At 69.4% G+C, this 54,452-nt stretch carries 61 protein-coding genes and 1 tRNA gene (2 of these 62 running past the window's edge); 32 read left to right on the top strand and 30 right to left on the bottom strand.

The genetic code is table 11. The annotated features are described in order from the left end of the window. Positions 1-911, top strand: partial view of an ATP-dependent RNA helicase HrpA gene (gene hrpA, locus FFS51_RS07960; RefSeq protein ID WP_137878016.1) — the final stretch only. Its footprint begins 3,004 nt before the window's first position; the window shows 911 of its 3,915 coding nt (coding positions 3,005-3,915); its start codon lies beyond the left edge, outside the window; the stop codon is at positions 909-911. 54 nt (positions 912-965) lie between these two features. Beyond that, complete coding sequence (locus tag FFS51_RS07955) at positions 966-2,270, top strand: O-acetylhomoserine aminocarboxypropyltransferase/cysteine synthase family protein (protein WP_137878015.1); 1,305 nt, start codon at positions 966-968, stop codon at positions 2,268-2,270. A 78-nt stretch (positions 2,271-2,348) separates the two neighbouring features. Here the strand turns inward: FFS51_RS07955 and FFS51_RS07950 are convergent, their stop codons facing one another. Then, on the bottom strand, positions 2,349-3,677 hold the full coding sequence (locus FFS51_RS07950; protein WP_137878014.1) for a M20/M25/M40 family metallo-hydrolase: 1,329 nt from the start codon (positions 3,675-3,677) through the stop codon (positions 2,349-2,351). Positions 3,678-3,730: 53 nt separating this feature from the next. On the opposite strand from FFS51_RS07950, the gene FFS51_RS07945 reads away from it, so the two are divergent. Continuing rightward, positions 3,731-4,714 (top strand): Gfo/Idh/MocA family protein, encoded by a 984-nt coding sequence (locus FFS51_RS07945; RefSeq protein WP_137878013.1) that lies wholly within the window; start codon positions 3,731-3,733, stop codon positions 4,712-4,714. After that, positions 4,714-5,574: an NYN domain-containing protein gene (locus FFS51_RS07940; protein ID WP_045248631.1), complete on the top strand. Its 861-nt coding sequence runs from the start codon at positions 4,714-4,716 to the stop codon at positions 5,572-5,574. The genes FFS51_RS07945 and FFS51_RS07940 overlap by 1 nt, the downstream gene beginning before the upstream one ends. 48 nt (positions 5,575-5,622) lie before the next feature. On the opposite strand, the gene FFS51_RS07935 is transcribed toward FFS51_RS07940, so the two are convergent. Beyond that, positions 5,623-6,006, bottom strand: coding sequence for a DoxX family protein (locus FFS51_RS07935; protein ID WP_137878012.1), 384 nt, complete (start codon positions 6,004-6,006; stop codon positions 5,623-5,625). 166 nt (positions 6,007-6,172) lie between these two features. Between FFS51_RS07935 and FFS51_RS07930 the strand changes: the two genes are divergently transcribed. Then, the gene (locus FFS51_RS07930) at positions 6,173-7,540 is read left to right on the top strand and encodes an MFS transporter (RefSeq protein WP_137878011.1); all 1,368 of its coding nucleotides are present in this window, start codon (positions 6,173-6,175) and stop codon (positions 7,538-7,540) included. A 47-nt stretch (positions 7,541-7,587) separates the two neighbouring features. Here FFS51_RS07930 and FFS51_RS07925 read toward each other — a convergent pair whose 3' ends face one another. Next, on the bottom strand, positions 7,588-8,376 hold the full coding sequence (locus tag FFS51_RS07925; protein WP_137878010.1) for an LLM class flavin-dependent oxidoreductase: 789 nt from the start codon (positions 8,374-8,376) through the stop codon (positions 7,588-7,590). An 84-nt stretch (positions 8,377-8,460) separates the two neighbouring features. Here FFS51_RS07925 and FFS51_RS14665 point away from each other — a divergent pair, with 84 nt between their 5' ends. Next, positions 8,461-8,613 carry a hypothetical protein gene (locus tag FFS51_RS14665; RefSeq protein ID WP_048808808.1) on the top strand — a complete coding sequence of 51 codons (153 nt, stop codon included), beginning with the start codon at positions 8,461-8,463 and terminating at the stop codon, positions 8,611-8,613. Between the two features lie 72 nt (positions 8,614-8,685). Here the strand turns inward: FFS51_RS14665 and FFS51_RS07920 are convergent, their stop codons facing one another. Both FFS51_RS07920 and FFS51_RS07915 read right to left on the bottom strand, forming a co-directional pair. Further along, complete coding sequence (locus FFS51_RS07920; RefSeq protein ID WP_045248627.1) at positions 8,686-9,150, bottom strand: DUF3817 domain-containing protein; 465 nt, start codon at positions 9,148-9,150, stop codon at positions 8,686-8,688. A 64-nt stretch (positions 9,151-9,214) separates the two neighbouring features. After that, positions 9,215-9,643 carry a MarR family winged helix-turn-helix transcriptional regulator gene (locus FFS51_RS07915; RefSeq protein ID WP_045248626.1) on the bottom strand — a complete coding sequence of 143 codons (429 nt, stop codon included), beginning with the start codon at positions 9,641-9,643 and terminating at the stop codon, positions 9,215-9,217. Between the two features lie 143 nt (positions 9,644-9,786). Between FFS51_RS07915 and FFS51_RS07910 the strand changes: the two genes are divergently transcribed. Continuing rightward, positions 9,787-10,266 carry a hypothetical protein gene (locus FFS51_RS07910; RefSeq protein ID WP_056210171.1) on the top strand — a complete coding sequence of 160 codons (480 nt, stop codon included), beginning with the start codon at positions 9,787-9,789 and terminating at the stop codon, positions 10,264-10,266. Between the two features lie 67 nt (positions 10,267-10,333). Here the strand turns inward: FFS51_RS07910 and nrdF are convergent, their stop codons facing one another. From nrdF to nrdH, 4 genes are read right to left on the bottom strand one after another with little or no spacing between them, the layout of a single operon-like run. Further along, positions 10,334-11,308: a class 1b ribonucleoside-diphosphate reductase subunit beta gene (nrdF, locus tag FFS51_RS07905; protein WP_137878009.1), complete on the bottom strand. Its 975-nt coding sequence runs from the start codon at positions 11,306-11,308 to the stop codon at positions 10,334-10,336. Positions 11,309-11,342: 34 nt separating this feature from the next. Then, positions 11,343-13,499, bottom strand: coding sequence for a class 1b ribonucleoside-diphosphate reductase subunit alpha (nrdE, locus tag FFS51_RS07900; protein WP_056210174.1), 2,157 nt, complete (start codon positions 13,497-13,499; stop codon positions 11,343-11,345). Then, the gene (gene nrdI, locus FFS51_RS07895) at positions 13,481-13,948 is read right to left on the bottom strand and encodes a class Ib ribonucleoside-diphosphate reductase assembly flavoprotein NrdI (RefSeq protein WP_045248622.1); all 468 of its coding nucleotides are present in this window, start codon (positions 13,946-13,948) and stop codon (positions 13,481-13,483) included. The genes nrdE and nrdI overlap by 19 nt, the downstream gene beginning before the upstream one ends. A gap of 3 nt (positions 13,949-13,951) precedes the next feature. Beyond that, positions 13,952-14,185, bottom strand: coding sequence for a glutaredoxin-like protein NrdH (gene nrdH / locus FFS51_RS07890; RefSeq protein ID WP_045248621.1), 234 nt, complete (start codon positions 14,183-14,185; stop codon positions 13,952-13,954). Between the two features lie 415 nt (positions 14,186-14,600). Here nrdH and FFS51_RS07885 point away from each other — a divergent pair, with 415 nt between their 5' ends. The 8 genes from FFS51_RS07885 to FFS51_RS07850 all read left to right on the top strand — a co-directional run bounded on the left by FFS51_RS07885 (position 14,601) and on the right by FFS51_RS07850 (position 22,650). Then, entirely contained in the window at positions 14,601-15,833 is a 1,233-nt protein-coding gene (locus FFS51_RS07885) for an MFS transporter (protein ID WP_137878008.1), read from the top strand. Positions 15,834-15,921: 88 nt separating this feature from the next. Beyond that, the gene (locus FFS51_RS07880) at positions 15,922-16,836 is read left to right on the top strand and encodes an intradiol ring-cleavage dioxygenase (RefSeq protein WP_249352686.1); all 915 of its coding nucleotides are present in this window, start codon (positions 15,922-15,924) and stop codon (positions 16,834-16,836) included. 74 nt (positions 16,837-16,910) lie between these two features. Beyond that, positions 16,911-17,666 (top strand): alpha/beta fold hydrolase, encoded by a 756-nt coding sequence (locus FFS51_RS07875; protein ID WP_045248619.1) that lies wholly within the window; start codon positions 16,911-16,913, stop codon positions 17,664-17,666. Beyond that, positions 17,663-18,820, top strand: a complete 1,158-nt coding sequence (locus tag FFS51_RS07870; protein ID WP_137878007.1) for an acyl-CoA dehydrogenase family protein — start codon at positions 17,663-17,665, stop codon at positions 18,818-18,820. Before FFS51_RS07875 ends, FFS51_RS07870 begins: the two co-directional genes overlap by 4 nt. A 5-nt stretch (positions 18,821-18,825) precedes the next feature. Then, positions 18,826-20,100, top strand: a complete 1,275-nt coding sequence (locus FFS51_RS07865) for a DUF445 domain-containing protein (protein ID WP_137878006.1) — start codon at positions 18,826-18,828, stop codon at positions 20,098-20,100. A gap of 9 nt (positions 20,101-20,109) precedes the next feature. Continuing rightward, positions 20,110-20,463: a gamma-glutamylcyclotransferase family protein gene (locus FFS51_RS07860; protein ID WP_137878005.1), complete on the top strand. Its 354-nt coding sequence runs from the start codon at positions 20,110-20,112 to the stop codon at positions 20,461-20,463. Next, a complete protein-coding gene (locus FFS51_RS07855) occupies positions 20,460-20,921 on the top strand; it encodes a SixA phosphatase family protein (RefSeq protein ID WP_137878004.1) in 462 nt (153 codons plus the stop codon). The genes FFS51_RS07860 and FFS51_RS07855 overlap by 4 nt, the downstream gene beginning before the upstream one ends. Before the next feature lie 136 nt (positions 20,922-21,057). After that, positions 21,058-22,650, top strand: coding sequence for an AMP-binding protein (locus FFS51_RS07850; RefSeq protein WP_137878003.1), 1,593 nt, complete (start codon positions 21,058-21,060; stop codon positions 22,648-22,650). An 18-nt stretch (positions 22,651-22,668) separates the two neighbouring features. Here the strand turns inward: FFS51_RS07850 and FFS51_RS07845 are convergent, their stop codons facing one another. Together FFS51_RS07845 and FFS51_RS07840 are read right to left on the bottom strand one after the other, a co-directional pair. Continuing rightward, the gene (locus FFS51_RS07845) at positions 22,669-23,439 is read right to left on the bottom strand and encodes an MBL fold metallo-hydrolase (protein ID WP_212742794.1); all 771 of its coding nucleotides are present in this window, start codon (positions 23,437-23,439) and stop codon (positions 22,669-22,671) included. Further along, positions 23,436-25,478 carry a sensor histidine kinase gene (locus FFS51_RS07840; protein WP_137878002.1) on the bottom strand — a complete coding sequence of 681 codons (2,043 nt, stop codon included), beginning with the start codon at positions 25,476-25,478 and terminating at the stop codon, positions 23,436-23,438. Before FFS51_RS07840 ends, FFS51_RS07845 begins: the two co-directional genes overlap by 4 nt. Positions 25,479-25,581: 103 nt before the next feature. Between FFS51_RS07840 and FFS51_RS07835 the strand changes: the two genes are divergently transcribed. Continuing rightward, complete coding sequence (locus FFS51_RS07835; RefSeq protein ID WP_171006142.1) at positions 25,582-25,950, top strand: response regulator; 369 nt, start codon at positions 25,582-25,584, stop codon at positions 25,948-25,950. Between the two features lie 12 nt (positions 25,951-25,962). Here the strand turns inward: FFS51_RS07835 and FFS51_RS07830 are convergent, their stop codons facing one another. Continuing rightward, positions 25,963-27,048 carry a zinc-binding metallopeptidase family protein gene (locus FFS51_RS07830; protein ID WP_137878000.1) on the bottom strand — a complete coding sequence of 362 codons (1,086 nt, stop codon included), beginning with the start codon at positions 27,046-27,048 and terminating at the stop codon, positions 25,963-25,965. Positions 27,049-27,133: 85 nt separating this feature from the next. On the opposite strand from FFS51_RS07830, the gene FFS51_RS07825 reads away from it, so the two are divergent. After that, positions 27,134-27,571: a hypothetical protein gene (locus tag FFS51_RS07825; RefSeq protein ID WP_137877999.1), complete on the top strand. Its 438-nt coding sequence runs from the start codon at positions 27,134-27,136 to the stop codon at positions 27,569-27,571. 116 nt (positions 27,572-27,687) lie between these two features. Beyond that, the gene (locus FFS51_RS07820; RefSeq protein WP_137877998.1) at positions 27,688-27,873 is read left to right on the top strand and encodes a hypothetical protein; all 186 of its coding nucleotides are present in this window, start codon (positions 27,688-27,690) and stop codon (positions 27,871-27,873) included. A 29-nt stretch (positions 27,874-27,902) separates the two neighbouring features. On the opposite strand, the gene FFS51_RS07815 is transcribed toward FFS51_RS07820, so the two are convergent. Genes FFS51_RS07815 through FFS51_RS07805 form a run of 3 tightly spaced genes read right to left on the bottom strand, consistent with a single transcriptional unit; the run spans position 27,903 to position 31,250 of the window. Next, entirely contained in the window at positions 27,903-28,829 is a 927-nt protein-coding gene (locus tag FFS51_RS07815) for a carbohydrate kinase family protein (protein ID WP_171006141.1), read from the bottom strand. Beyond that, entirely contained in the window at positions 28,826-29,902 is a 1,077-nt protein-coding gene (locus tag FFS51_RS07810; RefSeq protein WP_171006140.1) for a zinc-dependent alcohol dehydrogenase, read from the bottom strand. Before FFS51_RS07810 ends, FFS51_RS07815 begins: the two co-directional genes overlap by 4 nt. Before the next feature lie 34 nt (positions 29,903-29,936). Then, positions 29,937-31,250, bottom strand: coding sequence for an MFS transporter (locus tag FFS51_RS07805; RefSeq protein ID WP_249352685.1), 1,314 nt, complete (start codon positions 31,248-31,250; stop codon positions 29,937-29,939). A 156-nt stretch (positions 31,251-31,406) separates the two neighbouring features. On the opposite strand from FFS51_RS07805, the gene FFS51_RS14900 reads away from it, so the two are divergent. Then, positions 31,407-32,342, top strand: coding sequence for an AraC family transcriptional regulator (locus FFS51_RS14900; RefSeq protein WP_249352684.1), 936 nt, complete (start codon positions 31,407-31,409; stop codon positions 32,340-32,342). Positions 32,343-32,485: 143 nt separating this feature from the next. On the opposite strand, the gene FFS51_RS07795 is transcribed toward FFS51_RS14900, so the two are convergent. The 3 genes from FFS51_RS07795 to FFS51_RS07785 form a co-directional block, all read right to left on the bottom strand. Then, positions 32,486-32,558: transfer RNA gene (locus tag FFS51_RS07795), tRNA-Ala, on the bottom strand. A gap of 359 nt (positions 32,559-32,917) precedes the next feature. Beyond that, a complete protein-coding gene (locus FFS51_RS07790; RefSeq protein WP_137877995.1) occupies positions 32,918-33,484 on the bottom strand; it encodes an Asp23/Gls24 family envelope stress response protein in 567 nt (188 codons plus the stop codon). Between the two features lie 5 nt (positions 33,485-33,489). Next, complete coding sequence (locus tag FFS51_RS07785) at positions 33,490-34,035, bottom strand: RNA polymerase sigma factor (RefSeq protein WP_137877994.1); 546 nt, start codon at positions 34,033-34,035, stop codon at positions 33,490-33,492. Positions 34,036-34,239: 204 nt separating this feature from the next. Between FFS51_RS07785 and FFS51_RS07780 the strand changes: the two genes are divergently transcribed. The 5 genes from FFS51_RS07780 to FFS51_RS07760 all read left to right on the top strand — a co-directional run bounded on the left by FFS51_RS07780 (position 34,240) and on the right by FFS51_RS07760 (position 36,516). Then, positions 34,240-34,662 carry an Asp23/Gls24 family envelope stress response protein gene (locus FFS51_RS07780; RefSeq protein ID WP_045248608.1) on the top strand — a complete coding sequence of 141 codons (423 nt, stop codon included), beginning with the start codon at positions 34,240-34,242 and terminating at the stop codon, positions 34,660-34,662. After that, positions 34,659-34,847, top strand: coding sequence for a membrane protein (locus FFS51_RS07775; RefSeq protein ID WP_045248607.1), 189 nt, complete (start codon positions 34,659-34,661; stop codon positions 34,845-34,847). The genes FFS51_RS07780 and FFS51_RS07775 overlap by 4 nt, the downstream gene beginning before the upstream one ends. Next, positions 34,844-35,167 carry a hypothetical protein gene (locus FFS51_RS07770; RefSeq protein WP_137877993.1) on the top strand — a complete coding sequence of 108 codons (324 nt, stop codon included), beginning with the start codon at positions 34,844-34,846 and terminating at the stop codon, positions 35,165-35,167. The genes FFS51_RS07775 and FFS51_RS07770 overlap by 4 nt, the downstream gene beginning before the upstream one ends. A gap of 570 nt (positions 35,168-35,737) precedes the next feature. Beyond that, positions 35,738-36,268 carry an Asp23/Gls24 family envelope stress response protein gene (locus FFS51_RS07765; protein WP_045248605.1) on the top strand — a complete coding sequence of 177 codons (531 nt, stop codon included), beginning with the start codon at positions 35,738-35,740 and terminating at the stop codon, positions 36,266-36,268. A gap of 47 nt (positions 36,269-36,315) precedes the next feature. After that, positions 36,316-36,516 carry a CsbD family protein gene (locus FFS51_RS07760; protein ID WP_045248604.1) on the top strand — a complete coding sequence of 67 codons (201 nt, stop codon included), beginning with the start codon at positions 36,316-36,318 and terminating at the stop codon, positions 36,514-36,516. A gap of 64 nt (positions 36,517-36,580) precedes the next feature. Here the strand turns inward: FFS51_RS07760 and FFS51_RS07755 are convergent, their stop codons facing one another. The 3 genes from FFS51_RS07755 to galU form a co-directional block, all read right to left on the bottom strand. Next, on the bottom strand, positions 36,581-37,510 hold the full coding sequence (locus FFS51_RS07755; protein WP_137877992.1) for a large exoprotein: 930 nt from the start codon (positions 37,508-37,510) through the stop codon (positions 36,581-36,583). A 65-nt stretch (positions 37,511-37,575) separates the two neighbouring features. Further along, on the bottom strand, positions 37,576-38,205 hold the full coding sequence (locus tag FFS51_RS07750) for a GNAT family N-acetyltransferase (protein ID WP_137877991.1): 630 nt from the start codon (positions 38,203-38,205) through the stop codon (positions 37,576-37,578). 31 nt (positions 38,206-38,236) lie between these two features. After that, complete coding sequence (gene galU / locus FFS51_RS07745) at positions 38,237-39,124, bottom strand: UTP--glucose-1-phosphate uridylyltransferase GalU (RefSeq protein WP_045248601.1); 888 nt, start codon at positions 39,122-39,124, stop codon at positions 38,237-38,239. A 39-nt stretch (positions 39,125-39,163) separates the two neighbouring features. Here galU and FFS51_RS07740 point away from each other — a divergent pair, with 39 nt between their 5' ends. From FFS51_RS07740 to mscL, 3 genes are read left to right on the top strand one after another with little or no spacing between them, the layout of a single operon-like run. Next, positions 39,164-39,760, top strand: a complete 597-nt coding sequence (locus FFS51_RS07740) for a 5-formyltetrahydrofolate cyclo-ligase (RefSeq protein ID WP_137877990.1) — start codon at positions 39,164-39,166, stop codon at positions 39,758-39,760. A 15-nt stretch (positions 39,761-39,775) separates the two neighbouring features. After that, positions 39,776-40,051, top strand: coding sequence for an FmdB family zinc ribbon protein (locus FFS51_RS07735; RefSeq protein WP_137877989.1), 276 nt, complete (start codon positions 39,776-39,778; stop codon positions 40,049-40,051). A 33-nt stretch (positions 40,052-40,084) separates the two neighbouring features. Further along, positions 40,085-40,513 carry a large conductance mechanosensitive channel protein MscL gene (mscL, locus tag FFS51_RS07730; protein WP_045248598.1) on the top strand — a complete coding sequence of 143 codons (429 nt, stop codon included), beginning with the start codon at positions 40,085-40,087 and terminating at the stop codon, positions 40,511-40,513. A 16-nt stretch (positions 40,514-40,529) separates the two neighbouring features. Here mscL and FFS51_RS07725 read toward each other — a convergent pair whose 3' ends face one another. Continuing rightward, entirely contained in the window at positions 40,530-40,718 is a 189-nt protein-coding gene (locus FFS51_RS07725) for a hypothetical protein (protein ID WP_137877988.1), read from the bottom strand. A gap of 4 nt (positions 40,719-40,722) precedes the next feature. Beyond that, the gene (locus FFS51_RS07720) at positions 40,723-44,481 is read right to left on the bottom strand and encodes an AAA family ATPase (RefSeq protein WP_416361449.1); all 3,759 of its coding nucleotides are present in this window, start codon (positions 44,479-44,481) and stop codon (positions 40,723-40,725) included. 130 nt (positions 44,482-44,611) lie between these two features. Here FFS51_RS07720 and FFS51_RS07715 point away from each other — a divergent pair, with 130 nt between their 5' ends. From FFS51_RS07715 to FFS51_RS07705, 3 genes are all read left to right on the top strand, one after another. Further along, on the top strand, positions 44,612-45,130 hold the full coding sequence (locus FFS51_RS07715; RefSeq protein ID WP_137877987.1) for a methylated-DNA--[protein]-cysteine S-methyltransferase: 519 nt from the start codon (positions 44,612-44,614) through the stop codon (positions 45,128-45,130). Positions 45,131-45,536: 406 nt separating this feature from the next. Beyond that, positions 45,537-45,887 carry a histone-like nucleoid-structuring protein Lsr2 gene (locus FFS51_RS15020; RefSeq protein ID WP_431463306.1) on the top strand — a complete coding sequence of 117 codons (351 nt, stop codon included), beginning with the start codon at positions 45,537-45,539 and terminating at the stop codon, positions 45,885-45,887. Positions 45,888-46,012: 125 nt separating this feature from the next. After that, positions 46,013-47,242 carry an LCP family protein gene (locus tag FFS51_RS07705; RefSeq protein ID WP_249352683.1) on the top strand — a complete coding sequence of 410 codons (1,230 nt, stop codon included), beginning with the start codon at positions 46,013-46,015 and terminating at the stop codon, positions 47,240-47,242. A gap of 4 nt (positions 47,243-47,246) precedes the next feature. Here the strand turns inward: FFS51_RS07705 and FFS51_RS07700 are convergent, their stop codons facing one another. The 4 genes from FFS51_RS07700 to FFS51_RS07685 all read right to left on the bottom strand — a co-directional run bounded on the left by FFS51_RS07700 (position 47,247) and on the right by FFS51_RS07685 (position 50,604). Then, positions 47,247-48,008, bottom strand: coding sequence for a potassium channel family protein (locus FFS51_RS07700; RefSeq protein ID WP_137877986.1), 762 nt, complete (start codon positions 48,006-48,008; stop codon positions 47,247-47,249). A 38-nt stretch (positions 48,009-48,046) separates the two neighbouring features. Then, positions 48,047-48,505 carry a DUF6069 family protein gene (locus FFS51_RS07695; RefSeq protein WP_137877985.1) on the bottom strand — a complete coding sequence of 153 codons (459 nt, stop codon included), beginning with the start codon at positions 48,503-48,505 and terminating at the stop codon, positions 48,047-48,049. Positions 48,506-48,590: 85 nt separating this feature from the next. After that, positions 48,591-49,559 carry a hypothetical protein gene (locus FFS51_RS07690; RefSeq protein WP_137877984.1) on the bottom strand — a complete coding sequence of 323 codons (969 nt, stop codon included), beginning with the start codon at positions 49,557-49,559 and terminating at the stop codon, positions 48,591-48,593. Between the two features lie 82 nt (positions 49,560-49,641). Continuing rightward, positions 49,642-50,604, bottom strand: coding sequence for an alpha/beta hydrolase (locus tag FFS51_RS07685; protein WP_137877983.1), 963 nt, complete (start codon positions 50,602-50,604; stop codon positions 49,642-49,644). Between the two features lie 118 nt (positions 50,605-50,722). Here FFS51_RS07685 and FFS51_RS07680 point away from each other — a divergent pair, with 118 nt between their 5' ends. Beyond that, the gene (locus tag FFS51_RS07680; RefSeq protein WP_045248591.1) at positions 50,723-51,280 is read left to right on the top strand and encodes a TetR/AcrR family transcriptional regulator; all 558 of its coding nucleotides are present in this window, start codon (positions 50,723-50,725) and stop codon (positions 51,278-51,280) included. A 14-nt stretch (positions 51,281-51,294) separates the two neighbouring features. Beyond that, positions 51,295-51,741, top strand: coding sequence for an SRPBCC family protein (locus tag FFS51_RS07675; protein WP_137877982.1), 447 nt, complete (start codon positions 51,295-51,297; stop codon positions 51,739-51,741). 115 nt (positions 51,742-51,856) lie between these two features. On the opposite strand, the gene FFS51_RS07670 is transcribed toward FFS51_RS07675, so the two are convergent. The 3 genes in view from FFS51_RS07670 to FFS51_RS07660 are tightly spaced (at most 20 nt apart) and all read right to left on the bottom strand, a layout consistent with a single transcriptional unit that may run on beyond the window. Beyond that, positions 51,857-52,591, bottom strand: a complete 735-nt coding sequence (locus tag FFS51_RS07670) for an SDR family NAD(P)-dependent oxidoreductase (RefSeq protein ID WP_249352682.1) — start codon at positions 52,589-52,591, stop codon at positions 51,857-51,859. Between the two features lie 5 nt (positions 52,592-52,596). After that, a complete protein-coding gene (locus FFS51_RS07665) occupies positions 52,597-54,003 on the bottom strand; it encodes an aldehyde dehydrogenase family protein (protein WP_137877980.1) in 1,407 nt (468 codons plus the stop codon). A gap of 20 nt (positions 54,004-54,023) precedes the next feature. Then, on the bottom strand, positions 54,024-54,452 hold the end of the coding sequence (locus tag FFS51_RS07660; protein ID WP_137877979.1) for a GMC family oxidoreductase. It continues 1,116 nt past the right edge of the window; the window shows 429 of its 1,545 coding nt (coding positions 1,117-1,545); its start codon lies beyond the right edge, outside the window; its stop codon occupies positions 54,024-54,026.

Below are 54,452 nucleotides of genomic sequence, written 5' to 3'. Positions count from 1 at the left end.
CCGTTCCCGGACCCCGCCAGACGGGGCCCGTCGCGGGCGGCTTCGTCGAACGCGCCGGTCTCACCGACTTCGACCTCGACGTGCTGCCCGAGCTCGTCGACAGCCGGGTCGCCGGTGGCACGGTGCGCGGCTACCCCGCGCTCGTCGATGAGGGCGAGAGCGTGGCGCTGCGCATCCAGGCGACGCCGGAGGCCGCCGCCCGCGCCACGCGTGACGGTGTGCGGCGACTGCTGCTGCTCGCCGTACCTTCCCCCGCCGCCTACGTGCTCGAGCACCTCACCGCCACCGAGAAGCTCGCCCTTGCCGCATCGCCCTACCCGAGCGCCCGGGCGCTCGTCGAGGATGCCCGCGGCGCCGTCGCCGACGCCGTGATCGCGCGGCACCCCGGCGGCATCCGCACTCGCGAGGCCTTCACCGCCGCGCGCGACGCGTTCTCGTCCGAGGTGACCGATGCGCTGTTCGCCGCCGTCTCGCTCACCGCGCGCATCCTGGTGCTCGCGCGCGACGTGGAGCGGGCGCTCAAGGCGCAGACGTCGATCACCCTCATCGCCCCGCTCGCCGATGTGCGCGGCCAGCTGGCCGGCCTCGTGCACCCCGGGTTCGTCTCGGCGACCGGCCTCGACCGTCTCGCCCATCTCCCCCGCTACCTCCAGGGGTCTCTCGGCCGCCTCGCCGCCCTCGGCGACAACCCCGGCCGCGACCGGCAGCGCCAGACCGAGTTCGAGCGCGCGGCAACCGCCTACGCCGAGGCGGGCGGCACGCTACCGCTGCCGCCCGGTGCGCCGGCCCCGCTCGTGCGGGCGCGGTGGCTGCTCGAGGAGCTGCGGGTGAGCCTGTTCGCCCAGCGCCTCGGCACGGCCGAGTCGGTCTCTCTCCCGCGCATCGTCAAAGCCCTCGCCGGCGACTCCTGACACGCGCGGACACACGAAGGTGCGGCACCAAGATCGAGCCGCGACAATGAGCGCATGACGCTTCCCGAACGCTCGCTCGCGACGGCCCAGGTGCAGGCGGGCTACGACCCGCGCACCGAGGTGCACACCGCCGTGCCGCCGATCTACCAGTCCGCCGCGTTCGCGTTCTCCTCGCTCGCCGAAGCGCGTGACCTGTTCGCACTGCGCAAGAACGGCGACATCTACTCGCGCGCTGCAAACCCCACCGTGCTCGTGCTCGAGGAGCGCATCGCCGCTCTCGAGGGCGGCATCGCTGCCGCAAGCGTCGCCTCGGGACAGGCCGCTGTCGCTCTCTCCCTCCTCGCCCTCGTGCACCAGGGACAGCACATCGTCGCCGCCAGCCAGCTCTACGGCGGCACCGTCGACCTGCTGCACGACACGTTCCCCGACTGGGGCATCGAGGTGACGTTCGTCGACCAGGACGACATCGACGCCTGGCGCGCGGCCATCCGTCCGACGACGCGCGTGCTGTTCGCGGAGTCGGTCGCGAACCCCCTCGCCCAGGTGCTGCGGGTGAGCGAGGTCGCCGAGGTCGCCCACGCGGCGGGGCTTCCGCTCGTGATCGACAACACCGTGGCGACCCCGGCCCTGCAGCGCCCGAAGGAATTCGGCGCCGACATCGTCGTGCACTCGGCGACGAAGTTCCTCGGCGGTCACGGCTCGACCCTCGGCGGCGTGATCGTCGACCTCGGCACGTTCGACTTCACGGCGCACCCCGAGCGCTGGCCGCAGCTGACCGCGCCCTACGCGCGCACCGGCGGCGGCAGCCTCGTCGAACGGTTCGGCGAGCGGGGGTCGCCCTTCATCGCACTGATCAAGACGAAGTACGTGCACGACCTCGGTCCGACGCTGTCGGCGACGAGCGCCTTCCAGCTGCTGCAGGGCGTCGAGACCCTCGACCTGAGGCTCGGCCGGCACAGCGAGAGCGCCGAGAAGGTCGCGTCCGCCCTCGCCGACCACCCACGCATCGCGAAGGTGCACCATCCGTCGCTCCCCGACAGCCCGTGGCACGCGGCGGCCCTCGCGTACCTTCCGCGGGGTGCGGCATCCGTGTTCTCCGTCGACCTCGTCTCGACCGGGGACGCCGACGGCGACTTCGCCCTCGTCGAGCAGTTCGTCGAGCGGCTGCGGCTGCTGCGGCTCGTCGCGAACATCGGCGACGCGCGCAGCATGGTCGCCCACCCGGCGTCCATGACCCACAGCCACCTGACGCCCGACCAGCGAGCCGCGGCGGGCATCTCCGAGACCACCGTGCGACTGTCGATCGGCCTCGAGGATCCCGACGAGATCATCGCCGACCTGGTGCAGGCGCTCGGCTGAGACCCGACCGCCGCGGCGACCCGGGCCCGGCCGGGCGGCCGCGCAGCCTCCGGCGCGATCCCGCCGCCGGCTTCGACGTCAGCTCGCGCGCAGCAGGTCGCGGTAGAACTCGATCCCGCGCAGCCAGACCTGCACGCGGATGCGCTCGTCGGGAGCGTGCAGGCAGTCGCGCTCCGCGCGCGTCAGGTGGAACGGCGTGAACCGGTAGACGTGCTCGCTGATCGCGGTGAAGAACCGCGAGTCGCTCGCCCCCAACTGCACGTACGGGGTCGCCAGCACGCCGTCACCGAGAGCCGACCGGACGGCGGCCGAGAGACGCTGCCACGGCTCACCGCGCCACGGCGAGACCGGCGACGGGTTCGACGCGCGGAACACCTCGACCTCGACCCGGTCGTCGCGCACGGCGCGACGCACGTGTCGGGTGACTCCCTCGACCGTGTCGCCCGGGAGAAGGCGGATGTTGACGACCGCTCTGGCGCGCGTGGCGAGCACGTTCTCGCCCGTCGCCCCGCTCAGCTCGGTGACGGCGGCCGTGGTGCGAACCAGCGCGTTCGTCTCGGGGCCGAGGAGTGCCAGCGCCCGGGAGAGCACAGGCCCCGTCCACCCGAGCGAGCGGAACACGGCGGCGAGCGCCGGCGGCGCCGCCTGCGCGGCCGTGGCGAACATCGCGCGCACGGGCGGGGTGATGCGAGTGCGGAACGGGGTTCGGCGCAGACGATCGATCGCGCGCGCGAGCCGAGCGGTCGCGGGCATCCGCGGCGGTGTGGAGGCGTGCCCGCCGGCCTCGGCGACGGTGAGCGTGAGGGTCATGACGCCGCGCTCGGCGACGCCGATCATCGCGGTCGGCCGCGTGACGCCCGGCAGCACGCCCTCGACGACGGCGCCGCCCTCGTCGAGCACGAGTCCTGGCCGCACGCCGCGTTCGTCGAGCACGGCGACGATCGCGCCGGCGCCGTCGCCCGCGGTCTCCTCGTTGTGCCCGAAGGCGAGGTAGACGTCTCGCGCGGGCGAGAATCCGTCGGCGAGCAGGGCCTCGACGGCCTCGAGGATCGCGACCAGCGCCCCCTTGTCGTCGATCGCGCCACGCGCACGGATCGTCTCGTCCTCGCCCTCGCCGAACACCGTCGGAGAGAAGGGCGGGGTCGTCCACTCGGCGGGGTCTGCGGGCACGACGTCCTGGTGCGCCATGAGCACGAGCGGGGCGCCGGAGCTGAGTCCCGGCCAGCGGATCAGCAGCGCGTGGCCGGCGACCAGCTCCACCTCGAGCCGTTCGTGCACGAGAGGGTAGAGCTTGACGAGTGCGGAGCGGAACGTCGCGAAGACCCCCCAGTCGACGTTCTCCTCGTCGACCGACGACACGGTCGGGATGCGCAGCAGCTCGATGAACCTGTCGATCGCAGTGGTCACCCCCCGAGCCTACGACCGCGCGCCAGAGGATGCCGCAGGGCTACGCTCGACGCATGAGCGGGCTTCGATGGGGCATCCTCGCGACCGGTGGGATCGCGACATCCTTCACCTCCGACCTTCGGCACGCGGGCCTGGACGTCGCGGCTGTGGGCTCGCGCGCGGCCGAGTCGTCGGCGCGGTTCGCCGAGCGGTTCGAGATCCCGCGGGCGCACGGGTCTTATGAGGAGCTGGTCGCAGACCCGGACGTCGACATCGTCTATGTCGCGACGCCGCATCCGCTGCACGCCGAGAACGCCCTCGCGGCGATCGCGCACGGCAAGCACGTGCTGGTGGAGAAGGCGTTCACCCAGGATGCCGCGCAGGCGGCCGCCGTACGCGACGCGGCGCGCTCGGCGGGCGTGCTCGCGATGGAAGCCATGTGGACCCGCTATCTGCCGCACATGGCCTGGGTGCGCAAGCTCGTGCGCGGCGGCCGGCTGGGGGAGGTGCGCACGGTGACGGCCGACCACACGCAGTCGCTGCCGACCGATCCGTCGCACCGCATCAACGCGCTCGCGCTCGGCGGGGGCGCCCTGCTCGACCTCGGCATCTACCCGATCTCGTTCGCGTGGGATCTGCTGGGCGCACCGGATTCCCTCGTCGCCCGCGGACGCCTGGGCGAGACGGGCGCCGACACCGAGGTCGCCACGATCTCGACCCATGCCGGCGGCGCGATCGCGACGACGCTGTCGTCGTCGCGGGCCGCCGGCCCGAACGTCGCGCACGTCATCGGCACCGCTGCCCGCATCGACATCGACCACGTCTGGTACACGCCGACGACCGCGCGCCTCACCCTCCCCGACGGAACGGTCGCCGAGACGTGGGAGAACCGCGTCACGGGGCGCGGCATGCAGTACCAGGCACTGGCCGCCGAGCGCATCATCGCGGACGGCGGGCGCGACAGCGATCTGCTGCCGATCGACGAGACGGTGGCGATCATGGCGGCGCTCGATGACATCCGCTCGCAGCTCGGCGTGAGCTACCCCGGGGAGAGCTGATGCCCGACTCCACGACGCCCCGCGTGGCGGTGTACCTCGACTTCGACAACATCGTCATCAGCTGGTACGACCGGGTGCACGGCCGCGGCTCGTACAGCCGCGACCGCACCCGCATCGCGGAGGGTACGGGCGACACCGAGGTCGCCGAACGTCTCGCCGCCGCCACCGTCGACATCGGCGCGATCATCGACTATGCGACGTCCTTCGGCACGCTGGTGCTCGTGCGCGCCTACGCCGACTGGTCCGCCCCGGTGAACGCCGAGTATCGCTCGCAGCTCGTCGCGCGCGCGGTCGATCTCGTGCAGCTGTTCCCCGCGGCCGCCTACGGCAAGAACGGCGCCGACATCCGGCTCGCGGTCGACGCCGTCGAGGACATGTTCCGCCTGCCCGACCTCACCCACGTCGTGATCGCGGCGGGCGACTCGGACTATGTGCCGCTCGCGCAGCGCTGCAAGCGCCTGGGACGCTTCGTGGTCGGCGTCGGGGTGGCGGGATCGACCGCGAAGTCTCTGGCCGCCGCGTGCGACCGCTTCGACTCGTACGACTCGCTTCCGGGGGTCGCGGCTCCCGAGCAGAAGAAGGATGCCGCTCCCTCACGCCCGCGCGCCCGCAAGCGCCAGGTCGACCCGGCCGCCGAGCTGCTCGAACGCGCGCTGCGCCTTGAGAACGACAAGGACCCGTCGCAGTGGCAGCACGCGTCGGCCGTGAAGGCGCTGCTGCTGCGCCTCGACCCGTCGTTCAGCGAGAAGGCGCTCGGACACCGCAGCTTCAGCGAGTTCGTGTCGGCGCATCCAGAGATCGCGGAGCTCGACGAGACCGACAACATCGTGCGTATCCGGTTGGTCGACGCGAAGCGCTGAGCCGCCCCCGAGCGCCGGCCGCTCGGCCGATGGGTGCGGCGCCCCCGTTCACCCGCGGCGCGTCGCCCACAGCGCCCAGACCACGAGGATCGGCTGGAAGAGAAGTCGGATGAACCGCTTCGCGTCGGTGTCGAGCCCGAACGCGCTGCGCTGGTTGGCGAACTGGGCGAGGTTGCCGGGGAACACGGCCACGAAGAAGGCGGCGAGCACCGCGCCCACGAGTCCGCGTCGGCGCCGGGCCGCGAGCACGGCGGTGCCGAGGGCGATCTCGACCACGCCCGATGCGAGCACGATCTGATCCTCGTCGAGCGGCGACAGCTCGGCGATCGTCTCGGGCACCTGAGCTCGGAAGTCCGACCGCAGGAACGTGAGGTGGGAGACGCCGGCGACGACCATCGCGACGCCGAGGAGCCATCGGGCTGCAACGCGCATGACCCCATTCCACTGCGGCGAGCGGCCGATGTCGAGGGGTCGATGAGAGAACTCTCATCCAGGGGACGGCGACACGCGGCATCCGATCTTGAAACCTGAATTGACTTTCAGGTAATTTCGGGCCGCGACATCCGTCGCACCTGCGCCTACAAGGAGGTATCAGCGCATGGCATCTGCCGCATCCCCCGCAGAACCGAAGACCAGCGGACTACGCAAGGTCGTCACCGCATCGATGGCGGGCACCGTCGCCGAGTGGTACGAGTTCTTCCTCTACGCCACCGCCGCGACGATCGTGTTCAACGTCGTCATGTTCCCGCCGTCGAACGACCCGTACGCGGGCATCATCTCCGCCTTCGTGACCTACGCGATCGGCTTCATCGCCCGCCCTCTCGGCGGCATCGTCTTCGGACACTTCGGCGACAAGTACGGCCGCAAGAAGCTGCTGCAGCTCGCGATCATCCTCGTCGGCGTCACGACGTTCCTGATGGGATGCCTCCCCACCTTCGAGCAGGTCGGCTACCTCGCTCCCGCGCTGCTGGTGATCCTGCGATTCCTGCAGGGCTTCGCCGTCGGCGGCGAATGGGGCGGCGGCGTGCTGCTCGTCGCCGAGCACTCCCCCGACCGTCGCCGCGGCTTCTGGGCGTCGTTCCCCCAGGCGGCCGTGCCGATCGGCAATCTGCTCGCCACGATCGTGCTGCTCGTGCTCAGCCGCACGCTCACGCCCGAGGCGTTCCTCGGCTGGGGCTGGCGCGTCTCGTTCTGGCTGTCGGTCGTGATCGTCGCGATCGGGTACTACGTGCGCACCCGCGTCGACGACGCTCCCATCTTCGTGCAGGCGCGTGAGGCGGCAGCGGCCAATGACACGCGGTACGGCGTGTTCGAGGTGCTGCGTCGGTACCCCCGTGGCGTCGTGACCGCGATGGGCCTGCGCTTCGCGGAGAACATCATGTACTACCTCGTCGTGACCTTCTCGATCACCTACCTCAAGGTGGCGCTCGGCATGGACACGGCCGAGATCCTCACCCTGCTGGTCGTCGCCCACATCGTGCACACGATCGTCATCCCGATCGTGGGAGGACTGTCGGATCGCATCGGCCGCAAGCCCGTCTACGCGATCGGCGCCGTGTTCGCGATCGCGTGGGGATTCATCGCGTTCCCGATGTTCGACACGCGCGACCCGTTCGTCATCGTGCTCGCGATCTGCCTCGGTCTCGTCATCCACTCGTTCATGTACGCCCCGCAGCCCGCGATCATGGCGGAGCTCTTCCCCACGCGCATGCGCTACTCGGGGGTGTCGCTCGGCTACCAGGTCACCTCGATCGTCGCCGGCTCGCTCGCACCGATCATCGCGACCGCGCTGCTGACGTCGTTCGGCTCGCCCCTGCCGGTGGCGATCTACCTCGGTATCGCCGCGATCGTGACGCTCGTGACCGTGCTCACGATGCGGGAGACCCGCGGCACCTCGCTCCACGAGCTCGACCGCATCGACGCTGCACGGCGGGCGGCGGCACCCGCGGCGGGCGCGCGGGTCTGAGAACGGGGTGAGGGGGCGGATGCCGCGGCATCCGCCCCCTCACCCCGTCACGCGTCTGCCAGCCATCGCCCCGCGCGATCGATGAGCGCCGCGAACTCATGAGGAGCGTCGGTCGGGGTGATCGCACGCAGCACCACCTCGTCCAGCGCCTCGCGATAGGCCCTCACCCGCCCCGGCGCATCGGCCGAGTCGGGTGCGAGGACGGTGTCGTGGGCGCGGAACCCGAGCCGGGCGAAGTTCTCGGCGTATCCCGGCGCCTGGTCGTACCGGGATGCCTCGTCGTCGAGCCGGGCGCGGGCGGCCGGCTCGAGCGCCCACCGCACGTAGAGCGCGACGCGCGCGTCGGGCGCGATCTCGTGCAGCGCAGCGGTCTGATCCGCCGCGGCTCGTGGCGTGAGCCAGTTGAGCAGCACGCCGTCGGAGGCGGTCACGGCGAGCCGCCGCATCCGTGGTCCCAGCGCGCCGACGAGCACGGGCACCCCGGCTTCGCGCAACTCGCCGATCGCCGCGGCGACCTGCGCGAGCGCACCCTCGCGCAGGCGTCCCGAGCCGATCCCCACCGTGAGGCGGCCGGAGGCACCGGCGATCTGCGTCGCCCGCTCGGCAAGGCCGCGAGCGGGAACCCGGTCGATGGGCACGACGCCGGTCGCGAGCCCGATGCTGCTCGTGCGCTCGGCGGCGGCAGCCAGGCCCGCCAGCGCGTCGCCGCCGGGGGTGTCGTTCACCCAGAGGCGCGCGAAGCCGGCGGCTTCCGCGCGCACCGCGATGTCCGCGATGCGCGCAGCGCCAAGGGCACCTGCGACGCCCAGGGAGAGGTCTCCGTGTCGAGTCGTCATGGGGGAAGCTTGCCTCACGCCGGTCACGGCGCGGGCCGTGCGCCCGATATCCTGTCGGAAGTCCCATCCCCCCGAAGGAGACCCATGTTCATCGTGGCGCTGCTGCTGTTCCTGCTCGGCATGTTCTGCTTCGGTATCGCGTTCGCGGTGCCGGGCCTGCAGGCCATCATCTTCTTCGGTGGCATCCTGCTGGTGTCGGCAGCGATCGCACTCCCGATCCACGCCCGCGCCAAGTAAGCCCAGCGCGGGTCTTCCGGCCGGCTCAGGCGCTGAGCCCGACGCGCCGCCGGCTCGGGCCGATCGCCCGAATCAGGCCTTTCCGCCGGGCGGGCCGACGATCAGCAGCCCCGTGAAGATGACGACGACCGCCACCACGAGCAGAGCCGCAAGAAGTCCGGGGCGACGAAGCATCGCACGCATGAGGCGGTCGTGCCACCGCTCGTCGCGCGGGTCGCTCCCCGCGTGCAGCCGCCAGTCCCCCGCGAGCGCGCCGGTGCGGTGCAGCCAGATCTCCGCCGGGATGGTCGCGTAGGGGATCACCGCGCTCCCGATCGCCACGACGGCACGCAGCGGATGCCAGCGCTGGTTCTTCGCAACGAGAACGGCGGTCGCGCCATACGCCAGGAAGACGAAGCCGTGCACGCCGCCGGCGACCGTCACCGCGATCGCGACCCCCGTGGTCGCCCGCACGATCAGGGCGGTGATCAGAAGCGTCCAGGTGATCGCCTCGGCGATCGCGAGCACGCGGAACAGTGCGGACGGGGTGCGGAACACGGGTCCTCCAGCAGAGATCGGATGCCGCGGCTCCCGCGACATCCTTCAGTCTACCTGAAGGGCTTCAGGAACCCTGAAGGATCCCTGCGAACGGCTCCTCGTGCAGCCCCTGCAGCGCGTCCGTCAACGCCGGCAACGCCGCCGCGAAGTCGCGGTCGAGGCGGGCGAGGCGGGCATCGGCCTCATCGAGGGCCGCGTCACCCTTCTCCGTGACGCGCAGATCGGACGCCGAGCCGGCATGAGCCGTGCCGTCGGCGACCATGCCGTCATCGGCGAGCGCGCGGACGGCAGTGTGGGCGGTCTGCACCGTGATCTGGGAGCGGCGGGCCAGCTCACTGAACGAGATGCCCGGCGTCGCCCGGATGTGCGCCAGCAGACCGTACTTCCGCGTAGTGAGACCCAGGTCCTTCAGCGCCGCGCCGAGCTGCCCGTCCCAGATCGACGACATCGTCAACAGGGAGATCACCGGGCTGAAGGGGGGGCGTTCAGACATGACAGCCATGCTAGACCGGCCCACGGCCCGTGGCACGGTGCCCCGCGGGCAGACGGAAGTCGCCACTCTCCCCATGCGCGATCCATGCACCCATGGAACACTCGGCCTCGTCGCCCCCGTCACCACACGCATGAGGAGTCCCGATGTCACCCCGTTATCTCGTCCTCCCCGCCACCGTCGCCGTGGCGTTCGCCCTCGCCGGCTGCGGACAGGTGTCCGCGCTCGTCCAGCAGGGAGCCGCCGTCGCCAGCCAGGCTGCGGGAGTCGCCAGCGCCGCCGCATCCGCCGCCGCCGATGCGGGCGTCAACGTCTCCACCAGCGGCTCTCTGCCCTCCGGGTGGCCGAGCGACATCCCCGCACCCGAGGGCAAGATCACGACCTCGGTGTCCGTCAACGGCGGCTACTCGATCATCGTGCAGACGTCGAGCGAAGCCGCGATCACCAGCGCCGTAGACAAGCTGAAGTCCGCCGGCTACTCACTCGACGGCGACTTCTCCTCCGACGGCAATCACGTGCAGCACCTCGCCTCATCGCAGTGGAGCGTCGTGATCACGTGGGGGCCGGACCCCTCGACGAGCGGAGCGTTCGTGGCGAACTACGTGGTCGCGAAGGCGTCATCCTGAGCGCCTCCGCCGACGGCGAGGGCCCCACGAGTGTCACACTCGCGGGGCCCTCGCCGTTCGGACGGGATCAGAAGTCCCAGTCGTCGTCCTCGGTCGCGACAGCCTTGCCGATGACATACGACGAGCCCGAGCCGGAGAAGAAGTCGTGGTTCTCGTCGGCGTTGGGCGACAGTGCCGAGAGGATCGCCGGGCTGACGTTGGTCACCGTCGAGGGGAACATGGCTTCGTAGCCGAGGTTCATGAGCGCCTTGTTGGCGTTGTAGTGCAGGAACTTCTTGACGTCCTCGGTGAGACCGACGCCGTCGTAGAGGTCCTGCGTGTACTGCACCTCGTTGTCGTAAAGCTCGTACAGCAGCGAGAAGGTGTAGTCTTTCAGCTCCTGACGGGTTTCCTCGTCCACCTTCTCGAGTCCCCGCTGGAACTTGTAGCCGATGTAGTAGCCGTGCACGGCCTCGTCGCGGATGATGAGGCGGATCATGTCGGCGGTGTTGGTGAGCTTCGCGCGGCTCGACCAGTGCATCGGCAGGTAGAAGCCCGAATAGAAGAGGAACGACTCGAGCAGCGTCGAGGCCACCTTGCGCTTGAGGGGTTCGTCGCCGCGGTAGTAGTCCATGACGATCTGAGCCTTGCGCTGCAGGTTCTCGTTCTCGATCGACCAGCGGAACGCCTCGTCGATCTCCTTCGTGGAGCACAGCGTCGAGAAGATCGACGAGTAGCTCTTGGCGTGCACCGACTCCATGAACGCGATGTTCGTGTAGACGGCCTCCTCGTGCGGGGTCAGCGCGTCGGGGATGAGCGAGACCGCGCCCACCGTGCCCTGGATCGTGTCGAGCAGGGTGAGGCCGGTGAACACCCGCATCGTGAGCTGCTGCTCTTCCGGGGTCAGCGTCGCCCACGACTGCACGTCATTGGAGAGCGGCACCTTCTCGGGCAGCCAGAAGTTGCCCGTGAGGCGGTTCCACACCTCCACGTCCTTGTCGTCCTCGATGCGGTTCCAGTTGATGGCCTGGACCTTGTTCAGGAGCTGGAGCTTCTCGCTCATCGTCCGTTCTTCCTCGTCTTCTCGTCGCGGGGGCTCACAGCGTGCAGCTGACGCAGCCCTCGACCTCGGTGCCCTCGAGGGCCATCTGGCGCAGACGGATGTAGTAGATGGTCTTGATGCCCTTCTTCCACGCGTAGATCTGCGCCTTGTTGATGTCGCGCGTGGTGGCGGTGTCCTTGAAGAACAGCGTCAGCGAGAGCCCCTGGTCGACGTGCTGCGTGGCGGCGGCGTACGTGTCGATGACCTTCTCGTAGCCGATCTCGTAGGCGTCCTGGTAGTACTCGAGGTTCTCGTTCGACATGAAGGGTGCCGGGTAGTACACGCGCCCGAGCTTGCCCTCCTTGCGGATCTCGATCTTCGAGGCGATCGGGTGGATCGACGACGTCGAGTTGTTGATGTACGAGATCGATCCGGTCGGCGGCACGGCCTGCAGGTTCTGGTTGTAGATGCCGTGCTGCTGCACCGAGGCCTTCAGCTCGCGCCAGTCGTCCTGCGTCGGGATGTGGTGGCCGTCGAACAGCTCGACGACGCGAGCCGTCTGCGGCGCCCACTCCTGGTCGATGTACTTGTCGAAGAACTCACCCGACGCATAGGTCGAATCGGCAAAGCCCTCGAACGTCTGCCCGCGCTCGATCGCGATGCGGTTGGACGCCCGCAGCGCGTGGAAGAGCACCGTATAGAAGTAGATGTTCGTGAAGTCGAGACCCTCGGGCGAGCCGTAGTGGATGTGCTCGCGGGCGAGGAAGCCGTGCAGGTTCATCTGGCCGAGGCCGATCGCGTGCGACCGGTCATTGCCGTCCTCGATCGAGCGCACCGAACGGATGTGGCTCTGGTCGCTGACCGCGGTGAGGCCGCGGATCGAGGTCTCGACCGTGCGGGCGAGGTCGCCGCCGTCCATCGCGAGCGCGATGTTGAGCGAGCCGAGGTTGCACGAGATGTCCTTGCCGACCTGGGCGTAGGAGAGGTCCTCGTTGTAGGTCGTGGGGGTGTTGACCTGCAGGATCTCGCTGCACAGGTTCGACATGTTGATCCGGCCCTTGATGGGGTTGGCCCGGTTCACCGTGTCCTCGAACATGATGTAGGGGTAGCCCGACTCGAACTGGATCTCCGCGAGGGTCTGGAAGAACTCGCGGGCGTTGATCTTCGACTTCTTGATACGCGGGTCGTCGACCATCTCGCGGTACTTGTCGCTGACCGAGATGTCACCGAACGGCACACCGTAGACGCGCTCGACGTCGTACGGCGAGAAGAGGTACATGTCCTCGTCGTTCTTGGCGAGCTCGAACGTGATGTCAGGCACGACGACACCGAGCGACAGCGTCTTGATGCGGATCTTCTCGTCGGCGTTCTCGCGCTTGGTGTCGAGGAACTTCATGATGTCGGGGTGGTGCGCCGAGAGGTACACGGCACCCGCACCCTGACGCGCACCCAGCTGGTTCGCGTAGCTGAAGCTGTCTTCGAGGAGCTTCATGACGGGGATGATGCCGCTGGACTGGTTCTCGATCTGCTTGATCGGGGCGCCGGCCTCGCGGATGTTCGACAGCAGCAGCGCGACGCCGCCGCCGCGCTTGCTCAGCTGCAGCGCGGAGTTGATGCCGCGGGCGATCGACTCCATGTTGTCCTCGATGCGCAGCAGGAAGCACGAGACGAGCTCGCCGCGCTGGGCCTTGCCGGTGTTGAGGAAGGTCGGCGTGGCGGGCTGGAAGCGACCCGAGATGATCTCGTCCACGAGGTTGTTCGCCAGGTCCTGGTCGCCGTCGGCGAGTCCGAGGGCGGTCATGACGACACGGTCCTCGAAGCGCTCGAGGTAGCGCTTGCCGTCGAACGTCTTCAGCGTGTAGCTCGTGTAGTACTTGAACGCACCGAGGAAGGTGTCGAACCGGAACTTCTTGCCGTACGCGCGGTGGTGGATCTCCTCGACGAACGCGAACGGGTACTTGCCCAGCACCTCGGGCTCGTAGTACTCCTTCTCGACGAGGTAGTCGAGGCGCTCCTTGAGGGAGTGGAAGAACACCGTGTTCTGGTTCACGTGCTGCAGGAAGTACTCCCGCGCAGCGCGCTTGTCGGCGTCGAACTGGATCTTCCCGTCGGCGTCGTACAGGTTGAGCATCGCGTTCAGGGAGTGGTAATCCATCCCCTCGAACTTCGGCTCGGTCTTGAAGTGGGTCTCGGTCAGTGCTGTGTCCACCATCGTTCCAGTCCTTCGCTGATGCGCTCGACGTCTTCTGGCGTGCCGAAAAGCTCCAGCCGATACAGGTGCGGCACGTGGCACTTGCGGCTGATGATCTCGCCGGCGAGGCAGAACGACTCGCCGAAGTTGGTGTTGCCCGCGGAAATGACTCCGCGGATGTAGGAGCGGTTGTGGGCGTCGTTCAGGAAGCGGATGACCTGCTTCGGAACGGCGCCGTGTTCCTCGCCCCGGCCCTGGCCTCCCCCGTAGGTGGGGGTGACCAGGACGAAAGGCTCATCGACGCGGGGCGTCGGCTCGCCTGCTCTCAGGGGGATGCGGACGGACCGCCTGCCGAGCTTCTCGATGAAACGCGCCGTGTTGCCGGACACGCTCGAGAAGTAGACGAGCAGGGGCGCGGTGTCATCCGCGGCGGCTACCGCGCTGCTGCCATGGAGCGTCGCGGTCGCCATGACTCACGCCAGGCGGGACGCGAGCTCGTCGATCTTGTCGGGACGGAAGCCCGACCAGTGGCCCTCGTCGGTGACGACGACGGGAGCCTGGAGGTAGCCGAGCGCCTTGACCTGCTCGAGCGCCTCCGGGTCCTGCGAGAGGTCGTGAACCTCGTAGGCGATGCCCTTCGAGTCCAGCGCGCGGTAGGTCGCGGTGCACTGCACGCACGACGGCTTCGTGTAAACGGTGATGGCCATGTGAACCCTGTTCTCCCCTCAAATCCCCAGTAATCCAGCACCCACCGGCGCCGGGACCTCAATACTACATATGGGTGCCGACATTGGGGTCAACCACAAGGGGTAGTAGTTACAACCGTGTGATTTTCCACCGCACTCCCCACTCCGATCACAGGTTGTCCACCGATTCATCCACAGGCCGACGAGGTGTCCAGACCCTGAAGAACCGCTGAATTCCGGGCATCAGCAGGCTGTGAACGCCGACTGTCCACAGCGACGACCGTAGGCGGCACCTCCGACACTGGGGATGGATCCGACACGCCGTGTCGGCGTGTCGCGCATCGCGCCCGGCACACCCTCCACGGCGGAGCACACCGCCCCGGCGGCGGCCACCCGGGGCGCCGAGAACGTCTGCCGCGGGCGATAGCGTGGAGGGGTGGCGGGATATCGGGAACTGGTGCGCACTCCGGGCGTGATCCGCATCATCGCCGCGCAGCTGACGGCGCGGTTCCCGAACGGCATGACGAGCCTCGCGATCCTCCTGCACATCGAACACGTGACCGGCTCCTACGGCGCCGCGGGCCTCGTGCTGGCCGCGACATCCATCGGTCAGGCGGTGTCGGGTCCGGTGACGAGCCGCTGGATGGGCATGTGGGGCATGCGCAAGGTCCTGACCCTCACCATGACGATCTGCGCGATCTGCCTCACGGTCATCGCGCTCGGCCAGATGGTGCTGCCCGCCTACGTCGCCCTCGGACTCATCACGGGTCTGTCGACGCCGCCGATCCAGTCGGCCGCCCGCACGATCTATCCGAAGCTCGTGACCTCACGTCAGCTCACCCCGCTCTACTCGCTCGACGCGTCGCTGCAGGAGATCATCTGGATCGTCGCCCCGGTGGCGATCACCCTCGTGGCGACGCAGCTCGGCACCGTGCCCGCGCTGCTGCTGATCGTCGTGATCCTCGTCGGCGGCGGATCGTGGTTCATCCTGTCGCCCGAAGTCGGGCGCGTGCGCATCCCGCGCAGCAAGCGCCGGTTCGGCAAGGTGCTCGCGCGACCGACGGTGCTGCTCGCGACGGTCATCGGGTTCCTGCTGATAGGTGCGTGCGCGGCGGTCGAGGCGAGCGTCGTCGCCTCCTACGGCCACGGCGGGTTCGAGGCGGGCATCGTGCTCGCCGTGTTCTCGATCGGCAGCCTCGCGGGCGGTCTCTCCCTCGGCCACGCCCCGATGGCGCCGTGGGCGATGGCGCGGCGCCTCACGGTCGTGGCGACCGGTCTCGTGCTCACGGTCATCGCCTTCGCCCTGTTCAGCGGCGACCCGATCCTCTCCCCCGTCGGCACGAGCGCGACGCTGTTCATCGCGGGCATCGGCATCGCGCCCGCCCTCGCGGTGCTGTTCGCGATGACCTCTGCGAGCGTGAAGTTCAGCGACACGGCCGAGGCGTACGGCTGGATCGGCACGGGGCAGCTCATCGGCGGCGCCGCGGGCTCCGCCATCGCCGGCTTCCTGATCGACGGCACCGGCGCGGTGGGCGCGTACGCCGCGGCCGGTGCGTTCGCGCTCCTCGGCGCGATCGTGGCGGCGGTGTTCGTGCGGGCGTTCCCCGATCTGAGGCACCGCGATCCGAGCCCGCTGCCCGACACCGAGCCGAACGCGATCATCACCTGAGCGCATAGACGACACACAGCATCCACGTAGGCGCGACCAACCGGCGTCGGTTCCACTGGGGGCATCACCCCCGACGAGAGGATGCCCCGTGGCCGACCGCACCCCCGACGCCGACATCTCTGCCCGCACCGCCGATCCCGACCGATGGCTCGACGACGACGGCGCTCCCATCGACGAGGACCACCGCGGCCTCGTCTACGACATCCGCACCCTCGTCGACCGACGGCGCGCGCTCGGCATCTTCGGCGGCCTCGCGATGACGTCGCTGCTGACGGCGTGCGGCATCCAGTCGGCCTCGTCGTCGGGCGTCGCGTCGTCGACGACCGCCACCCCGCAGGCGACGGCATCGGCGACGACGGATGCCGCGGCATCCGACTCGCTCGACGAGGTTCCCGACGAGACGGCGGGCCCGTATCCCGCCGATGGCTCGAACGGCATCGACGTGCTGACGGCCTCGGGCATCGTGCGCAGCGACATCCGGGCGAGCTTCGGGTCGTCGACGACGGTCGCCGACGGCGTGCCGCTCACGATCCGTCTCACCGTGCGGGACGCCGACACGGGCGCTGCGCTCTCCGGCAAGGGCGTCTATCTCTGGCACTGCGACCGCGACGGCAACTACTCCCTGTACAGCCGGGGCATCACCGACGAGAACTATCTGCGCGGGGTGCAGGAGACGGATGCCGCCGGCACGGTCTCCTTCACCTCCATCTACCCGGCGTGCTACTCGGGTCGGTGGCCGCACATCCACTTCGAGGTCTACGACGACGTCGCGACCGCGGTCGCCTCAGGACCGATCGTGAAGACGTCTCAGATCGCGCTGCCCGAGGAGACCAACGTTGTCGTCTACGCGACGAGCGGCTACGAGCAGAGCGTGCGCAACGCATCGCAGGTCTCTCTGAAAAGCGACAACGTGTTCGGCGATGACGGCGGCATCCACCAGATCGCGACCATGTCGGGCGACGTCGCCGCGGGCTACACCGCGGCCCTCACGATCGGCGTGTGACCGCCCGGGGCGGCCGCGGTCGGCAGGTGACGCGACCGGGCCGCCCCGGCACGTCGAGGCCGTACGCTCGGATCATGCCCGCACCCGTCACCCTCCCCCGCATTGCGTGGGGCGATCCCGGAGCCGAGCGCCACGCGCTGCTCATCCACGGACTCGGATCCAACGGCCCGCTCATGTGGCTGTTCGGCACGGCCCTCGCCGAGGCCGGCTGGTACGCCGTCGCCGTCGATCTCCGGGGCCACGGCCTCGCACCCCGTTCGACCGACTACACCCTGGCGGCCTACGGCACGGATGTCGCGCACGTGCGCCGCGAGGGCGGCTGGGACCTCGTGATCGGCCATTCGCTCGGCGGCGCCTCGGCGACCCTCGCCCAGGCGACACACCCCCGCTGGGCGCGTCACCTCGTGCTGGTCGACCCGGCCATCCACCTCACGCCCGAGCAGCGCGCCGCCGTGCAGGCCGGCAACGCGGCCTCGTTCGCCGCGCCGACCGCCGAGGGCGTGCGGGCGGCGAACCCGACGTGGCATCCGAACGATGTCGAAGCCAAGGTGACATCGCTGCGACAGGCGTCGACGTGGGGTACCGACCAGACCGCGGTGCAGAACCCCGACTGGGACGTGCGCGAGGCGTTCCTCGCCCTCACCGTGCCCACCCTCGTGCTGGCCGCCGACCCCGCCGTGAACAGCCTGTTCACCGGCCCGGCGATCGACGAGCTCGTGGCGGCCAACCCGCACGTGAGCGTGCGGGTCATCGAGGGCGCCGGGCACTCGTTGCATCGTGACAAGCCGGCAGAGACGCTCGCGGCGCTGTTCGACGGGCTCGCATCATGACCTTCGATGCGGCCGCCTGGCTTCCGGACGACCTGATCGAGCGCATCCGCGGGCGCGCCGCGCAGGTCGATCACGACAACGTGTTCCCTCAGGAGGACCTCGACGAGCTGGCGGCGGCCGGCTACCTGTCGATCCTGGTGCCGAGCGCGCTCGGCGGCGGCGGGCTGGGGCTCGCCGAGGCATCCCTGCTGCAGCAGCGGCTCTCGACGGCCGCGCCCGCTTCGGCCCTCGCGATCAACATGCACCTCGTCTGGACGGGTGTGGCGAAGGTGCTCGCCGACCGCGGCATCGACGACCTGCGGTTCGTGCAGGAGGGCGCCGTGCGCGGCGAGGTCTTCGCGTTCGGCATCAGCGAGGCCGGCAACGATCTCGTGCTGTTCGGCAGCGACACCGTCGCCGAGCCGCTGGCCGACGGTGGCTACACGTTCACCGGAACCAAGATCTTCACCTCGCTCGCCCCCGTGTGGACGCATCTCGGGCTGCACGGTCTCGACACCACGTCCGCGGACGCACCACAACTCGTCTACGCGTTCGTCCCGCGCTCGGACGCTGTCGTCACCCGTGACGACTGGGACACCGTCGGGATGCGCGGCACCCAGTCGCGCACGACCGAGTTGCACGGCGCCGTCGCCCCCGCCGACCGCGTGGTGCGCCGGGTCGCGCCGGGACCCAACCCCGACCCGATCGTGTTCGGCATCTTCAGCGTCTTCGAGATCCTGCTGGGCTCGGTCTACACCGGACTGGCCCGACGGGCGCTCGACCTCGCGGTGGCGACCGCGAAGACCCGCACGTCGAAGAAGAGCGGCACGACCTATGCGCAGGATCCCGACATCCGCTGGCGCATCGCCGACATGGGGCTGCGCTACGACGCCCTGCCGACCGAGCTCGCCTCGATCGCCCGAGACGTCGATGAGAACGCCCCGCACGGGCCGCGGTGGTTCACGCTGCTGTCGGGGGTGAAGCACCGCGCGGTCGTGATGGCGAAGTCGGTCGTCGACGACGCGATCCTGGTCGCGGGCGGCTCGTCGTACTTCACGCGTTCCGAGCTCGGCCGGCTCTACCGCGACGTGCTCGCCGGTCAGTTCCACCCGTCCGACCCCGAGTCGGCACACGCGACGGCCGCCAGCGCCTGGCTCGGCCCACTCGAGAGCTGAGACGGATGCCGCGCACCCCCCTCGCGGCGCTGAGCCCCGCCGATCAGGCGCGGCGGCGGGCGCTGCGGCGCATGAAGGCGGTGGCGCTCGCGGCGCTGCTGGCGATGGCGGTGCTGTTCGCGATCTCCTTCCCGTTGCAGGCCACGGTGCCCGCGCTCGCCTATGTTCGCGCGGCCGCCGAGGGCGGAATGGTCGGGGCCTTGGCGGACTGGTTCGCGGTGACGGCACTGTTCCGCCGCCCGCTCGGGCTCCCCATCCCCCACACGGCGATCATCCCGACGCGCAAGGACGAGATCGGCCGCACGCTGGGCGAGTTCGTCGAGACGAACTTCCTGTCGGGCGAGATCGTGCGCACGAAGCTCACCAGCACCCGGATCGCCGAGCGCGCGGGCACGTGGCTGCGCGAGAGCACGCACGCGGAGCGTGTGGTGGCCGAGGCATCCACGATGGTCGCCGGAATCGTGCGCGCGCTCAGCGACGACGATGTGCGCGAGATCATCGAGGACCTCGCTCGCACGCATCTCATCGCCCCCGAGTGGGCGGCGCCGACGGGCGGCTGGCTCGAGCGGCTGACGCAGACGGGTGCGCACCACGCCGCGGTCGACCTCGCGGCCGACAGCATCGGCGAGTGGCTCACCGAGCACCGCGAGAGCTTCGAGGGCCTGCTGTCGCGTCGACTGCCCGGGTGGGTGCCACGCATCGCCCATCGCCTCGTCGACGACGCGGCGTATTCGGAGGCGGTGAAGTTCGTGGCCGCTGTGCGCGCCGACCCCGAGCATCCCGCCCGGCATGCGATCGACGGATACCTGGGCCGGCTCGCCGACCGTCTGCAGCACGATCCCGACACGATCGCACGGTTCGAAGGCGCGAAGGCGGCGGTCTTCGATTCGCCGCGCGTGCGCGAGCTCGCGGGTGAGGCATGGGCGACCGCCAAGCGCGGGCTGCTCGCGGCCCTCGCCGATCCCGACAGCGGTCTGCGGCGGCGCGCGGCCCTCGCGATCGCAGACCTGGGGGCGCGACTCGCGACGGATGACGCGCTCCGGCGCCGCGTCGACGGCTTCATCACCGACGCGGCCGTGTTCCTCGTCGAGCGCTACCGCCACGACATCGCGTCCATCATCACCGACACGGTCGAACGCTGGGACCCGGCCGAGACCACCGAGAAGATCGAGCTGATGGTAGGACGCGACCTCCAGTACATCCGCCTCAACGGCACGATCGTGGGTGCTCTGGCGGGTCTGGGCATCTTCACCGTGGCCCAGGCGCTCGTCGGCCACTAGCCTGACGTCATGGGCGAGGCATCCGTCGTCGGTGACATCGTCTTCAGCTACGGCACGCTGCAGCAGCGGGGGGTGCAGCTGGAGGTCTTCGGACGCGCGCCCGACGGCGAGCCCGATCTCCTCCCCGGCTACACGGTCGACTATCTCGAGGTGCTCGACACTCGCGGACGCGGATCCGCGCGCGTGTCGGTGCAGCCGGTCGTACGCCCGACCGGCTCTCTCGGCGACAAGGTGACGGGTCTGGCCTACGCGCTGACGCCCGCGGAGGTCGATGCCGCCGACGAGTACGAATCGCCGCTGTACCGCCGGGTCCCGGCACGCCTGTCGAGCGGCCGCACGGCCTGGGTCTACGTGTCGGCATGACGACCCTCCTGCTCGTGCGGCACGCGAGTGCCGCGGATGGCCCCGACGATCACGATCGACCGCTGACGGCCCGCGGGGCGCTCGAGGCGGAGGCGATGGCGGCCGCCACCCTCGAGGCCGGCTGGCAGCCCGATCTGATCCTTGCGAGCACCGCCCGCCGCACCCGGGCGACCGCGGCCATGTTCGGCGCCGCGCTGTGCGCACCGGTGCGCACCGCGCCGGCGCTCTACGGTGCGGGGCCGCGCACGCTACTCGACGCCGCCGTCGGGCTCGGCGTGGCATCCGTCATGATCGTCGCACACAACCCGGGTATCGCGATGCTCGCGCGCAGCCTCTCGTCGAACGAGATCGGCGGGATGGTGCCCTGCGCCGTGGCCGCGTTCTCGTGGGACGACGACGATTGGAATGTCGCATCGGCGACCGACCCCGATCGCATCTGGTTCCGACATCCGGAGTGATGCCGCCGCCGGAGAGGGAACGCAGTCCCAACGCTCGGGGAACTCAGTCCCACAGCCCGCGGCGGGAATGGCATGATGGCCTCACCACGCGCAGGCGACGCCGCCACCGCACCGCACGTCTTCGAAGGAGAAGCCCGTGTTCCACAGCCCGTTCGACCCGATCGACATCCCTGATCTCAGCGTCTACGACTACCTGTTCGCCTCGCTCACCGACGACGAGCTCGAGCGTGTGGCCCTCATCGACCCGGCGTCGGGCACCGAGACGACCTACGGCGCGTTGCGCGATCAGGTCGATGCGGTGGCCGGTGCGCTCGCGGCGCGCGGGGTCGGCGTGGGTTCGGTCGTGGGGCTGCTGAGCCCGAACATCCCGGCATTCGCGACCGTCTTCCACGGAGCGCTCCGCGCCGGCGCCACCGTCACCACGATCAATGCGCTGTACACGGCCGACGAGGTCGCCAAGCAGCTGCGCGACGCCGGCGCCACGTGGCTGTTCACCGTCAGCCCGCTCCTTCCCTCGGGTGGCGCCGCCGCCGCCGCGGTGGGCATCGACGACGAGCATCTCGTCGTGCTCGACGGTGCGCCGGGGCATCCGTCGTTGCGCGATCTGCTGACGGCCGGCGAGCCCGCGCCGGAGGTGACGTTCGACCCCGCGACGCATGTCGCAGCGCTCCCCTATTCGTCGGGAACCACCGGCGTGCCCAAGGGCGTCATGCTCACGCACCGCAACCTGGTCGCGAACGTCGCCCAGTCGCGGGTGATCATCGAGCTCGGCCACGACGACCGCGTGCTCGCGGTGCTGCCGTTCTTCCACATTTACGGCATGACGGTGCTGCTGAACATGGCCCTCAAGCAGCGCGCGAGCCTCGTCACGATGCCGCGGTTCGATCTGGTCGAGTTCCTCTCGAACATCCAGACCTACGGGTGCACGTTCATCTTCATCGCGCCGCCCATCGCGGTGGCGCTCGCGAAGCATCCGATCGTCGACCAGTACGACATCTCGAGCGTGCACTCGATCTTCTCGGGCGCCGCACCCCTCGACGCCGAGACGGGTGCCGCGGCCGCGCGCCGACTGCACGCGAGGATGCTGCAGGGATACGGCATGAGCGAGCTCAGCCCCGTGTCGCACGCCACGCCCGTCGACCGCACCGACGTGCCGATCAGCTCCGTCGGCGTGCCGCTTCCGAATATCGACTGCAAGCTCGTCGACACCGAGACGGGCGAGGAGATCACCGAGTTCGGCGCCGACGGGTTCACCGCACGGGGCGAACTGTGGGTCAAGGGTCCGAACGTGATGCTCGGCTATCTGGGCCGTCCCGATGCGACCGCCGAGACCCTGGATGCCGACGGGTTCCTGCACACCGGCGATGTCGCCGTCGTTCATCGCGACGGCTACTACGCGATCGTCGACCGCGCGAAGGAGCTCATCAAGTACCACGGCTACCAGATCGCTCCGGCGGAGCTCGAGGCGCTTCTGCTGAGCCATCCGAAGATCATGGATGCCGCGGTCATCGGTGTGCTCGACGACGAGCATGAGGAGATCCCGAAGGCGTTCGTTGTCGCGGCGCCCGATTCGGGGCTCACCGAGGACGACGTGAAGGCGTTCGTCGCCGAGCACGTCGCCCCGCACAAGAAGGTGCGGCGGGTGGAGTTCATCGACCAGATCCCGAAGTCGACGTCGGGGAAGATCTTGCGCAAGGATCTGCGCGCGCGGGAGTCCGTCGGGGCCTGAGGCGATCCGGAGCGCGGGTCAGATCTCGAACGGGATGCCGCGCTCCGGCACCCGCAGGAGGGCGCCCAGCCCTGCCGCCGCGAACGCCCGCACGAGGTCGTCGGTGCTCTCGCTGAAGTGCGCCCACCCCTCGGTGTGCACGGGCACGACGACCGGCGCGCCGATGGCTCGGGCGGCGGCGACCGCGTCGGTCGCGGTGAGGGTGAGGGCGCCGTCGACCGACGGCGTTCGCGCGGCTCCGGCGAAGAGCACGGCGACGTCGACCGGCGGCACGCGGGCGGCGATCTCCTCGACGAGCTCCGGCGCGGAGTTGTCGCCGCTGACGTAGACCGTCGGGAGACCGTCGCCGGTGAGCACGAAACCGGTCACGGGGCCGATCACGGGCTCGCTGCCGATCGGGCCGTGGCGGGCCGGCACGGCGGTGACGGTGACCTCGGACGTCTCGCCGACGAGAGTGACCGACTCCCACGGCTCGAGCGCGCGGGCGGGCTGACCGAGTCGCTCAGCGGCCAGCGGCGTCGTGAGCGCGAGCGGCGCGGCGGCGAGCACGGCGCGACCCGCGGCATCCAGATTGTCGGCGTGCTGGTCGTGGGAGAGCAGCACGGCGTCCAGCGGAGGAAGCGCGGTGGCCTCGAGCGCCGGCCCGCGCAGCTTCGTGAGCGTTCGGGTCGCGGAGCCCACCTCGCCCGGCGGATCGAAGGTGGGGTCGACGAGCAGCGAAAGGCCACCGAGCTGCAGCAGAACAGTCGGTCCGCCGATGTGGATGACTCGCAGACTGCCGGCGCTCACGCGCCCTCCGCCGACACGGCACCGACCGGCTCCGCGTGGCGCACCGGGTCGAGAGCGGGAAGCGAGACCGTGGCGACCGTGCCGACGTCGTCGTGGCCACGGGTGAGCGCGACGGTGGCCCCGAGTTCGGCGGCCAGCTCCTGCACGATCGCGAGCCCGAGGCCCGTGCCCGACACCCCCGCCGCTGTCGCCGACGAGCTGCGGTAGAAGCGGTCGAACACACGAGGCAGGTCGACCTCATCGATGCCCGGGCCCTGGTCGCGGATCTGCACCGTCACCTGGCCCGACGACCGCTGCGCAGACACCTCGACCAGACCGCCGGGCGGCGAGAACTTCACCGCGTTGGTGAGGAGGTTCAGGAAGAGGCGTGCGAGGTCGCCGGGACGGCCGTGCACGACGATTCCGGGGGTCAGGTCGGCGGAGATCGTCGCCTTCTGGCCGCGCAGGTTGATCGTGAGGTCTGAGATGCACTCCCGCAGCAGCTGCTCGAGATCGACGGCGACGCTGTCGCTCTCGCGTTCGGCCGCCCGACGCTCCTTCGACAGAGCGAGGATGTTCTCGACGACGTCGAGCAGTCGCTCGGCGTTGCGGTGGACGATGAGCACGAAGTCGCGTTGCACCGGGTCGGTGATGAGGTCAGCGAGCTCCTCGGTGAAGCCGATGATCGAGGTGACCGGGGTGCGCAGCTCGTGGCTGACGCTCACCACGAAGTCGTCCTTCTCACGGTTGAGGGCCCGCAGCGTGTCGACGACCTGACGTTCCCGCTGCAGTCGCCGCTCGATCGCTGCCTCGGCATCGCGGAGCGGCCGGAGATCGACGACGGAGATGAGGTAGACGCGGCCGTAGCCCGAGCGCGAGAGCGATTCGATCGACACGGTCGCCGGGATGCTGTCCGATTCGACGAGCTCCCAGTCGAGCACCCGCGCCTCATCCGCCCCGAGGGACGCGAGCTGCCGGTGCAGCGGAGAACGCGGCACGACGATCCAGTCGTGCTTCTGCAGCTGCGCGAACGAACTGCGGAGGATCGTCGAGGCGACCGCGTTGATCTCGATGACCGCGTAGCGCCCGCCCTCGACCTCCTGGAGGATCGCGAACCCGTTGTTGGCGCGCTCGAACGCATCGCGCAGAAGCCGCAGCAGACCCTCGGTCTGGTCCTGCAGCAGGCGTCGCTCGTTTCGGGTGGCACCGATGCCGAGCGTCGTGGCGGCGAGCGCGAAGGAGTAGATCTGCAGCAGCGTTCCGGTGCTCATCCCGCCGGCCGGATGAGCGAATGGCCCACCGCCGATCGCCGTGAGCGCGACCACCGCGACGATCGTGCCGACGAACTGGGTGAAGGCCACGAACATGGATTCGCTGAACGCGGCCCACGCCAGGATCGGCACGGGCAGGAAGGCGAGCGGGTTCGCGTTCAGCGGCGAGAAGGCGGCCACGACCGCCGCCAGCAGCGCCAGGCTGAGGAGCACCACGGTCTGGGCCGACGCGGTGCGCTTGCGCAGGCGGTTGAGCAGCGCCAACGGGGTGATCAGCACGACCGCGGAGATGTGGGAGGCGCTGGTCGAGAGCAGCGTGGGCAGGAATGCGCCACCCGACAGTGCGGCGCCGAGGCCGAGGCATCCGCCGACGACGAGGGCGCCCACGGCGGCAGCGGCGAGGAATCGCCCGACGTCCAGCAGGGTGGACAGGCGCGGCTCGTCGTCGCCGGCGGCGACGGCGGTGGCGACGATCCACACCTCGAAGGCCGCGCCGATCGCGCCCAGCACGACGAAAGCGGGTCCGCGACCGGCGCTGGCGGATGCCGCGGCGGTCACCGCCGCGATGCCCAGCAGCACCCAGAAGCGGCTGCGGCGGTCGGCGGTGACGACAGCGGCGACCGCGACACCGGCGGCCGGCCACCACCACGCCGTGGCCGCCGGACCGCTCTGCATGCCGGCGAACACGGCCCCGAGAACGCCCGAGAGCAGCACAAGGCCGATCACCGTGATCAGGCGCGCCGCGAAAGGGAGCCTGCGCATGATCAGCGCAAGGCTCGGGCGGGTCATGGGCTGAGGTTACCCCAGGGGTCGCACCGTTCGAGCGTATGATCGCCGGAGGAAGCGGATGTCGCGCTCGGCCCCGGCCGCGACCCGGACGAACGGATGCGGAATGTCCCGAGTGCTGCTCGTCGACGACGACCAGGACATCCTCACCCTCACCTCGATTCGCCTCACCAGGGCGGGGTACGAGGTCACGACCTGCGCCGACGGCGAGGCGGGTCTCGCGGCGATCCGTCGCGACCGACCGCACGTCGCACTGCTCGACTGGATGATGCCGGGACTGGATGGGTTGCAGGTCGCCGAGGCGGTGCGCGCCGATCCCGAGATCGCCGGCACGCGCCTCGCACTGATGACCGCCCGACCGGACGCCGAACGCACCGGCTTCGCCGACGAGCACGGCCTCGATCGCGTGATTATCAAGCCGGTCTCGCGACAGGACCTTCTGGCCGCGGTCGCGGCACTGTGCGCCGAGTGCTGACGGCGCCCCCGCTCAGGCGGATGCCTCCTCGGTGGGGCGAGCCAGCGCGATCTGCATGTCGAGGGTAAGCGGCGATCGGGTGACGAGCTCGTGCACGAAGGCGAACTTCCGCTTGACGGCCGCGGGGTGCTCGAACGGGTAGAGGTCGCCGAGTCCCATCGACCGATTGATGCGATTGAACGCCTGCGACATCCAGGTCCAGTCGTTGAGCAGAGGCTGCACCGGCTGGTCGAGGTAGGACTCGCGAGGGATCACGTCGATGTCGCGGAGGTTGGTGACCGAGGCGTCGAGATGGATGCCGATGGCCGCCGCCGTCTGCAGGGTGCCCGTGATGTGCAGGTAGTGGGCGAAGGTCTCGGCGAAGTCCTCCCACGGGTGCATGGTCGCGTACTCGGAAAGATACGACTCGTTCCAGTCGTCGGGCGCGCCGAACCGGTAGTGGCGGGCGATGGCATCCTGATAGCTCTCGCGCTCGTCACCGAACAGCTCACGGCAGCGATCCCACGTGGCGTCGTCGGTGATGAGCACGTTCTGGTAGTAGTGGCCGACCTCGTGACGCAGGTGCCCGAGCATCGTGCGGTAGGGCTCGCCCAGGCGCACCCGTAGCGCCTCGCGGCGGTCGTCGAGGCTCTCCGCGAGGTCGAGGGAGATGATGCCGTTCGCGTGGCCGATGACGACGCGATTGCCGTCGGACAGGCTCGACAGCAGATCGAAGCCGAGCCCGCCGGGCTGCACGTCCCAGCCGACGATCGGCAGCCCCAGCTGACCGAGCTGCAGCACAAGACGGCGCTTCGCCTCCTCGGTCTTGGCGAGCTTCTCGAGGGCCACGGTGTCGTCGGCATCGGGCTGCGTACGGGTGAGGCGGCAGGAGAAGCAGCGACCGGTCGGCGCGTCCTCGCGCACGAGCCAGTTGCACTGCCAGCCACGGTTCGAGCAGGTGTACCAGGTCTCCCCGTCGATGACGACGCGACCGTCGCGCAGCCCGTAGAACTGCTGGGTGAGCAGCTGATACCCGAGCTCCGCCTCGCACTCCGGGCAGGTCAGGGCGTCGAGGTAGACGAAGTGCCGGCAGTGGGGGCACCGGGGCTGTGAGCTCACGTGCTCACGCTAGTGGTCGGTGGGGATCAGGGCGACTCCCCCGAAACGGCGAAACACCCCTGGTGGGGGCGTCTCGGCTGGCGTGGTGGACCTGCTGCACGCTTACTCCAAACATTGCGACGGCCACAATCCTGCCGAGCTCGTACTGAAAGCTGCGCAGTCCCGAAGACCGAGGCAAGCAACGCCGCGAGCCCGATCTGCCCGTCAGCTCCGCACTTCGGAGATAGATGAGCTGGTCGCGCGTTACCTCGAAGTCGGCAACGTCAATGAGGTGGCCCGCCGATTCAGCGTCACGCGGCAGACTGTCGGCTCCCATCTCGCGTCTCGTGGGATCGAGACCGTCCGCAGGATAAGCGAGGCGGACATCTCGACCGCCGCGGCGCTGTACCGCGACGGGCAATCTGCCGCGACCATCGGACGCCGGTTCGGGTTCGACCCGCAGACCGTGCTCAACGGCCTGCGAAGCGCTGATGTGACGATACGGCGGCGGCCAGGACACAGCCGAACCAGCCGCAATGGTTGATTACCGAAGCCCTCGCGGTGCGCGGCAAAACGCCCGCTGAGCGGTGATGACCCGCAACGCGCAGCAACTCAAGTCCAGAGGAAAGCCGGAAGCGTTGAGCGTATGAGAAAGGCAGAATGGGGAGTTCTCAGCCCGGCACGGGAGTCCCGGATGCCATCGACGACGCCACCCTCGTCAACAACTCCGCATGCGCCACGGACTCCCCCACACGACTGACCGCCCCGGAGCGACAGAGCGCCGCTGCGTCGGAGATCGTGTCGTTCCTCGTCGCGCCGGGCGCGTCTCCCAACCATATGGACTGATTCGGCGATCCGGAATGCGAGTCACGGTTTCAGCTCCTCGCGAGTGACCCACGACCGACTTCGTCCGCCCACGGGAGGTCTGCGCCGCGGCGCGAGACGGTAATGGCAGCGCACGACTGCGCGAACGTGCCCACTCGTGCAAGTTCAGACAGATCGAGCAGATGAGCACGGTCGACCAAGCCCTGGTCCGCGTCTCGAATCGTGTCGTCGATCGCGTAGATCATTCCGGCCATGAAAGAGTCACCGGCACCGATGGTGTCGACGACGTTGGACACGTGCGTCGCGAGCGATACACGGTGTTCACCGGCTGCGAGAATGGCGCCATCCGCCCCTCGAGTCACTGCGACGACGACCGCACCGAGTTCGAGCAGCCGGTCCACCACCTGATCGAGTGTCCAGGTCGGGTAGAGCCAAGCGGCATCCTCGTCGCTCAGCTTGACGACGTCCGCCGCGCCGAAGAATTCCTCGGTGAGCGCGAGCTGCTGGGTGTGGGGCCGCATGAGATCGGGCCGTACGTTCGGGTCGAACGTGGTGATGGCGTGCGCTCGCGCCGTCCGGAGGGCTGTGAGAGCATTGGCGGCTCCGGGGGCAAGGACAGCACCGAGCGAGCCCGTGTGGACGAATCGAGCCGAGCGCGAGACCTGCACGGGAGGAAGGTCCCACGTGATGTCGAACTCGTACCGCGCGGAGCCGTCTTCTTGAATGGTCGCAATCGCGGACGATGTGTAAGGTGGCGGGTTGACGTTGTGGAGATCAACGCCGGAGCCCACGAGGTGACGAAGGATGGCGGACCCGTTCGCGTCGCTCGCAATGCTCGTGTGTAGTGCAACGGTGTGGCCCAGGCGCCCTAGTCCGACGGCGACGTTCATGGAGGAACCGCCAGGGTTTGTGGACGGCGATCCCCCCGGCTGCTGGACGATGTCGGCGAGGGCCTCTCCGATGACGACGATACTCACGGGAGGATGAGAACCTTGCCTGAGCTGTCGTATGTGGCCGCCGCGAAAGCATCCGCGACGTGCTCGAGGTCGAACACTTGAGAGACGATCTCGTCGGCGGGCAGGCCGCCACGGGCGGCGATGTGGATGGCGGTGAGCACGTCTGCATCCGTGTACGCAGCGCTTCCCTGCACACGGATCTCCCAGTCCTGGACGAGCGGCATCGGCAACGAGGCGTCGCGCGCGGGCACGCCGACGACGACGAGCGTTCCCGCGCGACGAAGAAGCGCCACCGACTGCGCGAACGAGCGCTCGTTCGCGACGCAGTCGAGCACGACGTCCGCGGTCGGGTTTGCGAGGGCACGGAGGACTTGCTCGTTCACGTCGGCCGCGGACGCGAGCACGGCCCCGTGTGCGCCGACACGGAGTGCGCGTTGCAGCTTGCCCTCGTCCATGTCCGTGACGACCACCGATTTCGCCCCTGCTGCCAGTGCGGCGATGATGCAGAGAACCCCGATCGTGCCCGCCCCGAGCACGACCACATGGGCGCCTGTGAGGTCGCCGGCGATACGTACTGCGTGGACGGGGGTGGCCAGGCACTCCACGAGGACGGCGGTGCGGTCGTCCATTCGCTCCGGGACGGCGAACAGATTCTTCGCCGGGGCGACGAACTCGGTGGCCATCGCCCCGGACCAGCTTTGGGACGGATCGCAACCGATCCACGTGAGGTTCGCGCACGCGTTGGTCCGATCCGCGCGGCAATTGTCGCACCGTCCGCACGCCACGTTGGGCTTGAGGATGACGCGCTGCCCGATCTCGACACCCCGAGCCTCCGGCCCCAGCGCGGCGACGGTGCCGACAGCTTCGTGACCGGGAGCATACGTCGCGTTCAAGAAGGGGTGATGCCCGGCGAGAGCGTGCGTGTCAGACCCGCAGATCCCGACGAGACTACTGCGAACCAGGACGAGGTCGTTGGTCGGCGCGGGGACCGGCGCGTCCTCCACACGGACTCCGTTCAGGGGCTCGACGATGGCGCGGCGCATCATCGTCTGCGTCTCGGATGAGAGCGAGGTGGGTTTCTGGCTGACGATCATGAGCGGCATCCTTTCGAATCGCGGGCGGGGACGGTCATCGCTGGGCAGCGGGCACGGTCACGCGAGCGGCAGCGGAGCGTTCGCGCTGCACCCGCCGATCGGTGACTCCCGGCTGGGGCGGGTGGACGAGGAGTGTCAGCCCTGCGCCGATGACGTACAGGCATGCATAGGTCCAGCAGATCCCGCCGACACCGACCACGGGAAGCAGCACGGTGGCGATCGCGGGAGCGATGAAGGTGCACACCCCGGCGGCCAGATTCTGCGCCGAGATGGCGGCACCGGTGTGCTCGGGCGCGAGCGCCGGGAAGGCCGCGCCCATCGGCACGAACGCCGATACGCCGATCGCGAGGAGAGCCGCCGCCGCGGACATCGCGAGCATGTTCCCTCCGGTCCACTGCGGCAGGTAGAAGAACCCGAGAGTTGCGACCGCACATCCGAAGCAGCCGTACCAGCGCATCTGCCGCATCCATCCGAACCGATCGCCGAGTCGCCCCCAGACCACGTTCGTGATGATCGTGATACCGAACATCAGACCCCACAGCTGCATCCACTGAGACAGCGACAGGACCGCGACGCCGTCGTATTGGGATGTTGTGAGGTACAGCGGCATGATCACGGGAAAGCCGAACAGCGACAGGTTGCAGATCACGCGGACGACGGCGAGGATCGCGATCTGACGGTTCTCGACCAGGATCGTCGCCCCGCGGGCGAGCTCACGCCACCGTGAACCCGACGAGATCGTCAGCGGTCGTGTCTCTTCTGCCGGCGAGTCATGACGCGCCATGAGTGCACTGACGACACAGAGAGCGACGCCGGCAGCGACCCATGGCAGTGCCAGCCAGAGTGTCGCGGTTTCACCGACTGAAGGGATCAGCCAGCTCGGCAGGAGCGTGCCGAAAACTCCGATCCCGAACGAGTAGGCGGCCCAGTACCAACCCATCGCCGTTGCGAGTCGCGCTCGATCCACCTTCTGCGCGATCAGCACGATGAAGGAGTAGATGAACAACGGGTACGCGGCCGCGCGCACCCCGTAGACGGCGAGAATGAGCGGCATGCTTCCGGAAGGAAGCGCCACTGCGAGGAAGACGACCTGCAAGACCAGCCAGGCCACGCCCGCAAGGATCATGACGCGGCGCGCCCCGAACATCTCGGCGATGACTCCGGAGCTCCAGGCGGCCAACGCTGCGACGAGCCCGTAGACGGTGAAGGCGAGCGACGCATCGACGGCCGAGTGCCCGTGATCGACCAAGTACACCGAGAGAAAGGTCAGTTCGAAACCATCACCGGTCATGAACAGCGCGATCGCGAAGTATCCCACCAACAGGGATCGAGAGAATCGTGAAGACAAATTTCCACCTCTTCGTGTGAGCCAGCACCGGACCCGCCTTGGGCGCCGGATTGATCCGTTGATGAGATTCTCAAGGCTCAGCCGATCGTCTTCTTTACCGGCTCGCGCCACGAAATGGTAAAAAATTGTCTTATGGGAGATGGTGAAGCGGACAGTGTGACGACGACCCGGTGGGACGTCGCATCGCCTTCTGCTGTGCCGCACGGTCGGCCTGCGCGAGAGCATGTCATCACGGATGTCGAGAGCATTGTCCGCTGGCACACGCACGACTTCCCGCACGCTCTCGCACGATGGCACACCCATCCCGAGGTCGAGATCCACCTCATCACCGCGAGTTCGGGAAGCGCGTTCGTCGGCGACTACGTCGGACGATTCTCTCCAGGACACGTCGTCGCCGTCGGATCCGACCTACCCCACAACTGGACATCTGAGCTCTCTCCCGGCGAGGTCGTCCGCGGGCGCGACGTCGTCCTCCAAATCGATCCGCAGCGGTTTCGTCGAATGAGCGACATCGCCCCTGAAGCTCGAGACGCCGCCACGTACTTCGCGTCGATCCGTCGAGGCATCGAATACACCGGCGATACCGCGCACGCGGCGGCCGGAATGCTCCGCAGCATCGGCGAGAGCCGCGGGCTGGCGCGTCTGGGGCACCTCTTCCAGCTGCTCGGATTGTTGTCTGCCGCCCCCGCAACCGAGCGCGTCATCCTCTCCCGGGAAGCGGCGATCGGCGGGTCCGAGCGAGCGAGCCAGGATCGGGTCGACACCGTGCTTCAGTACATCTCCAGCAACCTCTCAACGGGGCCGAGCCTGACTCATGCGGCACGGCTGGTAGGAATGACGCCGTCGAGTCTCTCCCGCTTTTTCCGCGCGACAACCGGACGCGGCTTCGCGGAGACCGCGCGACGCATCCGCATTCTGCGCGCGGGGGCATTGCTCGTCGCAAGCGATGCCACCGTGCTGACCATCAGCCGGGAGGTCGGTTACGAGAACCTATCCAACTTCAACCGGCAATTCCTCCGCGAGATGGGACAGACACCCACCGCGTATCGCGCGGCGCTCCGAGGAAGCGGCAGTTCCCTCCATCGCGGCTGAACCTGGCCTGCGTAAAGAGCCGGCCAGATGGGATCGTCCCGACTTACGGTCCGCTCAACGAAAGGACAGCGGACGAGATCCACGTTGAAATGCGAATGCCCGATCAAACACACTTTCGTATGTCCGATCGGGCATCCGGTCGGTGGACCTGAGGGGATTCGAACCCCTGACCTCTTCATTGCGAACGAAGCGCGCTACCAACTGCGCCACAGGCCCGTGAACTTCCGATACATTACCACGCGGCCCGGCCGCGCCTCGCATCGGGGCGGCGCACGCTCAGGCCCCGGAGACTCGGCTCACCCTCACCTTCACCCGCGCACCAGGAGGCGCGGCGTCTCGCACCGCGGAGGCCACCGCCGCCGCGACGGCAGATGCGGAATACCCCGCGCCGACCCCTATGTTGACGGTGATCTGCGCCACCCCGGCCGTCTCCAGCACATGTACGAGAGACTCCCCCTCGCGTCCAACGAGGCGCTGCCAGGCACGTCGGGTGGTCGGGATCGCAGGGTAGACCTCGGAGACGCCCCGCACGTTCTGGACTACGGCGAGAAGTTGTCGGGAGAAATGGGACATCGTCAATTCAGCCCACTTTCTCCTTCTTCATGGACATCGACGACGAGGACGTCGACAGCCTCGACGGGAATCACGAACTCCGCAGTGATCGCGGCGAAGACAGCCGCCCGAACGGCATCGGCGACCTCCTTTATCACCGCGCCGAACAGCACGCTGATGCGCACGGTTACGCGAATTCCCTTGTCCGGATCTCCCGTCCTCACCTCGACGCGACCGGTGAGACAGCCGGCAATGCCGTCAGCCGCACGTCGCACGCACTCGCGAATCGCGCCCTCGGTCGTCAGTAGCTGCGTCATCTCGTCACCCCCGGGCAGTTCGAGGTCCTCGCCCGCCCTCATGTCTCGTGCTACATCCCGCAGGAGCGAATCCAGCCACCCCGCGCTGAGCGGCTGGGACTCGTCGCGCTCAATCAGCTGCCGGGCGAAGAGGCTCATTCTGCGCATCGACTCGATGACAGCCTGGCATTCCGGGTTGCGATCGATGGCCGCGATGGGTGGTTGGCAGTCACGGTCGACATAAGCTGACAGGTCTTCGAGCGAATAGCCCGACCCTCCGATGTCCTCGTCCATGTTCGTCACCTCCATCCCTCCAACTCCTGCGCCAGCTGTCGTCTCGCTCGCGCGAGCCGACCCCGCACGGTGGAGGTCGACTCTTCCATGACCTCGGCGATCTCTTCGTAGCTGTGTCCGACGAGCTCCCGGAGCACCCAGGTTCGACGCAGATCATCCGGAAGTCGCTCGACCGCCCGAGAGAGCGCATCGAGCCGGATGGAGGTTTCTGCACGGTCAGCAGGGTCCGCCGCAGGGTCGGCCTGCTCCTGTTCATCGATGTCGACGAGATCACGACGCCCGCGAAGGCGATCCGTCGCCTTACGGGACACGATCGTCGCCAGCCAAGCCCGCACGCGCGCCGGCTCCTGGAGACTGTCCATTCTCTGCCACGCAACGATGAGTGCATCCTGCACACAGTCATCAGCCTCGGCACGTGATCCGATCAATCGCGTGGCGAAGGCGATTAGAAATGGGGCGTGGCGGCGCACGAGCACGGCGAAGGCGCGCTCATCGCCGTCCGCAGCCCGCTCGGCCAGGAGCCCATCGGCTGCCGAGTCGAGTGAGGTCACGGAGTCATCGGTAGCACGAGCGCACACGCCCGGGCAAGGGACCAACTCTCGGGCTTTGATCCGGTACGAAGGCGTCGAGAGTTCGACTCGACGACGCCTTCAGCAGGTTCACAGGGTGAACTTCGTGACGAATCCTCCTCGACGCGCGTCTCACTCATGTCACCGCCGCATCACGCGGCAACCGAACTCGCAAAGGAGATCATCATGGCTCAGACAACCAATGACACCACCCCCCTCATCGGCGGCGCACCGACCGGCAAGACCGTCGTTGTCGACCCCGTCGTCGCGAAGATCGTGGGCGTGGCAACGCGCGCGGTGCCCGGCGTCCACGCGCTCGGCGGCGGCGCGGCCCGCGTGATCGGCTCGATCCGCGAAGCAGTCGGCGCGAAGGATCTCACCCAGGGTGTGAGTGTGGAGGTGGGCGAGACCGAGGTCGCCGCGGACATCTCGATCGTCGTCGACTACCCCGAGGAACTTCAGCGCGTCGCCGGAGCGGTGCGGGCTGCCGCGGCCGAGGCGATTCAGGACCTCGTCGGCATGAAGGTCGCCGAGGTCAACGTGACCATCGTCGACGTGCACATCCCGGGTGACGATGACACGGCAGAGCAGGAGGCTCGGGTCCAGTGAGCGCCGTCATCTTCGGAAGCGCGGCGGGTATCGTGCTCGCTGTCGTCGCGCTCGTCTTCGGCTTCTGGGGCTTCCTGCTCGTCGGGATGCTCGGGATTGCGGGCGGAGTGTGTGGCGCGGTCGCGGCCGGGCGGCTCGACCTTCGAGCCGCTCTCAACGCCGCGACAGGGCGTCGCGTCGGATGACCGCAGTCCAAGGGGTGCCCGGCAGCGTGACGATTACGCGACGGGCCTACGAGAAGGTCTTCGCCGCCGTAACCGCCGATGCGCTCAAGGTGGCGCCGCGCCTCGCATCGGCGCATGTTTCTGACGCTGGAGGGATGCTGCGAGTCGCGGTTATCGCGACGGCGAGCGTATCGGCCTCGCAACCGCTACCCCGCCGCCTCGCCGCCCTCGATCGCGCGATACACGATCGGGGCGGACTGCTCACCGGCGCTCGCATTGAGTACGGCGGAGCCCGCATCGCGGACGTCGTCGTCGATACGGATCTTTCGAGAGTGAGGTGAACATATGGGAACCCGCAGTTCGTTTACGGAGCGCGCCGCGCGCCGTGAGCTTCGTCACTCGCGCAGTGTGGTCTCTACTGTCGTTGCGCTGTGCGGCGCAGTCGTGAGCTCGTGGATCGCAACGGAGCTGTTCCTCTCATGGGCGGGGCGTCCTGCCTTCGTCGTGAACCCGGAGCTGATCATTCAGCACCTCAGCGATCCGGGGCCCCGAACGGTGCTGGTCAGCGCCGTCGCGGGACTACTCGGACTCACAGCCATCGCACTCTCGATATCGGCGGCTCGCCGAGCGCGTCGACGTGTGGGAGCTGCGTGCAACACGATCACCATCGCGGACGACGCCGTGATCGCCGGTGCGCTATCCCGCGTCGCGGCGCTCGCGGCGCACGTGTCGCAGGCGCAGGTGAGAACGACGCTCTCGCGACGCACGGCACACGTCCGGGTGACGCCCTCGTCGGGATTTCCGGTGAGTACATCTGAGGTCGCCGCAGCGGTCAGCGCTGAACTAGCCCAGATCGGAACCCTTCGACGCGTCGGCGTTCGTGTCGAGCCCGCCCGTCAAGGAACACTCGCATGAGCACGTCCAGCCGACTTCTCAACCGGGCCGTCCTCTTCTTCGCCGGCGCGGCTCTGCTCGCCATCCCCGCAGCACTCTGGGCAGCTCATATCGGTCGGATCGATCCGTCCCTCGGGACTTCCTGGACGAAGGGTAACGCGGCCGCGGTGGGGTCCGCAGTCGCAGCTGTGATCGCTGTACTCGCCGTGCTATTCGCCCTGACCCGGGCAGGCCGTCACACGCGGGACGCCGCGCGGCGCGGATCCGACGTCGTGTCGACGAGGGCCGTCGAGAGTGTCGTACGCTCCGAGTTCGGCGAGGAGCCGGATGTGCTGTCCGCGGCGGTGCAGGCGCGCCGGCTCGGGGCCCGGACGGTCTGCCGGGTCGAGGTGCAGGTACGTCGACGCGCCCAACTCGCGGGTCTCACCGCAGACCTCTCTCGCGTGGAGGAGCGGGTTCACCTTCTGCTCGGCGATGACATCCAGCTGTACTTCCATCTCTCGGTCGGCGTGCGTGGCTCTCTCGCGCGCGCTCGGACCGTGCACTGACCTCGCCGCACCGGCGAGTACCCCCCCCCCGAAGAAAGGATGAGAACATGGGTCTCGGAGACGACATCAAGCACACCGCCGAAGACCTCGCCGGAAAGGCGAAGGAGGCCATCGGCAAGGCGACCGACAATGACAAGCTGGTCGCCGAGGGCAAGGCCGATCAGGTCGCAGCGTCAGCCAAGAAGGCCGGCAGCGACGTCAAGGACGCCGCAACGCAGGCGAAGGACGCCCTGACCGGCGACAAGTAAGCGGAGCACGGCGGCGCCGGGGCGACGACGAGAGTCTTGCCCCGGCGCCGCCTCGCGTGTCGTGTCAGCCGGCGCGGCGGGCGTCGAGCAGAGAGCGCACATGCGCCTCGATCTCGGCGTCGTCGACGTAGCCCATGCCGGCGTACTGCGACGGCGCGGGGGCCTCCACACGAGCGACGCGCGCCACGTCGATCGAGGGCGGAGCGGCCTGTGCCGCGCGCTGACGCTTCGCCTCGTCCACCGCGGCGCGGCGCAGGGCCGCGCGCGCCTCCTCGGCGGCGACGACGGCCGCAGCCTGCGATCCGGCCGAGGCGGTGAGGGGTTTGGGCAGGGTGCGGGGCTCCCAGGTCGCGGATGCCGCGGCATCCGCCACCGGCACCGGCACCCGCTCGCGCACCACGGGCGTCGACACGACGGGTGCGGCCTCGACGCGGCGCGACCGGGTCGCGAGCATCGCGATGCGCTGCAGCACGAGCAGCGACACGGCGAAGACACCTGCCGCCGCCCAGAGGTAGATCTGCGTGCCCGCGGTCAGCAGCTGCCAGACGCCGACGCCGGCGAGCGCGAGCGCGGCGAGCACGAACGTGGAGGCGACCACGCGCGCACGACGGCGTCGCGCGGCCGGCCGCATGCGGGCGGCGAGTCGGTCGGCGCGGGCGCGCTCGGCGGCGTCCTCGCGCTCGGCCTTCACGAGGGCGCGCGTCTCGTCCAGCTCGCGCCGGGCGCGCACCGCCTCGAGCTCCTGCTGCTCGGCGATCGTCTTGCGGGCGAGGCGCTGCTGCGCGTGGCTCGCGCGAGCGCCGAGCTCGATGCGCACCTCGTCAGGGGTGTCGCTCGTCTCCGCCAGGATGCGCAGCGCCTGACCCAAGCGCACGGCGTTGCGCTCGGCGGCGTTGTATCGGTGCGTGGAGTGCCAGGAGGGCACGAAGTACAGCAGCCACAGGGCAGCCGCGACGAGCACGATCACTCCGCCACCCAGCCACTGCCCGTCCATGGCACCACGGTAAGGGAGAGTGCTGCCGCTCCCCCGTCACGCGCGCGCGTGTCGAGCCGGAGCAGTCAGGACTCGAGGCGGTCCTGCGGAGGGATGGCGGCGGCATCCTGCGGGGCACGACCCGCCACCCACCGGGCGAGCACTCCCTCGGGGACGTCCTCACGGACGAGCGCGAACGCGTAGTGGTCGCGCCAGTCGCCGTTGATGTGGATATAGCGGCGGCGCAGCCCCTCGTAGCGGAACCCGAGCTTCTCGACCACCCGAAGGCTCGCGTGGTTCTCGGGCCTGATGCAGATCTCCATGCGATGCAGTCGCAGCTCGGTGAAGCAGATGTCGGTGGCCATCGCGACCGCGGTCGGGGTGATGTCGTGCCCGGCGAACTGCTCGCCGATCCAGTAGCCGATCGTCGCCGAGGCCAACGATCCCCGCGCGACGCCCCATACGTTCAGCTGGCCGACGACCTCGCCGTCGTGCTCCATCACGAACGGCACGCCCTGGCCGTCGCGGTACTGCTGCAGCAGCCGGCGCACGCCGACCCGCATGTCGAGCGACACGATGCCGTCGGGGCTCGTCGCCTCCCACGGGCGCAGCCACGACCGATTGCCGAGCAGGAGGTCCTGCAGGGCGCGCGCATCGCGCTGGCGAACCAGCCGGAGCCCGATGGCTCCGTGCTCCCGCGGAATGTTCAGGTCCACGCCGGCGACCCGATCGTCTCGTGCGCGGCCGTCACAGGGTCGCGGCGAAGTCCTTGACCCAGGAGCGCAGCGACGGGCCCAGGTCGTCGCGGTCGCTCGCGAGCTGCACGATCGCCTTGATGTAGTCGAGCCGGTCGCCGGTGTCGTAGCGGCGTCCCCGGAAGATGACGCCGTAGACGCCCTGCGCCGGGTTGGCGGCGAGCTCTTCGAGCGCGTCGGTGAGCTGGATCTCATTGCCCTTGCCGGGCGCCGTGCGCTCGAGGATCTCGAACACGTCGGGGCTCAGCACGTAGCGCCCGATGACCGCCAGGTTGGAGGGGGCATCCTCCTTCTTCGGCTTCTCGACGAGGCCGGTGACCTTCACGACTCCGGCGTCCTCCGTCGGCTCGACCGAGGCCGCGCCGTAGAGGTGGATGCTGTCGGGGTCGACCTCCATGAGCGCGATCACCGTCGCGCCCCGCTTGTCGTACTCGCTCAGCATCGTGGTGAGCAGCGGGTCGCGCTCGTCGATGAGGTCGTCGCCCAGCAGCACCGCGAACGGGTGGTCGTCGACATGCGCCTTGGCGCACAGCACGGCGTGGCCGAGGCCCTTCGGCTCGCCCTGGCGCACGAGGTGGATGTTCGCGAGGTCGCTGGAGTGCTCCACCTTCGCGAGCTTGTCGAGGTCGCCCTTCTCGCGCAGCTTCTGCTCGAGCTCGGGCACCGAGTCGAAGTGGTTCTCGATGTTCGTCTTGTTGCGCCCCATGATGATGAGCACGTCGTCGATGCCCGCACCGGCCGCTTCCTCGACCACGTACTGGATGGCCGGCTTGTCGACCACCGGCAGCATCTCCTTCGGCATGGCCTTCGTCGCCGGAAGGAAGCGAGTGCCCAGACCCGCAGCGGGGATGACAGCCTTGAACGGCTTGTGCGCAGACATGGGCCGATCCTATCGGCCACCCTGCCTACAATCGTGACCATGACCGACCCCGTCGATACGCAGAAAAGGGCCCTGCGCGCGGAGCTGCGCGAGCGCCGCGCCCAGCTGCCGCAAGCGGCTCGGGATGCCGCGGCCCAGGGGGTCTCAGACCAGCTCGACGCCCTCGTCGCATCGGTCGGCGCCCACAGCGTGTCGTGCTTCATCTCCACCCCGACCGAGCCGGGAACCCGCGACTTCCTGACCGCGGCGGTACGGCGCGGCATCCGGGTGCTGCTTCCCGTGACCCGCGTCGACGGACTGCTCGACTGGGCGGTCGCCACCGACGACGAGAACGTCGCCGAGGGGCTGTTCGGGCTGCCGGAGCCGACCGGCGAGCTGCTCGGCCCGATCGCGGTCAACGACGTCGACCTCATGATCGTGCCGGCCGCCGCCGTCGACGGCACCGGGATGCGACTCGGCTGGGGTCGTGGCTACTTCGACAAGACGATCGGCTCGATGGAGAAGTGCCCGCCGGTGTACGCGGTCGTCTTCGACAACGAGATCCTCGACGAGGTGCCGCGCGACCGGCACGACGAACCCGTCGACGGCGTCGTCACCCCCACCCGCACCATCACGTTCGCGGCCGCGCGCCGCTGAGGAAGGCCTCACTCCATGCCCACCTACGCCTATGCCTGCACGCAGTGCGGTCACCGCTTCGACGCCGTGCAGTCGTTCTCCGACGCCTCTCTCACCGAGTGCCCCGAGTGCGGCGGGCTGCTGCGCAAGGACTACCGGTCGATCGGCGTCGCCTTCAAGGGCAGCGGCTTCTACCGCACCGATTCGCGCTCGGGATCGAGCGCGAGCGGCGCGGAGAGTGGCGGGTCGAGCAGCGCTTCGCCATCATCGGACTCGAAGACGTCGTCTTCGGCCGCTCCCGCGGCCTCTTAGTCGCCTCCCCCGGGGCAAGTGAGGAGATCACGCGTGATCAAGGGCTTCAGAGACTTCATCCTTCGCGGCAACGTCATCGAACTGGCCGTCGCGGTCGTCATCGGTACTGCGTTCACCGCCATCGTCAATGTGATCGTCGCCTCGGTCATCAACCCCCTGATCGGGCTCCTCTTCAAGGCCGACAGCCTGAACGACGCGCTCGCGGTTCCCGTGCCGACCCTCGGCGGCGGCGAGGTCACCTTCGCCTTCGGCGCGGTGATCGGCGCGATCATCAACTTCCTGGCCGTCGCGGTCGTCGTCTACTTCGTCTTCGTCTTCCCGATGAACTCGTTCAAGGAGCGCGCCGACGCACGCCGCAAGATCGGTGCGGAGCCCGAGGCCGAAGAGGCGCCGCTGCCCACCGAGACCGAGCTGCTGGTGCAGATCCGCGACTTGCTCGAGAAGCAGCAGTCGAAGGCCTGAGCACCCGACCGTCGCCTCAGTAGTGCGGCGGCACCTCACGCCGCATCCGCTCGTCGTTCGGACCGTCGTCCGACCGGGCGGGTGCGGCGTCGTCGTTCGCGGATGCCGCGGGCTCGCCGCTCTTGCCCGGCGCCGCCGTCAGTCGCGCGCGCCGCGCGCCGCGCACCCGCACGACGCGCTGGCGCTCGTCGTCCGCCCCGCTCACCGGCTCACCCGAGGTCGTCGAGTGGCGCGGTGCGTGCCTCTTCGATGACGGGTGCTTCGCCGGTGCCCGGCGCGATGCCGAGCATCGCCGCGATACGGGTCGCGACACCCGCGGGGTCGCTGTAGAGGTCGAACGCATGCACACGGGCGTAGTGCCAACCCAGGCGACGCAGGATCTGCGGGCGCAGCCGCAGCGACTCGCGCAGCGAGTCCCCCTGGGTCTCGGGGTCGCTCTCGACGACCACGGCCTTGCCCTCGTGGTGGGCGACGAGGGTGAGCAGCCCGCGGTAGTGCACGTCGACCGCGAGGCCGCGGGCGCGCAGCTCACGAGCGAGCACCTTCGTCAGCGGGTCGGCGAGATCCTCCAACACGGCGTGACGGGTGCGGTCGGCGATACCGCCGAGGATCGACATGAGCGTCGCCGCACCGTGCGCGAGCCGCCCTTCGTCGAAGGCGGTGGGCCGGATGCACGAGACGATCACCATCGAGCGGCGGGCACGGGTCATCCCGACCGTCAGGAGGCGTTCGCCGTCGGGGGTCGACAGGTCGCCGAAGTCGCTGAGCACACGGCCGTGGCGGGTGAGTCCGAAGCCGAGCGAGAAGACCACGCGGTCGCGGCTCTCGGCGACGGACTCCTCGAGGGTGAGCACCGCGAACGGCTCGGCCGTGTCGCGGGAGAGGAAGTCGGCGACATCCGAGCGACCGGCGAACGCGGCCTCGACCGCCGCGCGCACCCGCTCGGCGTGGCGCTTGGAGGCCGTGATGACCATGAGCGACTCGGTGCCGCGGTTGATCGCGTGCTCGGTGACGAGGGTCACGACGCGGGCGACCTCGACCTCGGGACTCTCGACGGCACCCGAGATGGGATCGGGTGTGCCGACGCCGCCCTCGACGTAGTCCACGCTGAGGCTGCCGCGTCCGAGATAGGAGCCGGCCCACGGCAGCGACGAGATCTCGCCGCCGTAGAACGCGTCGTTGACGAGGCTCGCGAGGTCCTCGCCGCCGGCGCGGTAGCTGCGGGTGAGCGTCTCGACGTCGACGAGTCCCTCGGCCCGGTCGAACAGCGACGTCTCGTCGAAGGGCTCGTCGAACTCATCCGCCTCGACCGCGGCCGCCGACCCGACCGTGAACGGCGTGGGCTTCTGCGTGACGGGGTCGCCCACCAGCACCAGCTGACGGCCGCGGCGGATGGCGGGGGCCGCCTCGGCGAGGCAGAGGGCCGCGGCATCCGCCACGATCACGACGTCGACGTCGGGAACGTCGCGCAGCAGCGGCACGTCGTACGGGGTCGCCAGCCACACCGGTGCGAGCGTGCGCATCAGGCTCGGGGCGGTACGGGCCAGCGCGCCCGCGCTGTTCACGCCGTCGCGCAGCGCCTGCTTGAGCGCGACCGCCTCGTCGTGCTCGTCGACGAGCGAGATGCGCCACTGAGTCGCCAGCTGCGCCGCCAGGAGCGGGCCGGATGCCGCGGCGTGCGCCTCGTCGACCAACCGGAAGTCGCGCTCGAGACGATCGACGACCGACGTGTTCGCGCCGAGCAGCGCCCGGTCGGTGCGCAGCAGGTGCTCGAGCGCCGACTGCCACCAGGCGAACTCGAGCTCGGCGCCCACCTGGCCCTCGGGAACGTGACGCACCGAGAGGTCGGTCATCAGCGGCTCGAGTCCGCCGCGCGCGAGATCGGTGCGGATGCCGGCTCGCTCGACCAGGTTGTCGAAGTACGCCGACTCGGCCGCGAGCCCTGCCAGGGTGCGCAGCAGCTGAGGCAGCGGAAGGGCGGCGAGGCGGTGGGCCTCGTCACGCTGCAGGATGCGGTCGAGGTCGCCGAGCTCGGCGTCGACGTGCTGCCACGCGACGTGCACGTCGGCGAGCCCCACCGGAACCTCGGGGATGACGCCCGCCTCGGTGAGCCGCGCCCACTCGGTGCGCTGCTGCTGGATGCGCAGCAGCGCCTCGTACATGTCGGTGACGTGCGCGCCCGGTCGCACGTACTCGCGCGACAGCTTCTTCAGGCGGCGACGGTTCGCGCTCGACATCCCGACGTCGCGACGGGGCGAGTGGGCGGCTATGAGCTCGACGAGTGGCCGGTCGAACACGGTCGGCGTGAAGCGCTCGAGCGACTGGCGGATGCCCTGCAGCAGCCGCAGGAACTCACCCAGCTCGTCGATCGTGCGGAAGGGACGCATCCGCGTCTGCGCGATGAGTTCGTAGCCGCGCTCGAGCAGGCTCGGCACGGCCTGACGGCTGAGCTTGCCCGCCAGGGCGTGCGCGTCGCGCGCGGCATCCGTGGTCGAGAACGTCACGCCGTACCACGGTGAGTCGTCGGGGCCGAAGCGGAACTCGCCGAGACGTGCGACGGCGCGCAGCTTCTCGGCCGCCGCCTGGCGCTTGTCGCGGAGGCGCTCGAGGGTGGCCACATCGAAGCGGGCCGACGTCGACGGGGCAGGCGAGAGCTGCGCGAGGCGGGTGAGCTCCCGCACGATATCGAGGGCGGTGACCCCCAGTGACGGATGGTCGACGGTGAGGGCGCCGCGGTAGTCGCGCAGCACCGTGCGCAGTCGCAGCAGCGCGTCGTCGATGTCGGCCACCTGCGGCGCGGTCGACTTCTCGTTGCGTCCGATCGCGCGGATGAGGTCGCGCCGCACGTGGCGCGGAGAGATGGCGAGCGCGTCGAGACCGATGCCGGCGAGGCGATGGCGGATGCCGTCGAGCGTCGAACGGCGGGCGCTCACGACCAGCACCCGCTTGCCCTGGCGCACGAGCACGCCGAGGGCGTTGATGACGGTCTGGGTGCCGCCGGTGCCCGGCAGGGTGTGCACCGCGAGCGAGTGCCCCGCGCCGATGCGGGCGAGCACGCGCTCCTGCTCCGCGTCGGCGTCGAGCAGCAGCAGGTCGGCAGACGGCGCGCGCTCGTCGGGGCCGACCTGCGCGGGAAGCTCCCGTGGAACGCGCAGACGGTCACGCGAGACGGGCTCGCCGAGCAGGGCGTCGAGGGCGAGATGACCTGTCTCGGGGATATCGCGAGCCAGCGCCGAGCCGACGTCGGCGAAGTTGGAGACCACCAGGCGCGGCTTCACCGTGTACGACGGGATGTGCGCGGTGAGCGCCCGCAGGTGGTCGATGACCGGCTGCGGCTTGAAGACGCCGTCCTCGATGGCGAGGGCGGCTAGCGCGGCACCGTCGAGCCGGATGCCGAAGTGGGTGCCGAGGGCGGCGACCAGCTCGGGGTTGACCACGAACGATCCGTGGAGCTTCAGCTCGAAGTCGGCCTGGTTGCGGCGGATCGCGACCGGGCGCAGCAGGACGGGTGCGATGCAGACCAGCCCACCGATGCGCCACGACGCCATGCCGACGGCGAGGAAGACGCTGTCGAGGCCGCGCGCGGTGCGCAGTTCGACGTGCTTGGTGGTGACCCGCGCACCGGCGATGCGCGCCGTGCGGCCTGCGACCTCGTCGCGGAACAGATTCGACAGGAGCGTCGCGCGACCGGTCAGGAACTGCGGGAGGCTCCCGGGGTGGGCCTTGGTGATGTCGATACCGCTCTCGGCGGTGTCGTCGTAGTGCAGCAGGGTCGACCGCCCGCCCACGAGCGTCGCCTGCGCGCGCAACCGCGCGCGAGCCTCGTCGAGGGAGAACACATCGGATGCCGCGGCCACCGCCTCCGGCTGTTCCTCACCGCGCGCCGCGATGCTCTCGCTCGCCGTCGCCGTTCTGTCGCCTCGCCACACACGGTCACCATACGGGCGCAAATCCGCGGTTCCCGGCATTCCCGGCGGGTTTCGCGGGATTGGCGACACGCCGCACGGCGCCTCCTCCCCCGCGCGCCGACGAGCGGCAGCTCCCTCAGACCGAGCGGTCGGATGCCACTCCCCTGTCGCCGCTCGTCATGATGGAGCCATGACCGACCCGACCTTCTCGACCCACCCGACACCCGTCGGCGAAGTGCTCATGGTGCACACGTCTGAAGGGCTCGTCGCCCTTGAGGTGCTGCACCGACCGCTCGATGTCGCGATCGCCGATATCTCGCTCGCGCTTCACGCCGAACCGGTGCACGACGAGCGACCCGCCACCGAGCTCACCGCATGGCTCGACGGATACTTCGACGGCGGAAGCGAACCGTGTCGGCTCGCGCTCGACTGGCGCCTCACCGACGGCTTCACCCGCGAGGCCCTGCAGGCCGTCGGTGACATCCCCTACGGCGAGACGGCGAGTTACGGCGAGGTCGCCGTGATGGCCGGTCGCCCGCGCGCTCACCGCGCGGTGGGAACCGCGTGCCGGCTCAGTCCGTTCTCGATCGTCGTGCCCGTGCACCGCGTCGTACGCGCCGACGGCTCGATCGGCGATTACGGCGGACATCCTGAGATCAAGCAGCAGCTCATCGACCTCGAACGCTCCCGGGCCGGCGCGTCCGTGTAGGCCGGCCGCCGCCCGGGCTCTTCTTCGACATCGTCGCCATCTACGTCGACGTCGACGACAGCGCACAGACCGCCGTGGACTCTTTTCACCCCGCGAGCGATTCTGTGGCGCTTCCGCGACAAGAGTCGAATTCACGCATTCGGCACGGCACATGAATTTCGGGCTTTCCATCAAGCGACGTGCGGCGTGCGGCATCCGCCATTCCTCCGGAATATCCGCGTCGTCGAATGGGGGAACATCGCGGCCGGCGCATTCACTCAGCCGCCGAAACTCTCGGTATTCCGAGGGCTACGGACGGCAGCGCCGCACCGTCGACGGTGATCACGCGGGCGGTCGTGTCGGGATCGATGGATTTTCTGACAATTCGGGCGCGTCGCCGAATAACACGAGAAGAGAACGTAATGTTATGAGCATGGCTCGCAGAATTGTGCATCAACTCGTCGACGATATCGACGGAACCGTCCTTGAAATCGGCGAGGGAGAGACCGTGAATTTCTCTCTCGACGGTCGCGCATACGAACTCGACCTCTCCGACGCGAACGCCGCGGCATTCCGCGACATCCTCGCCCCGTACGTGAGCGCCGGCCGATCGACATCGACGTCGTCGGCATCCGCGGGCGCCCGCAAGCGGAAGTCGGCCGGAGCGCAGCGCGACTACACCGCGATTCGCGCGTGGGCCGCCGCGAACGGCTTCACCGTCTCCGAGCGCGGGCGCGTTCCCGCTCAGGTTCTCGACGCGTACGACGCCGCACACTGACTCCACCCCACGAACGCCGGGCCGCACGAGGTGCGGCCCGGCGTTCGGCGTTCGCGCCGCGGCATCCAGGTTCCCGACAGCACATTCACATGCGGTAGATAAGCGCACGCCGTCACGATGAGGCGGTGTCACGCCGTTCGAAGCCCGTCTCCCGTCGAGTGATCATCCGCCGCCGGATCATCTTCAGCGCGCTCGCCGTCGTCACGATCGCCGTGATCGTCGCCGCGGTCGGCATCGTGATGACCCTCGCCGACCTGAACGGCATCCACCGATCGGACATCTCGATGCCCGACGGCGGCGTCGCGCAGAACACCGGCGAGGTCAACATCCTCGTGATGGGCCTCGACAGCCGCGTCGATGAGGATGGCAACCCCTACCCGCAGGACATCTACAACGCGATCCACGCGGAGGACGAGAGCGTCGGCGGCTACAACACCAACGTGCTGATGTACATCCACATCCCCGCCGGAGGCGGCCCCGCGGTCGGTGTATCGATCCCCCGCGACGACTACGTGGCCTACGCGAACAAGCCCGCCGGCGTCACGCACGGAAAGATCAAGGAGGACTACGGCCGCACACTGGATGCCTCGTACAACGCGTTGCTCGCGAAGGGCACGCCGAAGGCGACCGCCTACCAGCAGGCGCGCGACGACGCCCGCGAAGCAGAGATCCAGACCGTCTCGCAGTTCCTCGGCGGGGTGCGCATCGACCACTTCGTCGAGGTGACGATGGCGGCGTTCTATCGCGTCGCCCAGGCCGTTCAGCCGATCACCGTCTGCCTCAACCACGCGACCGCCGACTACTACTCGGGCGCGAACTTCCCCGCCGGCGTGCAGCAGCTGGATGCCTCGCAGGCGATGGCCTTCGTGCGCCAGCGCCGCGATACGCAGTACAAGAACGTCTTCCTCACCGACCTCGACCGCACACGTCGCCAGCAGGCGTTCATGGTCTCGCTCGCGCTGAAGCTCAAGCAGACGCAGACCTTCACGAACCTCGGCACGTTGCAGACGCTCATCGACACCGCGAAGCAGTACGTCGCACTCGATTCCGGGTTCGACCTGCTGAGCCTCGCGAGCGACGCGCAGCGGCTGGCCGGAGGCAACATCACGTTCCAGACCCTCCCGATCGAGAAGTTCGGCACCATCGGGGGTCAGAGCGTCAACATCGTCGACCAGACGAAGATCGCCGCCATCGTGCAGAACCTCATCAACCCGCCCACCGCCACAGCGACCCCCGCGCCCACGGCGACGTCGAGCTCGACCGCATCCGCCGCGCCCAGTCCGGCGCCGACCTCGCAGACTTACACGAACTCGCAGCAGCCCATGGAATCCGGCGTGCTCCCCTGCGTGAACTGACCGCTCATGCCGGCGGGTCGACGACCCGCGCGGCGGCGGCGGACGGCGGCGCGGCCGCGGCATCCGCCTGTCGCTCGGCGCGGAGCGCCGCGATCTCGTCCCGCAGCTGGGCGACGAGCTCTGCCGGCACGGGAGGTGCGGGAGAGGACGCCGCCACGCGTTCGATGATCCACGAGGCGATGGTCGCGGTCACGACGCCGATGAGCGCGATGCCGCCCACCATCAGCGCGATCGCCACGATGCGACCGGTGGTCGTCACCGGGTAGTAGTCGCCGTAGCCGACCGACGTGATCGTCGTGCACGCCCACCAGATCGCGTCGCCGAACGTGACGATCGGCCCGTGGCTTCCGCGTTCGACGTCGTACACGGCGAGCGCGCTCACGAACACCGTCAGCGCCGTGGTGCCCGCCGAGTACACGATCACGCGCCCCCGCAGGATCGACCCCGTGCCTCGTTGGATCAGCGCGAACACCATGAGGTACCGGATGACCTCCAGCGTGCCGAACATCGGCAGCACGACGACCGCGAGATCGAGCAGATGTCGCACGAACCACCGGCGTCGCTGCTCGGCGAGCACCAGTCGCACGACGTAGTCGACGAAGAAGAACAGCCACGTCGCCACCAGCAACGCGGTGACACCGATCGCGACTCCGCCCGTCGGGCGGGCGAGCACATTGATGGCATACAGCAGCAGGAAGAGGCTCCCGCCCGCCGTGAGCGGCCACTCCGTCAGTCGCCGCCAGCGTTCATACCGTTCCCCGTACATGCGGCGATTATCGCGCGCCTGCGGATGACCTCGCGTCGTCAGGCGCGGCGGCGCTGCGGCGCGATGAAGACCATCGCCGGGTAGGTGACCGCCGCGACGGCCACGTGCATGACGATCAGCACGAACACCGCCTGGCCGTCCTGACCCTTCCACCAGATCCAGAGATCGGGGGCGAAGGAGACGACGGTCACGATGATCGCGAGCCAGAGATAGAGCCGCGCGGCGCGGGTCGAGAAGAGGGTCACGATCGGCCAGCCGATGCCGGCCCCGATCACGCCGATCGTCGTGAGCTTGGCGTAGTCCGCGAAGGCGTAGTGCTCATAGCCGGCGGTGCGCGGGAACACGATCGGCCCGAGCGCGGCGAGCACGGCGCATGCGGCGATCGAGCCGACCACGGCGACGACGATCGCGATCACCGTGCGCACCGCCGACGGCTGAGCACGCCCCATCGGGAGGTCGAGTCCGAACGGTGCCGTACGCGTCGATCCTGCGCTCATGACAGGTCCCTTCCGTCGCGCCCCGTGCGCGTCCTCGGCGAACGGTAGCGGCGCGGTTCCCAGATGAGACTGAGGATGTCGCGCCTCACTCCGGGGCGGAACCCTCCGCAGTGCCGGGCTCCGGCCCGGCCTCGATCGTGAGTCTGCTCGCCACGTCGCTGCGCGGGATGTGCGCGGCGAGTGCCAGTCGCTGAACGAGGATGTCGCGCACGGCGTCGGGCGGAAGCGTCGAGCGGAACACGACGTGGCCGCTCGGGTGCGGGGTGGCCGCGGCATCCAGGTCCTTCACGGCTCCGAGCAGCTCGGCTGCTCCGAGGGGAGGCTCATCGGGCGACCCGGGAGCGGCGACGCGCACGGTCCACGCGGTCGCCGTTGCGTCACCGGCGAGCCGCGCCGCCGGCCGCGCGACCCTCGAGGAGGGGTTCGTGCGCGCGAAGCGCACGCATCCGATGCCCGTGCCGATGACCGCGGCCACACCCGCGAGGCTGGTGAGGTTCGTCGACAGGTCGCTCGAGATCGGGGCCGCGCCGGTGACGGCGACGATCCCGAGCACCACACGCACGAGCGAGTACAGGGCGTACCCCGCGAATGTGGCGAACAGCGTCGTCGCGCCGGGCCGGCCGCGCATCTCGCGTCGCCGCACGGCGATCGCCACCCCGGCCGTGATCACGACGAGCGCAATCGTCTTGACCAGCACCGAGGTGGCGATCGGCGCCGTGGCCGACGTCATCCACACCGTGAGAAGCAACGCCACCGAGACGGCGGCACGCGCAGTGCGCACCGCTCTCGGTGCCGGCAGCGCGAACCAGATCAGCGCCGGAGCGGTGACCATGGCCACGTCACCGATGATCAGTGTCGCGAGAGCCGGAGTGGCCGCGTAGAGCAGATAGAGCAGCGTCGACGCGACGGCGGCGACGCCGGCTGCGCCGGCCGCCCGGATGAGCCGCTGCGCATCCGCTGCGGCTCCCGCGGCGCGGGTCGAGGAGGTTCCGACGATCGCGAAGACAACGGCGCTGACGACGAAGAGAACGGCGATGAGCACGACCGTGTCCATGCGTCCCCCTTCGATCCCCCCGCCCGGAAACCTCCGTTGGTCACCGCCGACTCTACTGCGATCCGTCGGAACCTCCCCCGCGTTACGCCGAGAACGCCTGACGCAGGAACCAGACCGCCTGAGCGACCGCGGCTGTCGCGGCCTGCGTGGCGTGCAGGGAGTTCACCATGACGAAGTCGTGCACGATGCCCTGGTAGCGCACGGCGGTCGTGGGAACGCCCGCCTGACGGAGCTTCGCCGCGTAGGCCTCGCCCTCGTCGCGCAGCACATCGGCCTCTGCCGTGATGACGAGCGCCTGCGGAAGGCCGGCGAGGTCGGACAGCTCGGCGCGCAGCGGCGACGCGGTGATCTGGGCGCGGTCGCTCTCGCTCGTCGTGTACTGGTCCCAGAACCAGCGCATGCCGTCACGGGCGAGGAAGTATCCCTCGGCGAAGGTCTCGTACGACGGCGTGTCGAACGCGGCGTCGGTGACCGGGTAGAAGAGCACCTGCGCGACCGGCGAGACGCCGCCGCGCTGCTTGGCGAGGAGGGTGAGCGCGGCGGTCATGTTGCCGCCGACCGAGTCGCCGGCGACGGCGAGCTTGGCGGCATCCAGGTCATGGGATGCCCCGTCGGAGACGATCCACTGCGCGGTCGCCCAGACCTGCTCGATGGCGTGTGGGTAGCGCACCTCGGGCGAACGGTCGTACTCGGGGAACACGACGGCCGCACGGGCACCGACGGCGAGGTCGCGCACGAGACGGTCGTGGGTGTGCGCGTCGCCGAAGACCCAGCCCGCGCCGTGCGTGTAGAGCACGACCGGCAGCACACCGGTGGCGCCGGCGGGGCGCACGATGCGAACCTTCACGGAACCCGAGGGGCCGCCGGCGATCTCGACCCATTCCTCGTCGATCTCGGGCTTCTCGATGGGCTCGTCCTGCACGCCGTCCACGGCGGCGCGACCGTCGGCGGGGGCGAGCTGGTAGAGGAACGGGGGCTCGCTGGTGGCGTCGACGAACGCCTGCGCGGCGGGCTCGAGGGCGAGCTTGTGGGGGTTTCCAGCCATGATCCGATGTCTCCTTCGTGGGGCGCGTCTCGGGGTCGAGAGAATGAGAACGCTCGTTCTCATCGCGTGATCCCCACTGTAGAGAACGCTCGTTCTCACTGTCAAGTAGACTGCCCTCATGAGCGATGAGGTTCGGGGGCACATCGTCGACGCCGCGGACGGCCTCTTCTACACGCGCGGCATCGGCCAGGTCGGCATGGACGCCGTGCGCGACGCCGCCGGTGTCTCGCTGCGGGCCCTCTACAAGGAGTTCGCGTCGAAGGACGACCTGATCCTCGCCGTGCTCGACAAGCGCCACGGCATGTGGACCGACGGCGTCACCGGCGCGGTCGACGCGATCAGCGACCCGCGCGAGCGGCTGCTCGCGGTCTACGACTACCTCGCCGGCTGGTTCGACGAGGCCGACTTCCGCGGCTGCGGGTTCATCAACGCGTTCGCCGAGCTCGGTGCCGCCAACCCGGCCGTCGCCCGCACCGTGCGCGAGCACAAGATCGACTTCCAACGGTACGTCGCCGAGCTCGTCGCCGACGCCGGCGGCCCGGCGAGCCTCGCTCCGCAGCTCGCGATCCTCGCCGAGGGCGCCCAGACCACCGCCGCCATCGCCGGAACGACGGATGCCGCGGCGCAGGCCCGCGCCGCGGCCGCGACCCTCATCGACGCCGCCCTGGCCGACTGAGCAGGCGGCGGGACGTGGCATCCGGATTCACCATCGTCACTCGCACCGATGTGCCCGTCGACGACCTCTTCGACCTCTCCCTCAGCATCGACCTGCACCTCGCGTCGATGGCGGACGCCGGTGAGCGCGCCATCGCCGGAACCACCTCCGGACGCATCGGGCTCGACGAGACCGTGACATGGCGCGCACGCCACTTCGGCGTATGGATCACGATGACCTCCCGGATCAGCTCGCTGGATCGACCGCACCGATACGTCGACGAACAGGTCAGCGGGCGGTTCCGGCGGTTCCGGCACGAACACCTCTTCGAGCACGACGGTGCGGGGACGGTGATGACCGACGTGATCGAGGTCGCCTCCCCCGTCTTCGGCGCGGTCGCCGAGCGCCTCGTGCTCGTGCCGTACCTGCGCCGACTCATCCGGCAGCGCAACGCGCACCTCCTGCAGGCGGGCGGGGGCTGAGCGGGAGGCACGCGGGCGCCGGGCCATCCCGCGCGTCAGCGGCGATCATCGATGCCGACGCGCGATGCCGGGTTCGCGGCGACCCGCCGTGCGCTCTCTGGCGGCGCTCAGCCGATCAGCGCGCCAGGTAGCCGCCGTCGACGGGGATGTACGACCCCGTGATAAGGCTTGCCGCCGGACTGGCGAGCCAGGCGACGGCCGCCCCGATCTCCTCCGGTTGGCCGATGCGGTTGAGTGCGTGCAGGCCGGGCAGGCTCGCCTGCACGTCCGCGGGCAGGTTGCGCTCGAGACCGGTGGCGACGTAGGCCGGCCCGACAGCCAACGCCCGCACACCGCGACTTCCGTACTCGAGTGCGACCGTCTTCATCAGGCCGTTGATCGCGTGCTTCGCGGCCGCATAGGGAGACATCCCGACGAGCCCCCGCACACCGCCGAGGCTGGAGAGCGTGACGATCACTCCCCCGCCGCGCTCGAGCAGGGCGGGGAGCTGGAGGCGCACGCCGTAGAAGACGCCATCGAGGTTGACGTCGAGCACGCGGCGCCACTGCACCGGCGAGACGTCCGCCGTGTCCGTCGCCGGATGCGTGATCCCGGCGTTGTTCACCGCCACGTCCAGCCCGCCCCAGTGCGCGCGCACGAGGTCGATGGCGCGCGCGTGCTCCTCACTCGAAGTCGTGTCGAGCGCCTGGGCCAGCGCCACGCCGCCCCGATCCGCGATCTCCGCACGCACAGCGTCCGCGGCATCGCCATCGAGGTCCGTCACCAGCACCGCCACCCCCGTCTCGGCGAGCGCGAGGGCGCACGCGCGGCCGATGCCCCGGCCCGCGCCGGTGACCAGAGCGGTGCGCATGACGCTCATCGCGACGTGATGACGACGGGCACCGCCACGGACTTCAGCCCCTCGAACCCGAACTCCATGCCGTATCCCGATCCCTTGATGCCGCCGAACGGCACCATCGGGTGGATACCGCCGTGCTTGTTGATCCACACGGTGCCGGCCTCGAGCCGCAGCGCCACCTCACGGGTCTGCGCGGGATCGTCGCCCCACACCGACGCGCCGAGCGCGGCATCCAGTCGATTGGCCGACGCGATCGCCGACTCGACCGTGTCGTAGCGGATCACCGGCAGCACCGGCCCGAACTGCTCCTCGTCGACGATCGGGTCGCCGTCGACAGCATCGCCGACGATCGTCGCCTCGAAGAACGTGCGCCCGAGATGTGGCGCCGGCGAGCCGCCCGTCACGATGCGGCGTCCGCGGGCGCGCGCGTCGTCGACGAGGCGCGCGACGATGTCGAACTGCATCGCGTTCTGCAGCGGACCGAGCTCGTTCGCCTCGTCGACGCCGCGCCCCATCGGGGTTGCGGCGGCCTTCCGGGCGAGAGCGTCGAGCACCTGCTCGTACTGCGACTCATGCACGTACAGGCGTTTGAGCGCGGCGCACGTCTGCCCGGTGTTGATGAACGCGCCCCAGAACAGCGCGTCGAGGTGGGCGTCGATATCGGTGCCGGGAAGCACGATGCCGGCGTCGTTTCCGCCGAGTTCGAGCGTGAGCCGAGTGAGGTTCTGAGCGGATGCCGCGGCGATAGCCTTGCCCGTCGCGGTCGAGCCGGTGAACATGATCTTCCCGAAGGCGGGGTGCGACGTCAGCGCCGCACCGACCGCCCGGCCGCCCGAGATGACCTGCAGCACCCCCTCGGGAAGCACCTCGTTCAAGATGCTGACGAGCGCCAGCACGCTCAGCGGTGTGTACTCCGACGGCTTCACGATGACCGCGTTGCCCATCTTCAGCGCCGGGGCGATCTGCCAGATCGTGATCATGAGCGGCCAGTTCCACGGACCCACCGCGCCGACGAGACCCACCGGCTTGTAGATGAGCTCGGAGTAGTTCTCGGCGTCGTCGACGAGCACTTCGGGGGCCACCTCGAGGTCGGCGTTCACATGGAGCCAGCCCTGCACCGCCCCCACCTCGACGCGGGCGCCGATGCCGTTGAGCGGCTTGCCCTGTTCGCGCGAGACCGCGTCGGCCAGCTCGTCGGCGACGAGCGCGACCCGCTCGGCCGCCGCATGCAGCAGCGCGCCGCGCTCGCTGGCGGGTAGTGCTGCCCATGCCGGCTGCGCGATGCGTGCCCTCGTGATCAGCGCCTCGAGGTCGTTCACGACGTGCTCGGGGGCGTAGCCGATGGTCTCGCCGGTCGCGGCATCCGGAATCGGGCGTCCGCCGTCGACGCTGACGCGCTGCAGAAGGGGGTTCATCGTTCTCATCTCCTCGAGATCGGGTGCGCTCAGACGGCGGCGTTGGTGACCGCGACGGGCGCGTCGGCTGACGCGAGCAGGAAGTCTGCCGCCTTCTCGCCGATGACTGCGGCCGGAGCGTTGGTATTGCCGGTGGTGACCGTCGGGATGACCGACGCGTCGGCCACGGTGAGACCGGCGACGCCGCGCACGCGCAGCGTCGGATCGACCACGGCACGGTCGTCGGAGCCCATCCGGCACGTGCCGACCTGGTGGTGGTAGGTGATGACGTGCTCGCGGATGTAGGCGATCAGCGCATCGTCGCCGGCGCCGGGTGCAGGGTAGACGACCGCCGCCCCCCACGCGTCGGCGAGTGCGGGCTGCGCACCCACCTCGAGGCACTGGCGCACGCTGGCGAGGATGCTCGCGAGATCCCGCGGATCTTCCAGCACGTGCGGATCGATGCGGATGCCGGCAGG

Source organism: Microbacterium sp. 4NA327F11 (genome assembly GCF_005503465.1).
In the GTDB taxonomy this organism is placed as follows: Bacteria; Actinomycetota; Actinomycetes; order Actinomycetales; family Microbacteriaceae; genus Microbacterium; species Microbacterium ginsengisoli.
The sequence above is the reverse complement of the archived record's forward strand: the minus strand, read 5'-3'. Positions and strand labels throughout refer to the sequence as shown.

Excerpts from the sequence above, each read along its gene's own strand:
- FFS51_RS07955 (WP_137878015.1), top strand. The coding sequence starts at position 966 with ATGACGCTTCCCGAACGCTCGCTCGCGACGGCCCAGGTGCAGGCGGGC.
- FFS51_RS07945 (WP_137878013.1), top strand. The coding sequence starts at position 3,731 with ATGAGCGGGCTTCGATGGGGCATCCTCGCGACCGGTGGGATCGCGACA.
- FFS51_RS07940 (WP_045248631.1), top strand. The coding sequence starts at position 4,714 with ATGCCCGACTCCACGACGCCCCGCGTGGCGGTGTACCTCGACTTCGAC.
- FFS51_RS07935 (WP_137878012.1), bottom strand. The coding sequence starts at position 6,006 with ATGCGCGTTGCAGCCCGATGGCTCCTCGGCGTCGCGATGGTCGTCGCC.
- FFS51_RS07930 (WP_137878011.1), top strand. The coding sequence starts at position 6,173 with ATGGCATCTGCCGCATCCCCCGCAGAACCGAAGACCAGCGGACTACGC.
- FFS51_RS07925 (WP_137878010.1), bottom strand. The coding sequence starts at position 8,376 with ATGACGACTCGACACGGAGACCTCTCCCTGGGCGTCGCAGGTGCCCTT.
- FFS51_RS14665 (WP_048808808.1), top strand. The coding sequence starts at position 8,461 with ATGTTCATCGTGGCGCTGCTGCTGTTCCTGCTCGGCATGTTCTGCTTC.
- FFS51_RS07915 (WP_045248626.1), bottom strand. The coding sequence starts at position 9,643 with ATGTCTGAACGCCCCCCCTTCAGCCCGGTGATCTCCCTGTTGACGATG.
- FFS51_RS07910 (WP_056210171.1), top strand. The coding sequence starts at position 9,787 with ATGTCACCCCGTTATCTCGTCCTCCCCGCCACCGTCGCCGTGGCGTTC.
- nrdF (WP_137878009.1), bottom strand. The coding sequence starts at position 11,308 with ATGAGCGAGAAGCTCCAGCTCCTGAACAAGGTCCAGGCCATCAACTGG.
- nrdE (WP_056210174.1), bottom strand. The coding sequence starts at position 13,499 with ATGGTGGACACAGCACTGACCGAGACCCACTTCAAGACCGAGCCGAAG.
- nrdI (WP_045248622.1), bottom strand. The coding sequence starts at position 13,948 with ATGGCGACCGCGACGCTCCATGGCAGCAGCGCGGTAGCCGCCGCGGAT.
- nrdH (WP_045248621.1), bottom strand. The coding sequence starts at position 14,185 with ATGGCCATCACCGTTTACACGAAGCCGTCGTGCGTGCAGTGCACCGCG.
- FFS51_RS07875 (WP_045248619.1), top strand. The coding sequence starts at position 16,911 with ATGCCCGCACCCGTCACCCTCCCCCGCATTGCGTGGGGCGATCCCGGA.
- FFS51_RS07870 (WP_137878007.1), top strand. The coding sequence starts at position 17,663 with ATGACCTTCGATGCGGCCGCCTGGCTTCCGGACGACCTGATCGAGCGC.
- FFS51_RS07865 (WP_137878006.1), top strand. The coding sequence starts at position 18,826 with ATGCCGCGCACCCCCCTCGCGGCGCTGAGCCCCGCCGATCAGGCGCGG.
- FFS51_RS07860 (WP_137878005.1), top strand. The coding sequence starts at position 20,110 with ATGGGCGAGGCATCCGTCGTCGGTGACATCGTCTTCAGCTACGGCACG.
- FFS51_RS07855 (WP_137878004.1), top strand. The coding sequence starts at position 20,460 with ATGACGACCCTCCTGCTCGTGCGGCACGCGAGTGCCGCGGATGGCCCC.
- FFS51_RS07840 (WP_137878002.1), bottom strand. The coding sequence starts at position 25,478 with ATGACCCGCCCGAGCCTTGCGCTGATCATGCGCAGGCTCCCTTTCGCG.
- FFS51_RS07835 (WP_171006142.1), top strand. The coding sequence starts at position 25,582 with ATGTCCCGAGTGCTGCTCGTCGACGACGACCAGGACATCCTCACCCTC.
- FFS51_RS07820 (WP_137877998.1), top strand. The coding sequence starts at position 27,688 with ATGGGGAGTTCTCAGCCCGGCACGGGAGTCCCGGATGCCATCGACGAC.
- FFS51_RS07810 (WP_171006140.1), bottom strand. The coding sequence starts at position 29,902 with ATGATCGTCAGCCAGAAACCCACCTCGCTCTCATCCGAGACGCAGACG.
- FFS51_RS07790 (WP_137877995.1), bottom strand. The coding sequence starts at position 33,484 with ATGGACGAGGACATCGGAGGGTCGGGCTATTCGCTCGAAGACCTGTCA.
- FFS51_RS07780 (WP_045248608.1), top strand. The coding sequence starts at position 34,240 with ATGGCTCAGACAACCAATGACACCACCCCCCTCATCGGCGGCGCACCG.
- FFS51_RS07770 (WP_137877993.1), top strand. The coding sequence starts at position 34,844 with ATGACCGCAGTCCAAGGGGTGCCCGGCAGCGTGACGATTACGCGACGG.
- FFS51_RS07765 (WP_045248605.1), top strand. The coding sequence starts at position 35,738 with ATGAGCACGTCCAGCCGACTTCTCAACCGGGCCGTCCTCTTCTTCGCC.
- FFS51_RS07760 (WP_045248604.1), top strand. The coding sequence starts at position 36,316 with ATGGGTCTCGGAGACGACATCAAGCACACCGCCGAAGACCTCGCCGGA.
- FFS51_RS07755 (WP_137877992.1), bottom strand. The coding sequence starts at position 37,510 with ATGGACGGGCAGTGGCTGGGTGGCGGAGTGATCGTGCTCGTCGCGGCT.
- galU (WP_045248601.1), bottom strand. The coding sequence starts at position 39,124 with ATGTCTGCGCACAAGCCGTTCAAGGCTGTCATCCCCGCTGCGGGTCTG.
- FFS51_RS07740 (WP_137877990.1), top strand. The coding sequence starts at position 39,164 with ATGACCGACCCCGTCGATACGCAGAAAAGGGCCCTGCGCGCGGAGCTG.
- FFS51_RS07735 (WP_137877989.1), top strand. The coding sequence starts at position 39,776 with ATGCCCACCTACGCCTATGCCTGCACGCAGTGCGGTCACCGCTTCGAC.
- FFS51_RS07720 (WP_416361449.1), bottom strand. The coding sequence starts at position 44,481 with ATGCCGGGAACCGCGGATTTGCGCCCGTATGGTGACCGTGTGTGGCGA.
- FFS51_RS07715 (WP_137877987.1), top strand. The coding sequence starts at position 44,612 with ATGACCGACCCGACCTTCTCGACCCACCCGACACCCGTCGGCGAAGTG.
- FFS51_RS15020 (WP_431463306.1), top strand. The coding sequence starts at position 45,537 with ATGAGCATGGCTCGCAGAATTGTGCATCAACTCGTCGACGATATCGAC.
- FFS51_RS07700 (WP_137877986.1), bottom strand. The coding sequence starts at position 48,008 with ATGTACGGGGAACGGTATGAACGCTGGCGGCGACTGACGGAGTGGCCG.
- FFS51_RS07695 (WP_137877985.1), bottom strand. The coding sequence starts at position 48,505 with ATGAGCGCAGGATCGACGCGTACGGCACCGTTCGGACTCGACCTCCCG.
- FFS51_RS07690 (WP_137877984.1), bottom strand. The coding sequence starts at position 49,559 with ATGGACACGGTCGTGCTCATCGCCGTTCTCTTCGTCGTCAGCGCCGTT.
- FFS51_RS07685 (WP_137877983.1), bottom strand. The coding sequence starts at position 50,604 with ATGGCTGGAAACCCCCACAAGCTCGCCCTCGAGCCCGCCGCGCAGGCG.
- FFS51_RS07680 (WP_045248591.1), top strand. The coding sequence starts at position 50,723 with ATGAGCGATGAGGTTCGGGGGCACATCGTCGACGCCGCGGACGGCCTC.
- FFS51_RS07670 (WP_249352682.1), bottom strand. The coding sequence starts at position 52,591 with ATGCGCACCGCTCTGGTCACCGGCGCGGGCCGGGGCATCGGCCGCGCG.
- FFS51_RS07665 (WP_137877980.1), bottom strand. The coding sequence starts at position 54,003 with ATGAGAACGATGAACCCCCTTCTGCAGCGCGTCAGCGTCGACGGCGGA.